General features: G+C 40.3%; 54 protein-coding genes and 3 pseudogenes (1 of these 57 running past the window's edge). 39 read left to right on the forward strand and 18 right to left on the reverse strand.

Annotated elements, in window-relative coordinates:
- Positions 1-35 precede the first annotated feature (35 nt).
- From QNN06_RS03000 to QNN06_RS03010, 3 genes and pseudogenes are all read right to left on the reverse strand, one after another.
- Positions 36-433 (reverse strand): annotated as a pseudogene (locus tag QNN06_RS03000) (MarR family winged helix-turn-helix transcriptional regulator).
- A 79-nt stretch (positions 434-512) separates the two neighbouring features.
- On the reverse strand, positions 513-1,361 hold the full coding sequence (locus tag QNN06_RS03005; RefSeq protein WP_213118858.1) for an alpha/beta fold hydrolase: 849 nt from the start codon (positions 1,359-1,361) through the stop codon (positions 513-515).
- A 416-nt stretch (positions 1,362-1,777) separates the two neighbouring features.
- Complete coding sequence (locus QNN06_RS03010; RefSeq protein ID WP_284036936.1) at positions 1,778-2,311, reverse strand: CueP family metal-binding protein; 534 nt, start codon at positions 2,309-2,311, stop codon at positions 1,778-1,780.
- Between the two features lie 241 nt (positions 2,312-2,552).
- On the opposite strand from QNN06_RS03010, the gene QNN06_RS03015 reads away from it, so the two are divergent.
- Positions 2,553-3,278, forward strand: a complete 726-nt coding sequence (locus QNN06_RS03015) for a 3-ketoacyl-ACP reductase (RefSeq protein ID WP_213118856.1) — start codon at positions 2,553-2,555, stop codon at positions 3,276-3,278.
- A gap of 112 nt (positions 3,279-3,390) precedes the next feature.
- Here the strand turns inward: QNN06_RS03015 and QNN06_RS03020 are convergent, their stop codons facing one another.
- On the reverse strand, positions 3,391-3,603 hold the full coding sequence (locus QNN06_RS03020; protein WP_213118855.1) for a hypothetical protein: 213 nt from the start codon (positions 3,601-3,603) through the stop codon (positions 3,391-3,393).
- A gap of 482 nt (positions 3,604-4,085) precedes the next feature.
- Here QNN06_RS03020 and QNN06_RS03025 point away from each other — a divergent pair, with 482 nt between their 5' ends.
- Together QNN06_RS03025 and QNN06_RS03030 are read left to right on the forward strand one after the other, a co-directional pair.
- On the forward strand, positions 4,086-6,440 hold the full coding sequence (locus QNN06_RS03025) for an ABC transporter permease (protein ID WP_284036937.1): 2,355 nt from the start codon (positions 4,086-4,088) through the stop codon (positions 6,438-6,440).
- Between the two features lie 13 nt (positions 6,441-6,453).
- A complete protein-coding gene (locus QNN06_RS03030) occupies positions 6,454-7,221 on the forward strand; it encodes an ABC transporter ATP-binding protein (protein WP_284036938.1) in 768 nt (255 codons plus the stop codon).
- Positions 7,222-8,068: 847 nt separating this feature from the next.
- On the opposite strand, the gene QNN06_RS03035 is transcribed toward QNN06_RS03030, so the two are convergent.
- Positions 8,069-9,211, reverse strand: a complete 1,143-nt coding sequence (locus tag QNN06_RS03035) for a glycosyltransferase family 4 protein (RefSeq protein ID WP_213118852.1) — start codon at positions 9,209-9,211, stop codon at positions 8,069-8,071.
- Complete coding sequence (locus QNN06_RS03040) at positions 9,189-10,568, reverse strand: UDP-glucose dehydrogenase family protein (protein ID WP_284036939.1); 1,380 nt, start codon at positions 10,566-10,568, stop codon at positions 9,189-9,191. Before QNN06_RS03040 ends, QNN06_RS03035 begins: the two co-directional genes overlap by 23 nt.
- 1,106 nt (positions 10,569-11,674) lie before the next feature.
- Here QNN06_RS03040 and QNN06_RS03045 point away from each other — a divergent pair.
- Complete coding sequence (locus tag QNN06_RS03045) at positions 11,675-12,580, forward strand: hypothetical protein (RefSeq protein WP_213118850.1); 906 nt, start codon at positions 11,675-11,677, stop codon at positions 12,578-12,580.
- A 39-nt stretch (positions 12,581-12,619) separates the two neighbouring features.
- Complete coding sequence (locus tag QNN06_RS03050) at positions 12,620-13,945, forward strand: hypothetical protein (protein ID WP_284036940.1); 1,326 nt, start codon at positions 12,620-12,622, stop codon at positions 13,943-13,945.
- A 147-nt stretch (positions 13,946-14,092) separates the two neighbouring features.
- Here QNN06_RS03050 and QNN06_RS03055 read toward each other — a convergent pair whose 3' ends face one another.
- Together QNN06_RS03055 and QNN06_RS03060 are read right to left on the reverse strand one after the other, a co-directional pair.
- On the reverse strand, positions 14,093-14,686 hold the full coding sequence (locus QNN06_RS03055) for a TetR/AcrR family transcriptional regulator (RefSeq protein ID WP_284036941.1): 594 nt from the start codon (positions 14,684-14,686) through the stop codon (positions 14,093-14,095).
- A gap of 32 nt (positions 14,687-14,718) precedes the next feature.
- Positions 14,719-15,633, reverse strand: coding sequence for an SDR family NAD(P)-dependent oxidoreductase (locus tag QNN06_RS03060; protein WP_284036942.1), 915 nt, complete (start codon positions 15,631-15,633; stop codon positions 14,719-14,721).
- 419 nt (positions 15,634-16,052) lie between these two features.
- Here QNN06_RS03060 and QNN06_RS03065 point away from each other — a divergent pair, with 419 nt between their 5' ends.
- Both QNN06_RS03065 and QNN06_RS03070 read left to right on the forward strand, forming a co-directional pair.
- Complete coding sequence (locus QNN06_RS03065; protein ID WP_284036943.1) at positions 16,053-16,550, forward strand: DinB family protein; 498 nt, start codon at positions 16,053-16,055, stop codon at positions 16,548-16,550.
- Between the two features lie 253 nt (positions 16,551-16,803).
- Complete coding sequence (locus tag QNN06_RS03070) at positions 16,804-18,084, forward strand: serine hydrolase domain-containing protein (RefSeq protein ID WP_284036944.1); 1,281 nt, start codon at positions 16,804-16,806, stop codon at positions 18,082-18,084.
- A gap of 52 nt (positions 18,085-18,136) precedes the next feature.
- Here QNN06_RS03070 and QNN06_RS03075 read toward each other — a convergent pair whose 3' ends face one another.
- On the reverse strand, positions 18,137-19,072 hold the full coding sequence (locus QNN06_RS03075; protein ID WP_284036945.1) for an SDR family NAD(P)-dependent oxidoreductase: 936 nt from the start codon (positions 19,070-19,072) through the stop codon (positions 18,137-18,139).
- A gap of 80 nt (positions 19,073-19,152) precedes the next feature.
- Complete coding sequence (locus tag QNN06_RS03080) at positions 19,153-19,722, reverse strand: TetR/AcrR family transcriptional regulator (protein ID WP_213118842.1); 570 nt, start codon at positions 19,720-19,722, stop codon at positions 19,153-19,155.
- A 147-nt stretch (positions 19,723-19,869) separates the two neighbouring features.
- On the opposite strand from QNN06_RS03080, the gene QNN06_RS03085 reads away from it, so the two are divergent.
- The 5 genes from QNN06_RS03085 to QNN06_RS03105 all read left to right on the forward strand — a co-directional run bounded on the left by QNN06_RS03085 (position 19,870) and on the right by QNN06_RS03105 (position 24,934).
- Positions 19,870-20,508: a response regulator gene (locus tag QNN06_RS03085; protein ID WP_284036946.1), complete on the forward strand. Its 639-nt coding sequence runs from the start codon at positions 19,870-19,872 to the stop codon at positions 20,506-20,508.
- Between the two features lies 1 nt (position 20,509).
- Positions 20,510-21,610, forward strand: coding sequence for a sensor histidine kinase (locus tag QNN06_RS03090; protein ID WP_284036947.1), 1,101 nt, complete (start codon positions 20,510-20,512; stop codon positions 21,608-21,610).
- 115 nt (positions 21,611-21,725) lie between these two features.
- Positions 21,726-22,664 carry an ABC transporter ATP-binding protein gene (locus QNN06_RS03095; protein ID WP_284036948.1) on the forward strand — a complete coding sequence of 313 codons (939 nt, stop codon included), beginning with the start codon at positions 21,726-21,728 and terminating at the stop codon, positions 22,662-22,664.
- Between the two features lie 12 nt (positions 22,665-22,676).
- The gene (locus QNN06_RS03100) at positions 22,677-23,789 is read left to right on the forward strand and encodes an ABC transporter permease (RefSeq protein ID WP_284036949.1); all 1,113 of its coding nucleotides are present in this window, start codon (positions 22,677-22,679) and stop codon (positions 23,787-23,789) included.
- The gene (locus QNN06_RS03105; RefSeq protein WP_284036950.1) at positions 23,789-24,934 is read left to right on the forward strand and encodes an ABC transporter permease; all 1,146 of its coding nucleotides are present in this window, start codon (positions 23,789-23,791) and stop codon (positions 24,932-24,934) included. The genes QNN06_RS03100 and QNN06_RS03105 overlap by 1 nt, the downstream gene beginning before the upstream one ends.
- A 738-nt stretch (positions 24,935-25,672) precedes the next feature.
- On the opposite strand, the gene QNN06_RS03110 is transcribed toward QNN06_RS03105, so the two are convergent.
- Positions 25,673-26,260: a TetR/AcrR family transcriptional regulator gene (locus tag QNN06_RS03110; RefSeq protein WP_284036951.1), complete on the reverse strand. Its 588-nt coding sequence runs from the start codon at positions 26,258-26,260 to the stop codon at positions 25,673-25,675.
- 117 nt (positions 26,261-26,377) lie between these two features.
- Here QNN06_RS03110 and QNN06_RS03115 point away from each other — a divergent pair, with 117 nt between their 5' ends.
- On the forward strand, positions 26,378-26,944 hold the full coding sequence (locus tag QNN06_RS03115) for a hypothetical protein (protein ID WP_284036952.1): 567 nt from the start codon (positions 26,378-26,380) through the stop codon (positions 26,942-26,944).
- A gap of 82 nt (positions 26,945-27,026) precedes the next feature.
- Here the strand turns inward: QNN06_RS03115 and QNN06_RS03120 are convergent.
- Positions 27,027-27,532: pseudogene (locus tag QNN06_RS03120) on the reverse strand (DUF1648 domain-containing protein).
- Between the two features lie 155 nt (positions 27,533-27,687).
- On the opposite strand from QNN06_RS03120, the gene QNN06_RS03125 reads away from it, so the two are divergent.
- From QNN06_RS03125 to QNN06_RS03145, 5 genes are all read left to right on the forward strand, one after another.
- Positions 27,688-27,843 (forward strand): hypothetical protein, encoded by a 156-nt coding sequence (locus QNN06_RS03125; RefSeq protein WP_284036953.1) that lies wholly within the window; start codon positions 27,688-27,690, stop codon positions 27,841-27,843.
- A 139-nt stretch (positions 27,844-27,982) separates the two neighbouring features.
- The gene (locus tag QNN06_RS03130) at positions 27,983-28,297 is read left to right on the forward strand and encodes a PadR family transcriptional regulator (protein ID WP_284036954.1); all 315 of its coding nucleotides are present in this window, start codon (positions 27,983-27,985) and stop codon (positions 28,295-28,297) included.
- A 15-nt stretch (positions 28,298-28,312) separates the two neighbouring features.
- The gene (locus QNN06_RS03135) at positions 28,313-28,924 is read left to right on the forward strand and encodes a DUF2812 domain-containing protein (protein ID WP_284036955.1); all 612 of its coding nucleotides are present in this window, start codon (positions 28,313-28,315) and stop codon (positions 28,922-28,924) included.
- 359 nt (positions 28,925-29,283) lie between these two features.
- Positions 29,284-31,386 (forward strand): PhoX family protein, encoded by a 2,103-nt coding sequence (locus QNN06_RS03140; protein ID WP_284036956.1) that lies wholly within the window; start codon positions 29,284-29,286, stop codon positions 31,384-31,386.
- A 93-nt stretch (positions 31,387-31,479) separates the two neighbouring features.
- Complete coding sequence (locus QNN06_RS03145; protein WP_217033179.1) at positions 31,480-32,073, forward strand: class D sortase; 594 nt, start codon at positions 31,480-31,482, stop codon at positions 32,071-32,073.
- Positions 32,074-32,255: 182 nt separating this feature from the next.
- Here QNN06_RS03145 and QNN06_RS03150 read toward each other — a convergent pair whose 3' ends face one another.
- The gene (locus QNN06_RS03150) at positions 32,256-33,260 is read right to left on the reverse strand and encodes a DUF3231 family protein (protein WP_284036957.1); all 1,005 of its coding nucleotides are present in this window, start codon (positions 33,258-33,260) and stop codon (positions 32,256-32,258) included.
- Between the two features lie 230 nt (positions 33,261-33,490).
- On the opposite strand from QNN06_RS03150, the gene QNN06_RS03155 reads away from it, so the two are divergent.
- Positions 33,491-34,327 (forward strand): aldo/keto reductase, encoded by an 837-nt coding sequence (locus QNN06_RS03155; RefSeq protein WP_284036958.1) that lies wholly within the window; start codon positions 33,491-33,493, stop codon positions 34,325-34,327.
- A gap of 39 nt (positions 34,328-34,366) precedes the next feature.
- On the opposite strand, the gene QNN06_RS03160 is transcribed toward QNN06_RS03155, so the two are convergent.
- Positions 34,367-35,590 (reverse strand): NAD(P)/FAD-dependent oxidoreductase, encoded by a 1,224-nt coding sequence (locus tag QNN06_RS03160; RefSeq protein ID WP_284036959.1) that lies wholly within the window; start codon positions 35,588-35,590, stop codon positions 34,367-34,369.
- 987 nt (positions 35,591-36,577) lie between these two features.
- Entirely contained in the window at positions 36,578-37,957 is a 1,380-nt protein-coding gene (locus QNN06_RS03165; RefSeq protein WP_217033187.1) for a M28 family peptidase, read from the reverse strand.
- Between the two features lie 530 nt (positions 37,958-38,487).
- Here QNN06_RS03165 and QNN06_RS03170 point away from each other — a divergent pair.
- The gene (locus QNN06_RS03170) at positions 38,488-39,138 is read left to right on the forward strand and encodes a YdeI/OmpD-associated family protein (protein ID WP_213118824.1); all 651 of its coding nucleotides are present in this window, start codon (positions 38,488-38,490) and stop codon (positions 39,136-39,138) included.
- Positions 39,139-39,299: 161 nt separating this feature from the next.
- Here QNN06_RS03170 and QNN06_RS03175 read toward each other — a convergent pair whose 3' ends face one another.
- Complete coding sequence (locus QNN06_RS03175; protein ID WP_213118823.1) at positions 39,300-39,680, reverse strand: GNAT family N-acetyltransferase; 381 nt, start codon at positions 39,678-39,680, stop codon at positions 39,300-39,302.
- A gap of 846 nt (positions 39,681-40,526) precedes the next feature.
- Between QNN06_RS03175 and yycF the strand changes: the two genes are divergently transcribed.
- The 4 genes and pseudogenes from yycF to QNN06_RS03190 all read left to right on the forward strand — a co-directional run bounded on the left by yycF (position 40,527) and on the right by QNN06_RS03190 (position 42,859).
- Entirely contained in the window at positions 40,527-41,237 is a 711-nt protein-coding gene (yycF, locus tag QNN06_RS03180) for a response regulator YycF (protein WP_217033190.1), read from the forward strand.
- A gap of 194 nt (positions 41,238-41,431) precedes the next feature.
- The gene (locus QNN06_RS03185; protein WP_217033191.1) at positions 41,432-41,665 is read left to right on the forward strand and encodes a hypothetical protein; all 234 of its coding nucleotides are present in this window, start codon (positions 41,432-41,434) and stop codon (positions 41,663-41,665) included.
- A gap of 225 nt (positions 41,666-41,890) precedes the next feature.
- Positions 41,891-41,956, forward strand: a pseudogene (locus tag QNN06_RS31215) (hypothetical protein); the annotation flags it as partial.
- A gap of 114 nt (positions 41,957-42,070) precedes the next feature.
- Entirely contained in the window at positions 42,071-42,859 is a 789-nt protein-coding gene (locus tag QNN06_RS03190) for a nitroreductase family protein (protein WP_284036960.1), read from the forward strand.
- 547 nt (positions 42,860-43,406) lie between these two features.
- Here the strand turns inward: QNN06_RS03190 and QNN06_RS03195 are convergent.
- Both QNN06_RS03195 and QNN06_RS03200 read right to left on the reverse strand, forming a co-directional pair.
- Positions 43,407-44,528 carry an ABC transporter permease gene (locus tag QNN06_RS03195; protein ID WP_284036961.1) on the reverse strand — a complete coding sequence of 374 codons (1,122 nt, stop codon included), beginning with the start codon at positions 44,526-44,528 and terminating at the stop codon, positions 43,407-43,409.
- A gap of 1 nt (position 44,529) precedes the next feature.
- Positions 44,530-45,459, reverse strand: a complete 930-nt coding sequence (locus QNN06_RS03200; RefSeq protein ID WP_284036962.1) for an ABC transporter ATP-binding protein — start codon at positions 45,457-45,459, stop codon at positions 44,530-44,532.
- A gap of 233 nt (positions 45,460-45,692) precedes the next feature.
- On the opposite strand from QNN06_RS03200, the gene QNN06_RS03205 reads away from it, so the two are divergent.
- The 15 genes from QNN06_RS03205 to QNN06_RS03270 form a co-directional block, all read left to right on the forward strand.
- The gene (locus QNN06_RS03205) at positions 45,693-46,067 is read left to right on the forward strand and encodes an SdpI family protein (protein ID WP_217033195.1); all 375 of its coding nucleotides are present in this window, start codon (positions 45,693-45,695) and stop codon (positions 46,065-46,067) included.
- Between the two features lie 152 nt (positions 46,068-46,219).
- Positions 46,220-47,815, forward strand: a complete 1,596-nt coding sequence (locus QNN06_RS03210; RefSeq protein WP_372447611.1) for a spore germination protein — start codon at positions 46,220-46,222, stop codon at positions 47,813-47,815.
- A 50-nt stretch (positions 47,816-47,865) separates the two neighbouring features.
- Complete coding sequence (locus QNN06_RS03215) at positions 47,866-48,972, forward strand: GerAB/ArcD/ProY family transporter (protein WP_217033196.1); 1,107 nt, start codon at positions 47,866-47,868, stop codon at positions 48,970-48,972.
- Positions 48,953-50,167: a Ger(x)C family spore germination protein gene (locus tag QNN06_RS03220; protein ID WP_213118816.1), complete on the forward strand. Its 1,215-nt coding sequence runs from the start codon at positions 48,953-48,955 to the stop codon at positions 50,165-50,167. The genes QNN06_RS03215 and QNN06_RS03220 overlap by 20 nt, the downstream gene beginning before the upstream one ends.
- A 25-nt stretch (positions 50,168-50,192) precedes the next feature.
- A complete protein-coding gene (locus tag QNN06_RS03225) occupies positions 50,193-50,396 on the forward strand; it encodes a CLC_0170 family protein (protein WP_213118815.1) in 204 nt (67 codons plus the stop codon).
- Between the two features lie 179 nt (positions 50,397-50,575).
- Entirely contained in the window at positions 50,576-52,363 is a 1,788-nt protein-coding gene (locus QNN06_RS03230) for an adenine deaminase C-terminal domain-containing protein (protein WP_284036963.1), read from the forward strand.
- Between the two features lie 291 nt (positions 52,364-52,654).
- A complete protein-coding gene (locus QNN06_RS03235; protein ID WP_213118813.1) occupies positions 52,655-53,449 on the forward strand; it encodes an enoyl-CoA hydratase/isomerase family protein in 795 nt (264 codons plus the stop codon).
- Between the two features lie 125 nt (positions 53,450-53,574).
- Positions 53,575-54,024, forward strand: coding sequence for an acyl-CoA thioesterase (locus QNN06_RS03240; RefSeq protein ID WP_213118812.1), 450 nt, complete (start codon positions 53,575-53,577; stop codon positions 54,022-54,024).
- Positions 54,025-54,100: 76 nt separating this feature from the next.
- Entirely contained in the window at positions 54,101-54,979 is an 879-nt protein-coding gene (gene paaX / locus QNN06_RS03245) for a phenylacetic acid degradation operon negative regulatory protein PaaX (RefSeq protein WP_213118811.1), read from the forward strand.
- Positions 54,980-55,186: 207 nt separating this feature from the next.
- Positions 55,187-56,125 carry a Phenylacetic acid catabolic protein gene (locus QNN06_RS03250; protein ID WP_284036964.1) on the forward strand — a complete coding sequence of 313 codons (939 nt, stop codon included), beginning with the start codon at positions 55,187-55,189 and terminating at the stop codon, positions 56,123-56,125.
- Between the two features lies 1 nt (position 56,126).
- The gene (locus QNN06_RS03255; protein WP_213118809.1) at positions 56,127-56,447 is read left to right on the forward strand and encodes a metal-sulfur cluster assembly factor; all 321 of its coding nucleotides are present in this window, start codon (positions 56,127-56,129) and stop codon (positions 56,445-56,447) included.
- On the forward strand, positions 56,444-56,680 hold the full coding sequence (locus QNN06_RS03260; protein WP_217033204.1) for a hypothetical protein: 237 nt from the start codon (positions 56,444-56,446) through the stop codon (positions 56,678-56,680). The genes QNN06_RS03255 and QNN06_RS03260 overlap by 4 nt, the downstream gene beginning before the upstream one ends.
- Entirely contained in the window at positions 56,673-57,311 is a 639-nt protein-coding gene (locus QNN06_RS03265; RefSeq protein ID WP_284036965.1) for a Phenylacetic acid catabolic protein, read from the forward strand. Before QNN06_RS03260 ends, QNN06_RS03265 begins: the two co-directional genes overlap by 8 nt.
- Before the next feature lie 10 nt (positions 57,312-57,321).
- Positions 57,322-57,468 (forward strand): PaaD-like zinc ribbon domain-containing protein, encoded by a 147-nt coding sequence (locus QNN06_RS31320; protein ID WP_481819254.1) that lies wholly within the window; start codon positions 57,322-57,324, stop codon positions 57,466-57,468.
- 120 nt (positions 57,469-57,588) lie between these two features.
- Positions 57,589-57,671, forward strand: the 5' end (the start) of a protein-coding gene (locus QNN06_RS03270) for an aldehyde dehydrogenase family protein (protein WP_213118806.1). It continues 1,411 nt past the right edge of the window; the window shows 83 of its 1,494 coding nt (coding positions 1-83); the start codon lies at positions 57,589-57,591; the stop codon falls past the right edge of the window.

Below are 57,671 nucleotides of genomic sequence, written 5' to 3' on the forward strand. Positions count from 1 at the left end.
TTGGACCATAAGAACCGTCTGTAATTTCATTTCTACTAATAAAATAGTTTTGTCTGAAGAATATCTAGAGCGCGATCGATATCTTCTAAATCTTCTTTCGAAGCATTTTGTATTCGGTTTTGGAAACGGGATTCTACACATGCAAAGGCTTCGTTCAAATGATTTCTCCATCTTTAGAGAGACGAATGTATTGTTTTCGTCGATCCAGTGTATCACTTATCTTTTCAATTAGATTTTTTTCGCTTAACTTTTTCACCTCACGACTAGTATTTGGCATCGATATGTGTTGACAATCACTGATATCACTAAGGGTAACTGGCTGATTGACGGTTATATATTCGAGAATGTTGTATTGAACTTGAGTGATGGAATCAGATTTGGCGTTTTGGATTAATTCATGTGTCACGCGATGAACGGAAGTTGTAAAAGACACACATTTAAAAAAAAGAGCTTTTTAAATGAGCAGGTTTATTTTGGCCTGCTCATTTCCTGTTTTATAAAAAAATATTAATCTACTCCGCCAGAAAATCCAGTACCTCCGGAAGTGCAGCATGGGACGTTTCAATATGACTAAGGTTATGGAATCGTCTTAAGGCGGCCCCCGGAATTTTTTCCGCAAGGTACTCTGCATGTGAGATCGGCACGGATTCATCAGCGTCGCTGTGCCAAAACTGAACAGGAGTACGAATATCTTCGAAGCTCACATTCCAAGGCTGGCCGAAGCAGCGGTAATCGTCTATCATCCCGTATGGACTTTTCGTACTTTCAACGATCATTTGGATGAAAGCATCGGGGATCTCTGCCGGTATTTGCTCATTCGACTGGGCCAGCAATTCTTTAATGAACCCAACAGGGTCTGCTTGGGCATCCTTGGCAAAGGTAACAATGGCTTCAGAGTCTCCCATGGCACCCTTAAGGAAGGCTTTTTCCTCATCGCTAATATTTTCGAAAAAATTAGGAAGGTAAACAGGTCCAACCCCGGCTGATATAGCTGCTTTCGTGACACGATGAGGTAGGCGTTGACAGCAGGAAAGGACAAAGGGAGCTCCACCAGATCCGCCAAAAACAGCGAACTGCTCCAATCCAATGCGATCAGCAAAAAATTTTGTATCCTCCACAACGTTATCGATGGTTCGACCAGGTTGAGGAGTAGAAAGACCATAACCGGATCTCTCCATCACAAAAATCCGGAAGGGCTTTGCCGATGGATTCTGTCCCATCTGTTCCAACCGACTAAAGGCTCCCAAAATCCGTGCCCCAGGTGTTCCGTGCATTGCAATAATCGGAAACCCGTCTTGTTGCCCGTATTCTGCATACCCTAATCGTCTTCCGTCCGGCAGCTTCATCGTGTTTTCAATCATATTCCAGCCCCTTATCCTGAATTTATTGTCTAGACGCTTACTTTGTAAAAGGCGATTCCTATTATAAAAAATATTAGAATCCAGTAAAAATAGACCAGTTTAATGATGATAGAATCCTGTATTAAGTCTTCAAAGGTACCAGTGTTTTTTTCTTGGATAAATCTATAGGTAACATAATTTACGATAAAAAATTCATCCCTTAAAAAGTCGTCTTCGAAGAGGATGTTTCGAGCATACTTGCCAAGATGTATGCAATCTCCTGATCGGAACTGGCAGATGTAGTAAGCGCCATGAAGGTCCAGAAAATGGCTGGGTATCAAGAGGGATTGTTGGAACAGCTGGTGGGAGAAATAAAATTAGGGGTCAGTCCCCCGTCGCTTTAAAGCTTCAGCTGAGCGATGGACTGACCCCTTTTTCTAAAATAACTGTATGTCAGTAATACAAGTGGCGTCATTTTCAAATGTGGAAATCTTTGATTCTGCCTTTTTTCCATTATGTGAAATCTTAATCTGATAGGTTTTATCGCGTGGGAGCCAAAAATCGATAAATCCGTTCGATTGTGATGTAACGGTTTTGTCTACGACCACGTTTCCATCACTGTCTTCCATATATACATCAAACTTTTCATTTGCTAGTTCACCTTGACAACCTGTCAAGCTATGATTCGTTCAAGGATGAGTTTGATTTGTATAAGGTGCAATCGACACGAAAAAATCGTCCTTCGGCAAATCATAACTGGTTTCTTTTCCAGACTTGTCCGTAACAATAAGTTGTTGAGAGGTAATGGATGCATTTTCGGCTTTTAATTTCCGTGCGCTGTAATCGCTAACCATTTCCTTAACGTTACTCGGCTTCTCTTTTTCAGCGGCCACTTGATCCTGGCTATTTCCAGAACAAGCAGCCAACAAACTAGAAGCCAATAATAGCGCTGTGATAAGTTTCAACTTCATGGTATGGATTCACCTCCGGCTATTTACTATACCCTAGTATACTATATAAAATTCTTGTTCTCCGCTTTTTCCAGACTTATTCACAATTTATTCAGATTTGTATCAAAATACTAACGAGGGCACCTCACACTTGTCGGATGAACTCTTCCTTCTTAAATCCACGATTTATAAGTTTTGGGAGCATATTGTTAGAATCATTTTCTCAAAATAATATAATGAGATGTGGAAGGAGTTGTTGAAGTTGGCACAATCATTAACAGGAAAAGTAGCTTTCATCACTGGTGCTGGAAGAGGCATTGGCAAAGCCGCAGCCTTGGCTTTAGCGAATGAAGGTGTAAACATCGGTTTGCTTGCCAGAACAGAAGCTGAATTGAAGAAGGTCGTAAGTGAAGTAGAAGGTTTAGGAGTGAAAGCAGCTTACGCGACAGTGGATATTGCATCTCAAGAAGACGTAGACCAAGCTGTGGAAAAATTGACAGCAGAGCTGGGAACAGCTGATATTCTGATTAACAATGCAGGCATTGGAAAATTTGCCACACTTTTAGAGATGGACCCGCAGGAATGGAAGCAAATTATTGATGTCAACTTGATGGGGACTTATTATGTAACGCGTGCGGTCCTTCCGCAATTAATAGAAAAAAATCGTGGTGACATTATCAATATTTCGTCTACAAATGGATTAAACGGGGCTGCCACATCCAGTGCGTACAGTGCATCCAAATTTGGGGTTATTGGTTTAACGGAATCATTGGCACAGGAAGTCAGAAGAAACAATATCCGCGTTACCGCCTTAACCCCGAGCACAGTGGCTACTGAACTAGCTGTAAAAACAAACCTAATCGCAGAAAACAATGATGAAAAATATATGCAGCCGGAAGACATTGCTGAGTTTATCGTTGCTCAATTAAAATTGCATCCACGCATTTATGTAAAAACAGCAGGCATGCTGGCGACGAACCCATTCTAATCTTTTGGTGCAATCTAAAGGGGCTAGCTCATAATGGAATAATTCTGTATAAAGCTTTCTTTTAAAAATATAAGAAAAAACAGCGGGGGGCTGACTCCCGCTGCTCTGTGACTTATAGCCGACCTCTTAACTCTTCAATCTCAGCATAATCCAAATTTGTAGCTCTTGAAATTAACTCAATTGGTAATCCTTCTTTTAATAAGTTAAGAGCAATTTTCTTTTGGGCTTCGAGTTCTCCCTCCTGAATTCCCTTTTCCCTCCATGAATTAGGCAGTTTCAAGACTTGTTCCGCTTCATCTTTATCCAATTGCTTAATTTCTTCCATAAGACACTTCTCCTCACTTTCATTCAATTTTAAATACGTTTCAAAAAATCCATTTATCAATTCCGTTTTCGCGGGATTTAATTCCATTTTGACTAACAACCGTAAAAATTCCTTTTTACCTGGACTTTCTCTTTTTCACTCCCCTTTGGAAGCATGGGGACGGTTCTCGTGCCTCATTTTTAATTTGTATTATGTTTAAAAGATTTGATTATTTTCTAATAATCTTACTTAGTCATCTTTCTAATATAGGGCTGTGGACTTAGTAAGTAATTAGGCTCCAGCAGGTTAATTTTATTAATATCATTTTGTATGATTACTTTAGCGGGAAGGAAAATAATTCCACGTTAATTCTACTAAGAAGACAGCGTGTAGTGATATTATGAATCAAAAAACTGGATGGAAATGATTCCTCCGAACAACTGACAAAGATGGATAGAGACAAGGATAAAAAATGTTATCGGATGCAGGAAGGAGGAAAAATTTTGTTTTTAAAAATAGTCAAAAATGATTTCCTAAGAAACAAAATTGTATCAATAACAGTCTTTGTATTTATCACGATGTCCGTTATTTTGACAGCTAGTGCCATCAATAACATTGCCAATCTGATTCAGTCGATGTCAGCTCTTCAGGAGCGTGCAGTACCAGCTGACATTACGATGATGCATGCCGGAGAATATGACCAGGCAGAGATTGACCAATTTACGGAACAATACCGTGACTATATTGCGATGCAGGAGACGATGGTGCTTCAGAATATTGATGGAAGCAATATTCATTTTGGCCAAAATCAAACGTTGGCAGGAACGATACAGGATATTTCCTTTGTTGTACAGAATCAGAAATTTGATTTTATCTTGGATCTGGATAATGAAAAGCTGGATGTAAAGGAGGGTTTCGTAGCCGTTCCCATCTATTTCATGGAGCAACATGACCTAAAAATAGGTGATACGATTAAGTTGAAAAGCGGAAGGTATGAGAGAGAGTTTGTCATTTCAGATTATGCAAGAGATTTTGAGATGAACTCTTCCCTTACTTCTTCTAAACGTTTTGTGATCAATCAAAATGACTATGATGAAATGCTTGAAATGCGGGCTGGGGAACTGGAATATTTGATTGAATTCAAATTGGATGAAAATGGGGATGCTGCTGCTGTTCAGACTGCCTATAACGAAGCGGGTCTCCCGGCAAACGGCCCTATCATCGAAGGAAAAATATTTACGTTGTTTAATGCCATGTCAGATATGGCCGTTGCGATTGTCATTATTTTTATCAGCAGTTTGCTCATTGTGATTGCTACTCTCTGTATCAGACTTACATTTCTGGCAACGATTGATGAAGATATTAGAGAAATCGGTATTATGAAAGCAATGGGGATACCCAAAAAAGATATAAAAAAGGTCTATCTGAACAAATACAGAGTCATCTCAGCAGCAGCCGGTCTGATTGGTTATCTGATGTCCTTTGCAGCGGTAAATCTGTTAAACAGTAACATGAGGCTTTATTTATCTTCCGATTTTTCAGGAAGCTTAAAATATGTACTATCGCTAATAGCTCCATTACTTGTCTATTTCATGATTGTGATGTACTGCCAGAAAATATTGAAAAGAATCGATAAAATTTCTGCGGTGGAAGCTTTAAGGAGAGATTTTACGGAGCCTGGAAAGAGCCGAAAATACAGTTTTTCGCTGCTTAAGAACAAATTCATCAGCACCAATATTTACATCGGACTTAGGGATGTAGGGAAACGATACAAATTATACAGACTGCTGTTTGTTATTTTTATCGTATGTACGTTTATTGTCATACTCCCCTTAAACATTTTTAACACTATGAACTCCCCTGAGTTTTCCACATATATGGGAATAGGAAAATCCGACATGAGAATCGATCTTCGAAGGACCGATCGTATTACAGAAGATTTTAAAAAACTGCAGGAAGAGTTGAAAAATGATAATGATGTTGAAAAGTTTGCAACCTACATCACAAGTTCCTACCCAGTTCAAAATGCGGAAGGTTCTTGGAACTATCTTAATATTGAAACCGGAGATTTTTCCGTATTTCCATTAAAATATTTGGAAGGCAGAGCACCTGAGAGGGAAGGAGAAATCTCGCTTTCCTTTGCCAATGCTGGAAAAGATGGATTAAACAAGAAAGTAGGAGAGGAAGTAACAGTCAGGGTTGGCGGGGAAGAACAGACTTTATCAGTCACGGGTATTTATCAGGATATTACAAATGGGGGAAAAACAGCAAAGGCGCATACGAGTCTTGGGGTAAATAAAGAGGCCATTCTTTGGTACATTGTGAGCATGGATATGGCTCCGGGCGTTGATAAACGCATGAAAATGGACTACTACCAGAGTACGTACGATTCTGCGCAGGTAAATGATATTAAGGAGTATACCTATCAGACTCTTGGAAATCTCATTGAACAGATGAGCACGGTGGTGATAGGCGGAATCGCAATCGCCCTCATCATAGCTGTATTGATCACTTCATTATTCCTGCGAATGCTATTATCAAAGGATATGTCTCAGATCGCCATCATGCGAAGTGTGGGATTAACGTCCAAGCAAATTAGTCATCAATATATGGCAGGAACGATGATGGTCCTGGTAGTGGGAATTATACTTGGCGTTCTGGTTTCGAATTATTTAGGGGAGTTTCTTGTAAGTACGGCCATGTCTTATATGGGAGCGGCCAAAATTGAATTTGTCGATATTATATGGCAGACCTGGCTGCTTTGTCCGCTAGCGTTGATGATAGCCGTTGGATTGACGATATTTGAGTGCTGTAAGGTAGCCGAAAAAGATGATTTATCTGTCGTATTAAGAAGTTAAGGAGAAATATAATATGACTAATATAATAGAAGCAAGAAGTGTATACAAAAAAGTAGCATTAGGAAATGAGAATGAGCTTCATATCTTGAGGGATGTCAACCTGGATATAGAAGAAGGTGAATTCGTATCGGTCATGGGACCGTCCGGAAGCGGGAAATCCACACTGCTGTACAATGTAAGCGGAATGGATCGAATTTCTTCCGGCAGTGTGAAATTTAAAGGCAGTGAAATCAGCAGCATGAAAGAAGAAGAACTGGCCCAGCTCCGTTTGAAAAATATGGGATTTATCTTTCAGGATATTAATCTATTAAAAAATTTATCATTGATTGACAATGTGATGTTTCCTGCACTTGTCTCAAAAGATGCGGATAAAAATATGGTCTATGAAAAGGCAAAAAAGCTAATGGAAATGACAGGAATTGAAAAGGTTGCCGATCATACTATCACCCAAGGCTCTGGTGGACAGCTGCAGAGAGTTGGCATCTGCAGAGCATTGATAAATAATCCGGATATCATATTTGGAGACGAACCGACCGGAGCATTAGATTCCAAATCTACAGAAGAGATTATGACCATTCTTGCAGAGATTAATAAAAAAGGGACAACCGTAATGCTCGTAACTCATGATGTAAAGGTGGCAGCAAAAACCGAAAGAATACTGTTTATGGTAGATGGAACAATTGTTGCACAGAAGAAAATGAGTAAATACAATGCACAGCATGACAATATTAAGAAAAGAGAAGAAAGCATAATGAAATGGTTAGTGGAAAATGGGTTTTGAGGCATGGGGAGGCATGGGGACGGTTCTCATGCCTCATTTTTGTCGAAAGACATAAATTGGTGAATGAGAACCGTCCGAGACCGCTGAAAACACACCTTACCTTGCCTTCTTAAAGACAAACTGCCTTGGGTGAAGGCAAAAATGTCTTTAATAAGCTATCTATTTTGCCCATGAACGCAAAAGATGTATCGCACCGGTAAAAATAAGCCAGCTATTTTGCCCGCGAGCCCAAGAAAAGAAGGGCACCGGTAAAAATAAGCCAGCTATTTTGCCCGTGAGCTCAAGAAAAGAAGCGGACCGGTAAAAATAAGCCAGCTATTTTGCCCGCGAGCCCAAGAAAAGAAGGGCACCGGTAAAAATAAGCCAGCTATTTTGCCCGTGAGCTCAAGAAAAGAAGAACACCGGTAAAAATAAGCCAGCTATTTTGCCCGTGAGCTCAAGAAAAGAAGCTGACTGGTAAAAATAAGCCAGTTATTTTGCCCGTGAGCCCAAGAAAAGAAGTGGACCGGTAAAAAATAAGCCAGTTATTGTGCCCGTGAGCCCAAGAAAAGAAGCGGACCGGTAAAAATAAGCCAGTTATTTTGCCCGTAAGCCCAAGAAAAGGAGCGCACCGGTAAAAATAAGCCAGCTATTTTGCCCGTGAACCCAAGAAAACAAGCGGACCGGTAAAAATAAGCCAGCTATTTTGCCCGTGAACCCAAGAAAAGAAGCGCATCGGTAAAAATAAGCCAGCTATTTTGCCCGTGAGCCCATGAAAAGTCGCGCTCCAGCTTCTTAGAATCATTTTTCAGTGGTCTTGAACCGTCCCCGTGTACCTTTTTATTACACATTATCCTTCTGTCTTATCTTAAGCATATTTCCGTTCGTTCTGTTCATCTATAACCTTTGTGTATTGCCAAATTAGATCTTCAAAAATTCTGTTCCAACTTTGTGTTAGGGCATAATTTCTACAGGCTATCCCCATTTGCTTTCTAAGTGGAATATTATCTATTAGGTGAATAATGGCTTTTGTAAATTCCTCCACATTACCCGGGGGGCATAAAATTCCGATTTCACCAGATTTAATGATATTCTTTACGCCACCCGAATTCGCTCCGATGACGGGAATGCCACTAGCAAGTGCTTCAAGAACAACATTTCCGAATGTTTCAGTCGAAGAGGGGAAAACAAATAGGTCAGATGCAGAATAGGCTTGGGCCAAATTTTCCCCATTTAGGTATCCTGTAAAGATTACGTTATTTGGTGCTTGAGCTTCGAGTTTTTCACGTAATGGGCCATCCCCAACAATTAACCACTGTATTTTTTCATTTAATTCCGCGGGAATAGATTTTGCGACCGCAAGAAGTGTTTCCAGATCCTTTTCTGGCGCTAGCCTGCCAACGTAAGTAAGCAGGAACTTTCCTTCAGACTTGTAGAGACTTTTGACCTCAGCGGTATCATAATGAGGGTGGAAAAGCTTACAGTCTACGCCTCTAGGAAAAATCTCTAAATTGGTAAACCCTTGCTGTTTTAGTTGCTGGTACGTATCAATGGAGGGAACAAACAATTTTTCACATGGTCGATGGAACCAATGCATATATTTCCAAGTGATTTTTGAAAGATAGGGCATACCGTAGTACTGTAAGTAACGATCGAAATTGGTGTGATAGGAGCCAACAAGAGGAATGTTTAATTTCTTTGCAAGATAAACACCGCAAAGTCCAATGGAAAAGGGAGTGGCAACATGGATTAAATCAGGGGAAAAATCCTGGATTGTTGACTTGATTTCGAAAAGATTTGGTACAGCTAAGCGACATTCTGGATATAAGAAAAAGGGCAGGCTCTTAAATCGATGAATAGGGCAGGATTGATCTTCTTCTACCGTGGAAGTTGGGGCAAAGACTTTAAAGGTAATTTTTTGCTCAGCTAAATAATTTGTCAATCGTTTAAGGGTTTGGGCAACTCCATTGATGTCGGGATAAAATGTATCAGTGAAAATGGCAATCTTCATATGATCCCTCCTCCTTAAAATGCAGTATTTTTTTATCATCTATCAGACTATCTTTAAAAATACAGCGCCTTCCTATTGATAGATAAGTAAGCGAATGCTTTTGAATTTCCTTAAGTGAATAGCAATTTCGCCCGTCGATTATGATCGGGTCTTTCATAAAGGATGGATATACTTCAAGTGGGGCATTTTTGATTTGTGCCCAATCAGTTGCAATAATCGCCAATTCGGCTTCGTGAAGAGCAAATCTAAGATCATATGCGTATTCAATCGTATCGCCTAAAACGCGCTGTGCATTTGGGATAGCTGCCGGATCATAAGCTCTGACAATGGCCCCTTCTGTAAGTAGTTCGTTTACAATCCTAAGGGAAGCTGAACCACGAATATCATCAGTCTCAGGCTTGAATGCTAATCCAAGCAAAGCTACTTTTTTACCTTGTAACGAGCCTATGGCTTCTTTTGCCATCAAAACAGGCAATGATTGTTGAAAGTTATTTACGTTAATGACAGCCGCTAGTAAATCGAAATGATGTTCAACACCACTGGCAATTCCTAAAAGTGCTTTTGTATCTTTCGGGAAACAAGAACCCCCATAACCAATGCCTGCTTTAAGAAAGTCTGGACCAATCCGTTTATCATGACCAATTCCAAAAGCCACTTCTTCAATATCAGCCCCTACTTTTTGGCAAATGTTAGCGATCTCGTTGATAAAGCTAATTTTCGTTGCCAAAAAGGCGTTGGATGCATACTTTATCATTTCTGCGCTTCTAATATCTGTTATTATGACGGGGATGTCTAAGGACTGGTAAACTTTTTTCAAAATCGAAGCTGCCTCAAGATTATCGGTACCAATCACAATACGGTCGCCATGGAAAAAATCATGAACTGCTGAGCCTTCCCGGAGAAATTCAGGATTTGCGACCACTTCGGCCCGAAGCGTCGGGGCCTTTTGATTTTCGATAATTTGTTTAATTAAGTTGTTTGTTCCAACTGGCACAGTGCTTTTTGTGCAAATAATGACGTCATTTTCAATAAAGTGAGCTATTTGTTGGGCAACCTCATGGATATATTTTAGTTCTACTGAACCTCCGGATTTCTCAGGCGTCCCAACGGCAATAAAAATGATTTCTGTATTTGAATAGGCAAGATGAGGGTCAACTGTAAAGACCAGTTTTCCGTTTTGAAGATTTTTTGCCAAGAGATGACGAAGCCCTGGCTCGTAGATTTGCAAACGATTGTTTTGAAGCAAGTCAATTTTCTCTTTTTGAATGTCTATGCATGTGACTTGATGCCCTAATTCAGCCAAACCCGCACTAGTAACCAATCCCACATATCCTGCTCCAGCAACGGTTATCTTCATCAAATCCCCCCTAAACTAGCTTCCTTATAATATATTAGGAAAATAAGTATTCTTTCTAAACCTAGTGTTAAAAGAATGTAAAGACTTCATTAAAGGGAGCGGTCCCTTTGCTAATTTCATTATGAGAGCAGGATTATCACAGGAGCAGTTAACAGATAAACTTGGTGTGTCTAGGCAGGACTGTAGAAGATGATAAATAAAAAGGAAAGGGGAAAGAGGAACTTTTAAAAAGGTTGTGTTAACGAACAGTTCGAATATGATTATGCAATATATATTGGGTGCTAACCTTTTATAAGGATCAGCTCCCAAGAATCACTGCATAATAGGGTGTTGCAGGAGTTTCAATCTATGAAAGATTGAAAGTAAAATTCATCTCCAATAAACCCCAAGATAACTAGAATTTAAGATTCTTTTCCATAAGTCTTCAATTTTCTGTTTTGTTGCAACAGCAAATCTAATCTACGAACAAGTATTTCCTTCTTTTTTTTCTTGTCTACCACTTTCCTTTTAAGATTTAATGACATATTTGCACCTCGGAAAATATAAAAAATTTAGATTTTTGATTATATAGACATATGTAAGTAAATGCAGGCCGATAGAAAAATCGTATTGGTTCTTAAGAAAGTTTCCTTTTTACTTCTTTTAGGGGGGATTAGCTCCTTGTCTTGCTTAGTGTAATCGGACTTTTTGCTTAACTCTTATATTATTCGACAAAATTCTTGTTTTTTTGTACTTCGTTTTTTAAAAATATCCTCTAAAGGGAATAGTCATTCCTAAATATTTCAAAAGTAACACCCCTTATTTCTTATCAAAATTATTTATACGGTAGGTAGAATGTCCTTTCAGAGGGATTGGGTCCGTATAAACTGGATTTTTCCTTCCAGTGATGGTGTAGTCCTATTAGCATTTTCCCTAGCACCCCAACAGTATAGGTACCAGAAACCTATTAACAAACGAAGCACAGAACTGTCCCCTGCTTCTTTCGAATCATTCTTGTGGGAGAAAAGAATCGTTTCTTGCAAATGGGCGAAAAAATGGTCAAAAAGTGTTTAAATATATCGAATGCTTTCTATGAAAATGTCGTTAAGAGGAAAGGGGGTGAGACAATGCACTTCCGCCATTTTCTAATACCAGCTCTTATGATGGGGGCAGCTCTATTCTTGCCAGGAAATGCTTTCGCTGAGAAGGGTGAACAAAATGGACCGTTACAGTCCAATAAAGAAATGGTACAAACTTCTGAAACATCGAAGAACTCAGCTGCACAAGCTAACGTTCCTTCAATTGCTGAAAGAGCTAAACCAATAGAAAAAACGGTGCAAGTACCTGAACAAGCTAAACAAAACAGCAAGGAAGCTAAATCACTTCCTTCCAAAGCTGCTCCTAAACCGGTCGCTTCCCCTCAACCTGCTAATGAAACGGCAAAAGCTTTGCCGGTGCAGGCCAAAGGAAATGGGTATGGTTTGTCAGACACAAAAAATGCTGGCAAAACCGTAAATACTCCAGGCCAGGAGAAAAAGGCAGCTGCTCAGGAAAAAGACAGCGGGTTTAAAACGGAACAACTACTTACATATGATATGACTGAAAATCCCCCTGATTATGAGGCAAAAGATAAAATCGAATCACCGTATTTGGTTTCTCGACTTCAGCCTCAAGAGGAAGAACCCAACATATCAAATAGTAATCCTGCGGTGAGTATTGAACCACCGTCGCCCGCTCCTGTAGAAAAGGACAAGGCTCCTTCAAGTAGGGAAGAGCTGCCTCCAGTCGATCAGGCAAGTAACCCAACACAGCGTTCAACTAATTCCGGCGGCTCATCAAATGATCGGGTTATCACGGGAATAGGAACCATTAGTTTGGTAGATAAGTGGTTTGAATGGAATAAGTACTTTGAAATGAGACTTGTCCAGCCGTTCCTTACTCGCGATGCATTACTGAATACCCAATGGGTGAATGCCCCGCCTTCACCACCGCCGCAAGCCGCTCCTTTTTTTAAAACCGTTAACCGCAGCTAAATGCCACGGCATACGAAAATTAAAGGAGCGAATAGGATAATGAAACATTATTTAAACACAAATAAAGTGATGAAATCTTTTGTATTAGCAGGAGCAGTATCGTTTGGAGTTTTCGCGGGAGCACATTTTACCGAGGCGGCAGGACCTGATAAGGCAAAACCACAACACACCGTTCAAGTAAAGGCTGAACAAAAAGTGAAGGTTAACGTGTCAAAACCTGCAGTTCCTGTAACACCAACTACTCCAGTTGTGAAGGAACAGCCGAAGGCACAACAAGCAGCCAAATCTCAAGCGAGTGTGCATGCCAGTGAAACGGCAAAAATGCATGCTAATCCGAACTCTGCAGTTCTCGGCAAGATTGGAAAAGTGGAAGAAACTACAGTACAAGAACCTACAGTACAAGAACCTGCTGCAGAAGAGCCAGTTATCGAGGAAGCTCCGGTACAAGAACCCGTTGCAGAAGAGCCGGTAATCGAGGAAGCTCCGGTACAAGAGCCAGTAGTAGAGCAAGGTACGGAATCCGAAGTGGAAGCAGAAGAGCCTGTAACAGCTGAAGATGAAGCGGCCGTTAAGGAAGATGTACAAGCAACAGATATTGCTTCTGAAGACGCTGCAGAGGATACCGAAAATGCCGACCAAGATTCTGATTCAAAGAAGGTCGATTATAATCACGAAGGTATCGTAACTTCGAAGAATGAAGAAGATGCAGATTCAGATGACGAAGACATAGACACAGACACAGACACAAATAAAGAACCTAAGGTCAATCCTTCAGCTGCCAATAAAATAAACTCACAAGCATACGAACATGCAAGTGATACCGCTAAAGCTCACGCGAATGCAAACGCAGCTGTCCATGCTTCTGGGGAAGTTTCCGAAGAAGCAGCAACTGAAGAAAAAGCTGAAGAAACAACTGAAGTTACAGTAGAGGACAATACCGAGGTTGTAGCAGATAAAACTACTGAAGATGCAGTTGAAGAGGATGCAGCCGTTGTAACTGATGAAGCTACTGAAGAAACAACTGATGCCACGGAAGAAGCTAATGCGGTTGTTGCAGAAGATGTTACTGTTGAGGCAGGAGCTGAAGAAGCAGTTAAAGTTGAAACAGAAGTCGTTACTGATGAAACTGCAGAAGTAACTGAAGAAGAAACAGTTGATACAGAAAAAGTAAACCCATCCCTATCAAACAAAGAAAAAGCACAGGCTAGCGTAAAAGCAAGCGCGCAAGCAAAAGCTGTCGCTGCTGCCAATTCAGCTGTACAAGCTGTAACTGTGGAAGATACGGAAACAGTTGTAACAGTTGAAGAAACCACAGACGATGTAGTTGCTGAAGATACAACTGTTGAAGCTGCAACAAAAGAATAATTTGTATGTTTAGGGGACTGTCCCACCGGCCAATCCCTGAAATACAAAAAAGGCCCGATTGCTCTAATCCAGTAGTCGGGCCTTTTTTACGTGCAAAACATTCGATTGGAGATAAATTCATCTTAATAGAAATAATCGTAAGAGGAGCTATTCTCTTATAAGTTTCATTAAAATATCTACATCCAGGACTTGATGACCCTCCTCATCCTTATTCGGGAGTAACATCAAACCGGAAAGGACCGAGAAGTAGAGCATCAAAAGCTTAGCAGGGTCGCCCGTACAAAATTCTCCCATTGCTTGCCCCTTTTTAAAAACGGGAATCAGCTGCTCAATGAAAGAGGGAATCGGGTATTGCCGAACAATTTCCTTTGCCTTGTTTGGGACTTCATCAGAGGTTTGTACTTGTTGTATGAGCATAAACGAATGTTTATTGCTTGTATCGAGCATTTTCTTGGTTAAATCTTTGATTTTTTCTACTGGAGAGCCCGACATATTCTCCAATGATGCAAAGGCCTCGGCGGTTTCTTCCATTGCATCCTTAACAAGGTCAATAAAAAGTTCATCCTTTGAATGGTAATATCGATAGGTAAGCCCCTGACTGATGCCTGCCTCCTTGGCGATCATGCTTATTTTCGTGCCAATAATTCCGCGTTTGGCAAATACTTTTAGAGCCGCTTTTTTTATTTGTTCCCTTCGTTCTTCACGGTTCTGGTCTAGTTGCTGCTCATTTAATGGAGGCATCTTCTTCACTCTTTTCTTTTTTCCAAATATATTTATCCATTCATCGATAACTTAACTTGTTCTTCACTAATGTTCCATAGTTTCCTAGCTAATTCTTTGTCAGTTGCCACTTCTGCAGGTTCCTTCTGTTGTCGGTCAACACAATATTTGCCGTTAAGATTTGAGATATCGTTTGTTTCTGCAAGCCAAACTAATGTATCTGCCCCCTTTTCTGGGGTACGGGAAAAAAGATTCATTACAGCCATAGTTGCCTTGGCCATCATTCCATTATTTTGATTAAAATTTGTTGCCACAAGTCCGGGATCGAAACAATGAACGGTGACATTTGTCCCTTCTAGATGACCCGCCAATTCAGATGTAAATAAGATATTGGCGAGCTTTGTCTGCGCGTAGCGTAGGGTCGGTCCCCCCATTATTTTTTTATAACCTCTATAAAGAACCTCCCCATTTACATCGGTAAAGTCAAAGCCGTCTTTTGCCATCTTATGGCCATGAGAAGCCGTATTAATCACCCGGGCGGAATCACTTTCCTTAAGTCGTTCTAAAAGTAGGGAGGTGAGCAGAAAAGGGGCTAAGTGGTTCACAGCCCAGGTCATTTCCACTCCTTCTTCTGTTTTCTGAAAGGTATCGAATAAAGCGCCTGCATTATTCACTAAAATATCAATTCTTGGACACCGTTCAAGAATTTCCGCTGCAACTAGGCGGATGGACTTTTGGGAGGATAGATCAGCAATAAATACATCTACATTAATTGGTTTGCTTGTTTGTGACTTTAATAGGTTTGAAATTTCTTCAGCTTTGCGGTGATTTCGAGCAATAATCCCTAGATTGGCACCGCGTGATGCCATTGCCTGTGCCGCTGCAAGGCCAATTCCGCTTGTGGCACCTGTAATCAATACATATTTGTCCTGTAAATCCCAGTCTTTTTTTGTAGTATTATTCGCCATTTTTTTGCTCTCCCTTTTTGAATGAACAATTCATTCATTTTTAAAATCAGTATATTTCACGACTTTGAAAAAAGTACCAATAATTTGGGGTGAGGTAAAATATTATAAATTGTAAGTTTAGCGCTTTTAAAAACTAATAAATAAAAAGGTTGGAAAAAACTACATTAATTATTAAATTTTGAGACTTATATATCAATCAAAAATATAATAATGAGTAAGGAGGAATTGATCTTCCATAATCGGGTGCATTCACTGAATAAGAGCTGCGCTCTTTTTTTTATGGGCCAGATGATTGAATTGTAAAATATTCTTTGATTAATAAGCCTTTGAGAGAAGCGAATAGTTAGCTGAACATGATACAATGAATATGAAAAACTTGTTTAAAGATGAAAGTTTTGCCAATTCAAGGAGGGAATGGAATGTTTACATCAGTAAATGATTTCTTAAACGAATGGAAACAAGAAGCAGCTGTTACCCAAAAAGTACTGGACGCACTGACAGATGAATCGTTGAATCAGGAAGTTTCACCAGGATTATACAGCATTGGAAGCCTGGCTTGGCACATTACTGGAGCAGTTTACTACTTTCCTTCACAGGTAGGATTAAAATTCGAGATTCCTGATCTTCAAAAAGAAGCACCAAAATCAGCCGCTGAAATTAGCGAGACCTATAAAACAGTAAGTCAGCGGTTAACACAAGCATTTCCTGAACAGGTTTCAGATGAAAATATGAACAAAATGGTGAATTTATTTGGAATGGACATGCCAGTTCAAGCTGTTTTCCGTCTGCTAATTCAACATCAGGCTCATCATCGCGGACAATTGACTGTCCTTATGAGACAAGCTGACTTGAAGGTTCCTGGCGTATATGGTCCTAGCAAAGAAGAATGGGAAGCAATGAATGCTCAAAAGAGCTAATATCGTAAATGATTTGCAAAAAAGCCGGCGCCTGCCGGTTTTTTGTACTTTCAGCAAATCCCTTAGTATAGTTGACTTTGTCGAAAAATACAATTTAAACGTAACAGATACTAGAATGATTGTACTATGTGAATGAGTACGGCAGTACTTTTTTTCATTTTAGGGGAGGGATAACATTTTTTCCTTCATTTAAAATAAAATGGATTAGATAATAATTTTCATTCACATTATTTTTAGAAATGAAGGAGGTAAAATGAAGAAGAAAACTACTAAGCTATTACTTATTGTCATTACAATTCCCTTGATAGGTTCAGTCCTTCTTGTATTAGTTTCCTCATTAATATTTTCTCCACCATATGTTTTTAGGACGATTGTAAATGGAAATTCGGATGTAATGGATTACAAAGTTTTCCCCGAGCGGATGATTCAAAAAAGCTCTCAGCCCTATAATTACAAATACAACCTGGATGAATCTCTAAAAGCCATGTCAATAGATTATATGTATAGAGGAAAGGGAAAATCAAAACCATTGGGCCTCTTTCTTCAGGAAACAAATACCACGTCTTTTATCATTGTCCACGATGATGAGGTGGTGATGGAAGAATACTACAACGGATATGACAAGGACATGGTTAATACATCCTTCTCAATGGCTAAGTCAATTGATTCGTTGTTAATTGGAATGGCGATTGAAGATGGTTATATTAAAAGCGTAAAACAGTCCATTGCTGATTATATAAGTGAGTTCAAAGGAACAAATATGGAGAGTATTACAATTGAAGATTTACTTATGATGCGTTCCAACATTAGCTACGAGGAAGGGAAAATTTGGTTTAGCGACGATGCTAAAACCTATTATATGCCTGATTTACGTAATTTAGCGTTGACCCATAATAATCTGACGACAAAATACCAAGGTAAATTCCATTATAACAACTATCATCCTTTATTACTGGGGATCATATTGGAGCGTAGTACAGGTAAACATGTATCGGAATATTTTGAAGAAAAGTTATGGAATAAAATCGGAGCTGAAAATGATGCTTCATGGAGTCTAGACAGTAAAAAAACAGGTTTTGAAAAGATGGAGAGCGGTATTAATTTCAAAGCTATTGATTTTGTAAAGATAGGCAGCATGTTACTTCATAGCGGAACGTGGAATGGGCAGCAAATACTAAATGAAATATGGGTAAAACAATCTACGCTAAGCGACTTCCCTTTAAATAATGATGAATATAAAGGTTCATTCTTAGAAAATAGTAATATAGGGTATAAATACATGTGGTATAGTACACCAAATAATAATGGCAGCTTAGACTTCTTTGCAATGGGAAAGTATGGACAGTACCTATATATGTCTCCGGAAAATAATCTTGTTATTTTACGTACGGGTATATCGGTGGGAAATGTAGATAGCTGGACAGATGTTTTTAAAGAAGTTTCTTTAAAACTAAGTCCCCATCTCATAAAAAAAGGTACTATTTTTAGCCAAAACCACACAAAAAACGCCCATCAATCTCAAGATGGGCGTTAAACTAATCCTTTCACTCCTTTTAAGAGCACTGTTTACGTTTTGATCTTAAATCCTACATCTTCTGTTGCATCCAATGTAATGTTTTTTTTATTCCTTCCTGATAGGGCGTCCGCGGTACAGGTCCTATTTTTGCTTCGTATTTCTTCCCGCTCAAGATTACGGGGTCCTCAGTCAAGTACATCATCTCCACCAGCTCTCTCATGAAAGGATGAAAGATTCCGATGAAGCGAATCATCGTTTTTGACACGGTTCTGATTGGCTTTTTATATCCTGCTTCCTTTCGTAAAATCTCTATAATTTCTTCGCCTGTTATCGGATGGGCGGATGGGATATTCCAATTTTGATTGTACGTATCCTCTCGTGAAGCTAATTCTACCATCGCCTTTGCAGCGTCCAATGTAAAAATATACTCACGAGCCACTTTGAGATCACCAACGAAATTCGCAGTTTTATGCTGAACCACGTTTTTGAGCGTTTCATGAAGAATCGTATTTTCCGCATTGGGGCCGTATACATCCGGCAAATGAACAATTAAAGAAGGGATACCGCTTCCTTTCAATCGATTTTCCATTGCAAGCCGGATGTTCCCTTTTTTTGTATGCGGCTCTTTCTTGGTATCTTCATTTACTTCTATTTTGGATTGCCGTCCATATGCATAAATATTATCCACTAGGGCAATTTTTGCATGGTGTATTTCTGCAGCCCGGACGATTATCTCGATGCATAAAGGATGCTTCTCCTCCCATTCTGGATAAGGAAAGCTCACTGCATGAAAGATGACATCGACACCATCAGCTGCCTCGATGACGTCCTTTTCCACTAAGGCATCCCCTGGAAAAATGGTTACCCTCGGCTCATGCTGATAAAGAGCATGTAACTTTTCTTTTCCCCTAGAAAATGCAACCACTTCTACACCTCTGTTACCCAACTCACGAACTAATGCATAACCCATTCCACCTGTTGCACCTAGGACTAATGCTTTCTTCATTACGAACATCCTCCTCATCAATTGACCACTGGTCAAATATTTCTAAAAAAATAGAGGGAAGCTCCAAACGGTAAAATGATTTAGAGCAATCCTTTTATGATGAATTGTACATGCGATTTAGCTGCCAATTCCGCTTCGTCAAAACGATCAACATATCCACGATAATGTGAAACAAAGCCATGCAGCGCGATAAATGCCGACCAAACGTCAATAATCTTCAGTTGTTTTGTAGACAAGGATTGGACCGTTTGGGCAAATTTTTGATAACAGAGGTTGGCAGCTTCCTGGGAGAGACTATCTACCTCCGTATTTCTTACCATAAACATAATTTCATACTGACTTTGATGGTTTAATCCGAATTCAATAAAGCGAAGAAGTAAGTTAGAAAGCTTTGTTGAGTCATCTTCGGGCCCTTGAATAGAGTCTTCTATAAGGTTGTTCAATATAGAAAAATCATCTTCGACAACCGCATAAAAAAGTTCTGCTTTATTTTTAAAATGGTAATAAATTGCACCATGACTGCAGCCCAGTTCCTTAGCTATATTGCGCATAGAAACCTGTTGAAAGCCTTTTTCGACAAACTGGGTCCGTGCTTTCTGTATAATTAATTCTCTTGTCAGCTCCTGGGAAGCCGTTTTGCGAGGGGACATGTTCAAACTCCTTTAATTAACCACTGGTTAATAACCAGTATAACACTTTTTATATCGTTATAGAAGTAATCTTTAATCGCCACGCCATTTATTGCCAATTTCTTGCTATAATTACTACAAGGGAAAGTTGGAAGGGGTGGAAAGATTATGAAAATCTCTGTGATCATTGTGGATGATAACTCCTTTATTCGCGAAGGCTTGAAAATTATCCTTCATACATACGCAGAGTTTGAGGTGCTTGAAACGGTGAGTGATGGAAAAGAGGCCGTAGACTTTTGCTTAAAGAATAAGGTCGATATAGCCCTTCTGGATGTCCGCATGCCCAATATGAATGGGGTGGAGGCGTCCAAGCTGATTACGGAGCAAACCAGCACAAAGCCGATTATCTTGACCACCTTTGATGATGATGAATACATTCTTGATGCTATCAAAAATGGCGCCAAAGGCTATTTATTGAAGAACAATGACCCCGAACAAATTCGTGATGCGATCAAGAGTGTGTATAACGGAAACAGTATTATTCAGGAGGTTATTTTAGAAAAAATAAAGTCCAACCTCGCGGAAAAAAAAGCTCCCGAGACGCCAATGGACCTCAGCCTGTTCACCGAAAGAGAACGAGAGATCATGTCCCTGATTGCTAAAGGGTATTCCAATAAAGCGATATCCAAGCAATTGTTTATTTCCGAAGGGACGGTGGCCAATTATATAACATCAATATTAAATAAGACCGGGCTTGAGCACCGGACCCAGATTGCGATTTACTATCTGAAGGGGAAAGTGGAATAGGATGGAGCTGTGGATGATTGGGACGAAGCTCGTCCTCCTGCTTTATATAGCCTTCTGCTTTGTACGGGCAGAGGGTAGTTCGATCGACTTGGCGGTTCTTACCTTTCTGCTTTATTTTTGTATCAATATTACCCTGTATATTTTTAAACATACTACCATCAAAAGGCTGCTTCTCATCGGATCCATCTGTATGACCGTGGCAGCCTATTCAATGGTGCATCCGATCTTTAGCATTCTTTTACCACTATCCATTGTGGAGTTGGCCGCAGGCTTTATTGAACAAAAATTCATACGTCTGCTTCTCGCCATCCTCCCGATCTTTTATTTACAAGAACCGTTCCAGCCGATTTACGGGTTAGTAGCCATCTTTTGCTTTATGCTTTATTCCGTCACTACAAGCTTCCATTACATGCAGGTGAAGGATGAGGCGCAGATGGATTCGATGCGAAAAGCGATGGGGAAATTAACCAAGCGTGTAAATGAAAATACCGAGTACATTCGTCAGTCGGAATATACCTTTAAATTAGAGGAACGAAATCGAATTTCACAGGAGATTCACGATAAAATCGGTCATTCGATGACAGGGGTCCTTTTTCAAATGGAAGCGGCGAAACGGCTGCTGGAAACCGATCCAGGGAAAGCAGCCGAGCTGCTGCAAAATGCCATCCAGATTTCAAAGGAGGGCATCGAAAACATCCGCTTGACCTTGAAAAATATGAAGCCTCCAACAGAGCAGGTCGGCATTCATCGCCTGAAGCTGATGATTGATGATGTCAATGCCAAACAGCCAATTAAAACCGTGCTGACGTATGAAGGGAATTTAGATGTCATTTCTCCGATCCAGTGGAAAATTATCCATGAAAATATCACGGAGGCGCTCACAAATGCAATGAAATATTCCCAGGCAACGCTTGTTTCGGTCGATTTGAAGGTGTTAAATAAACTGGTCAGAGTCGAAGTGAGGGATAATGGCGTGGGAACAGACACGATTAAAAAAGGGCTTGGCATCATTGGGATGGAGGAGCGCACCGCCGCAGTGGACGGAACGATGATTGTCGACAGCACTCATGGCTTTTCCGTCACCACCCTCCTGCCGATATGAAAATCTAACGCTCACAATATGAAAATTCTCATGTGAAAAGAATGAACGATTGCACTTATGCAGGTTCATTCTTTTTTTTATACTTGAACTATAGAAACGATCTAGGGGTGAAGAGATGAACGTGTTGGAGATAAAGAATGTAACGAAGAAGTTCGCAGATTTCATTGCGGTTGATAATATGAGTCTAGCTGTTGCCGAGGGAGAAATCTTTGGCTTTCTCGGGGCCAACGGCGCGGGGAAAAGCACCACGATTAATATGATTGCCGGGCTGCTGCGCTGTAATGACGGCATCATTAGTATTCTTGGAAAAAATTCAGCCAAACACAGCCGTTTTGCAAAAATGAACCTTGGCATGGTTCCCCAGGATTTGGCCATCTATGAGGACATGACGGCCTATGAAAACGTTAGATTCTTTGCCGGCCTATACGGTCTGCGCGGCGCCGAACTGCATGACCTTGTTGTGGAAGCACTGGAGTTTGTCGGCCTACAAGATAAACACAAGAGCTATCCCAATAGTTTTTCAGGGGGGATGAAGCGGCGCTTAAACATCGCCTGTGCCATTGCCCACCGGCCGAAGCTGATCATTATGGATGAACCGACAGTAGGCATCGATCCACAGTCCCGCAACTATATTCTGAATTCGGTTAAGAAGCTAAACGAAATGGGCTGCACCATCATTTACACAAGTCACTATATGGAGGAAGTCGAAGAGATTTGTTCGCGGATTGCCATCATTGATCACGGAAAAATCATTGCCGAGGGAACGAAGGAGCAGCTGAAATCACTCATTACTAATACGAAGGATTTATGGATTGAGGTTAAATCCTCTGAAAACTTGAACATTCAGGCTATCAAAGAAATTCCTGGCGTCGAAGCTGTTTCGATAGAGGAATATTTTATTAAAATCAACTCGGATACGGGCGTTAATAATTTAAACAAAATCATTGAGCATTTGATTAACAATGGGATTGAAATCCGCGGCCTCCAAGAAAAGGCCCCAAATTTAGAGACTGTGTTTTTAACCTTAACCGGAAGAAACCTAAGGGACCAATAGGGGGGATTCACATTGAACATACTCAATATTGCCTGGAAAGGCATTAAAACAGAGTTCCGGGACATTAAAACCTTGATTTTCTTGTTAGCTTTCCCGATTCTTTTAATGCTCGTCCTTGGAACAGCCCTGTCGAACACGTTTACGACCAGTCTTCCTGTGGATGATCTCCATGTGTTATATAAAGATACAACACAAGAAGGGAGCTTTCAGCAATTTATCAAGGCAGCGGAAAAGTCGGGGATGCATTTTAAGAAAGTCACCGATCAAGTAGATGGAAAAAAAGAAGTGAAGCGAAGTACCTTTGATGGGTATGTAGAAGTGACCGAAAATGGGGTCCAGCTCTATGTCAATGATGATAATAGTATAAAAGGGAGTATCCTGCAAGGCATGGTCTCCGGGTATGTCGACAAGTATAATATTGCTTCTGAAGTCATGAAGACAGCACCTGATAAGCTAAATGCAGCCTTTACGGCGGGGGAGCAGAGAGATTTTATTAAAGAAACCTCGCTAAATCCGAATAAGCAGCCGGGATCGATGGATTATTATGCGATTGTGATCACGACGATGATTGTGCTGTACGGGGCGCTGCCGGCCAGCTCGCTGATTGTCAGTGAACGCGTGAGAAGGACGGCAGATCGCCTGATTGCTGCACCGGTAAGGAAAAGTGAAATTTTTATCGGTAAAGTGTTGGGGAGTCTCGTTAGCAACGGCTTGTGTGTCATTCTCGTCATCCTGTTTAGCAAACTATTATTCAAGGCAAACTGGGGTGACCATCTGGGGCTGGTATTTCTTGTGCTGCTGACAGAAGTGGTGTTTGCAATTAGTTTGGGAATTGGCATCAGCTTCCTAACGAAATCTAGTGCGGCACCTCAAGTCATCATTATGATCATTGTGCAGCTATCGTCCTTTTTTGGCGGGGCTTATTTTAAAATAGACAATCCGGAAGGAATTTTTAAACTGATAACCGAGCTTTCACCGCTTACCTGGATGAATGAAGCGATAACGAAAATCATCTATGCAAATGACTTTGCTGCCGTCATTCCGGCAATCAGCATCAATCTGATCGGCTCGTTTTTATTGTTACTAGTGGCAATCATCTCACTGCAAAGAAGGGAGGGGGTATAATGAGGGATATCCTCTGGATCGTGCAAAACACGTTACGTGTGACATTTCGAAAAAAGAAAAACATCTTGCTGTATTTGTTTATGCCGTTAATCGGAATTTTTATTGCGCTGATGGCCTATGGCGGTGATCAAAAAATGATCTTGCATGTCGGCGTTGTCAATCAAGACAAAGCTGAGATTACTGCGGATACGATTCAGTTTTTAGGAGGATTAGAGAATGTGAAGATTACCGAGCTAGAGGCAGGGCAGGTTCAAGAAGAAATAGTTTCCGGTAAGCTCGACAGTGTGATTACCTTTGAAAAGGGGTATTCAGACAGTGTATTGGCGGGGCGGCCTGACCATATTCAGCTCACTTCCATCAAAGGCGCGCAAGTGACAGGCTTCGTGAAGTCCTATTTATATCAATACATCGATAATATCTCGACGATCAGCCGTGCAGCCGATGGAAATCAACAGACTTTTCAGCAGATGTACCAGGATTACCAGCAATCGTCCTTTCAACTCTCAACACATTCTTTAGCGGATACATCGAGGAATAAAAATATGACGACTCAAACGATTGGTTTCCTGATTATGATCATGCTGATTTCTGCAAGTAATTTGTCAGAGATCATTCTGCTGGAAAAAGAAAAACGCACCTATTTTCGACTGTTATCGACTCCGATTAACGCAAGAAAATATTTATTGGCAAATGTGTTGGTCAACATGCTGGTGATGACGGTTCAGGTTGCCGTTACGCTAACCATCATGAAAAGCGTCTTTCATATTGGTCTGAACATGTCTTATTGGGAAGCGGCGGTCGTTATGCTTCTGTTCTCAATGATTGCGGTTGGGCTATCGCTTGTGTTGATTTCCTTTTCAAAAAGCCGCAGTGCAGCAAATGCCCTGCAGAATTTAATTATTACCCCAACCGTGATGCTTTCCGGGTGCTTCTGGCCTGTGGAAGTCATGCCAACAACCTTGCAGAAAATAGCGAACTTCCTGCCGCAGCGCTGGACACTTGATACGTTAACGAAGCTGCAGGAAGGGCATGCGTTCAGTGAGTTATCCTTGAACTTGCTGATTCTCTTTGCCTTTGCGGCGGCGTTTTTCTTAATTACGGTCTATAAATTCAGCCGCAATAAGACAACAGAGAATTTTGTATAGGACGGAACAATAAAATGAGAGGAATCTCAAAAATTGATTGGGATTTCTCTCGTAAAATCTTGTCTGAAAAAAGCTACATGAAAGTAGAACGGGTTCTGTTACCTGTCACAAAAATCCAAAATGTGTATTAAAATGACCATCAATTTGTATGTGAATTTGATGGTCATTTTTTATTGATATAACGCGAATAATTATAAAAATAAGCGTGAACCTGTAGTCCAATTTGTATATCAAAATGTAAGGTTACAGAGATTTCTGTTACCTCGCAAATTGGACTACAAAATGCTGTGTTTTTTATTTACAAAACCACGTTTTTCTTTGGCCTTGGCTCTGTAATTATTCAATGATGATTTTCGTATAGGTATGAGAATTCATAGGCGGAGAATTTCCGGCTAATGTATATAAAGGAAGCTTAAGTAGCAGAGATAAGCGGAGAAATTCCGGTTAACAGCTCTGAATAAGCCAAAATTCAAAGATTTGGATCATATAAGCGGAAAAACTCCGCTTATTTTTAAGGAAATATGGGTATTTCCCAATTTAAACGGAATTTTTCCGGTTATTTTTCAAACACAGTGAAATCAACATTCAGTTTTATAACAGTGCCTTGGCCATAAAATGGTGGAACTTTGTAATATTCTTACATAACAAAATGTATAACAGATATAAGGACATTTTTAAACGCATTTTTATAAAAAGTTACAGGTATCGGAACCCGTTAATGAAAGTTGAACTTTATTCTTAGTCGATACAAATTAAATTTAAATGATGTGAAATGACACTGGAGACTAGTTCATAATTCACTCGGGAAGGTTCTAACATGGCATGGATGGCTAATCCATCTATAATGGCATATAGTTTTTCCTTTTCAATATCGATATGTAGATTTTTCCGCAGCAATTGATGCTTTTCTAAAAAAGTGAATATATTATCAATTGCCAGGAAAATTCCATCGGTGTCTGTACCAAATACATCCCCCTTTTTCCTGCTATAAAAAATAAAGGTAAACCATACTTCCATTTCAGCCATCGTTTCTTCATTAATGGGGATTATTTCTAAAATGACCTTTAATACCTTCTCTTTTGGCTGTAAATCACTTGCTGCAATTTTACTAATACGAGCAATTACCCTCTCTTTAACGAGATTCATGGCATAAACGAGCAATTCATTTTGTGTTGAAAAATAGTGCCGCAATGCCCCTAAAGACAGCCCGGCTTCTTTGGCAATTTTTCTTACCGTCGCTCCTTCCATTCCTTCACGTAGAATCACCCGCCACGTTGCCTCCGCAATTAACTTTTTTTGATGATCATGGTCAATAATTTTTGGCATACCTTATTTTATCAATAAAAATGGGCGTGTGCAATTTAATAATACAGTTGTATTATTTAAAATCAGATGTTAATATGGGTATTAAATAATACAGTTGTATTGGAACGGGGTGTCTTTTTGAATTTAATTGCTTGGATGATTATAGCCTGTGAAATAGGGTTTTGGATTGTCATATTGTTAGGGCTAGTTTCGCGATATATTCTAAATAAAAAGAAGCTGGGGCTTTTTTTCTTTGCGTTGAGCCCTGTTATTGACTTAGTTTTATTGATTACCGCTAGTATTGATATATTTCGGGGTGCGACAGCAACAATCGCACATGCCATTGCCGCTGTGTATATAGGAGTTTCTCTTGCCTTTGGAAAAGGGATGATTGAATGGGCTGATCAAAGGTTTCGTTATTATCTCTTAAAAGAAGGCGAAAAGCCCTTAAAGCGTTATGGGTTAGTGTACGCCTGGCATTATTTAAGAGGATGGGGTAAGCATTTAGTGGCTTATCTGATTGGAGCTGCTATGTTAGCAGGAGTCATTCTTCTTATTAACGACCCCGGTAGAACAGAAGCCCTTTTCAGTGTTCTAAGATTATGGTCATTGGTGCTGGGGATTGATTTACTCATTGCCATATCAAACTTTGTTTGGCCAAAAAGGAAAAAAGTAAAGGAAAAAACGGGGTCAGTCCACCAATAATGGAAAGCGTAAAGCGAAGTACCGCTTTCTAGTGTAGAATGGGGCTGTGATTTATATTGATGAAAATGCAAGAAAGGTTGTTTTATTTTATCCTTTTTTGCCTCATTATTCCTGTCGCAATTGGAATGATTATACAAATAACTGCAATCGGTAGAAACCATTTGCCAAAACCATTCCCCCAGTCTAAAGCAATCGAGATGGATTCAAATAAGATAAGGGCAAAGATGATTATGCAGATATTTTTTAATTGATTCATCAATTTTCGGCTGTTCATATAAAACTGTTTTGCATTAGATTCATTAAATCTTTGTGGGTAATTATAAATTGGGGGAATTTTTCTAAAGTTTGCAAGAAAAGAATAATGAAAGCCCCTATGCCAGGTAAAATCAAAAGTTCCCATTTTGACCCCCACCGATCCACTTCTCCGGAGGCATTAAAATGTCCTGGCACTTTTTCAGGAAGCCTGTTCCAAACAGCAATCAAAAAGATAATTGATCCAAAGTAAAATGAGTAGCCAATGATATCCCAAATCCATTCGTTCTTTGTCTTTTTGATATTTAATTTTGGCCGTTCCCATGAATTGGACATGTTTTGCCACCCCCGACTATAATATTTTTTAAGGTTTCATGTATTTATTTTAACATCTTGAGCTTATATATCCCAATAAAACCCATTCCTAAAATGAACCTTTTTGTCTGTTCGGCTGTATAAGTTATAAAGAGATAAGAAGGAGTGGATGAAATATGGCATTAGGGTGGTTAATAGGCACGATTGCCGCGGCAATTCTTGGAACGACGTTTGCCATACTCATTGCGACAATGAACAAAAAGGTCGTTAGAGATTATAAAGGGAATATTGACTTTAAGAAGTCCGACATTTATTATTACTGGACACGGTAGAAGCGAATCTAGCCTTTAACTTTATTCTAAAAAAAGGCTAAAATCGCTTTTTATTTTTTTGACATTATACAGTTTAACTGTATATAATGTAACTATATAGTCAGACTGTATATTATCCTATAGTAAGACAGGTGAAACCATGAAACGAGATCGACATATTCCGCTTACAGAAACAGTGTATTATATACTTTTATCATTATTAGAGCCGGCACACGGATATTTGATTCTCCAAAAGGTGGAAGAACTTAGCGGAGGGCAGGTGAGGATGGCGGCCGGGACATTGTATGGAGCGATAGAAAATTTGTTAAAGCTTAAATTTATACAGCCGGTTCCTAGTGAGGATAGCCGGAGAAAAGTTTATTTAATTACGGATAAAGGAAAAGAAATGCTGCATCTTGATTTAGAAAGAATGAAGCATATGATACAGGTTACGGAAGAAGCGTTTATTAAGTAACAATGAGGTGAGATCATGAGAAAATTTAAGTTTTTCCTAAACTTTGAAAAGGAAGCAAACTGGCTGAATCAAATGGCTGAGGAAGGATTTGAATTTGTAGGAAAGTCAATGGGGTATCATTTCCGTCCAGCCAAGCCAGAAAAGACAGATATTAAAATTGACTATCGCACATTTAAAAATAAAGCAGATTTTATCGATTATTGTACACTTTTTGAGGACTGCGGATGGAAGTATATTGCCGGGACAAAAAGTTCCGGGACTCTATATTTTAAAAAAGTCAGAGCAGATGCGGATGAAGACATTTTTTCTGATGCAGATTCCAAGGCTGGCAGATACAAAAGGCTGTCACAAATGTATATGGCATTATCTATGTGTTATTTGCCTATTTTTGCAGCATTGATCACAACGGGTGCCATTGATGCGGCTGGTCTGTTAAGTCCAAAGAGACTCTATTATACACCGGGGTTATGGAATATGGCAGGGGCGGATTTTTGGGGAGCATTTCTGTTTGAAACACCATTTGCCCTATTTAGGGCAGCAACATGGGCTCTTTTCCCAGTAATCATCATTTTATTCCTTTTCTTTAGTTATAAAACTGAACAGCATTATAAAAAATTAATGAAATAAATGGTAATAGCCTTATTAATAATAAGGGTCAGTTCCTAGGACTGACCCTGACTACGTTTTCCAGATAAAATAGGGGTTAAAAGGCCCGTTTTTTTAAATGGGATTTTAGCAGCTGGTACTATTTAAGAGAGACACAGGGACGGTTCTTCTGCTTCTGAAGCATGAGAACCGTCCCTGTGTTTCATCTTCGATTAAATTCGGAGCGTTCCTGGCACTAAATCAGAATGCCATGTTTTATTTACATAATTTACAAAAAAATCATAGAAAAGTAACCGTTCTTTCACCATGGATTAAAAAACGAGTGTTTTAATTGAGAAGAAAGTACTAGTTCAAAAGTCCAAAAGGGGAGGAAATTAAAAATGAAAAAGAGGGTAACAGTGGTATTAGCTTTAAGCTTAATGATACCGGCAGTAGCACCTGCAGCCTTAGCGGCAGGGGATATCACGATTCAATCTTATAAATTCAACTCGATGAAGGCGCCAGCTACAATTGAAGAAATGGTAAAAACATATACCAACGCTTCTCTGGATGTTACATATAGTAATGGCGACAAGAAAAATTTCCCGCTTACATATAAACAGTTGTATATGACAGACGAGAACATTGTCACAAATAAAGGGATTAAAATTCCAGCGGGAACTCCCATTGATGTAAATGGCAATCCAATTGTCGATAACAGTGTTCCCAGCCAACCATCTTATTATATTTCCGATGCACCCGACTCCAATAGCCTAATAAATGTCGGCGGAAACCTTTATATGATTTCCCATTTTGAATATGATACAGAAGATAATTCCGGCGGTTCCGCATACGGTAAACTCCCGGCATCAATGACATTAACAGCGTTAAACCAAGACAAAAAAACCGGTGAATTAACCGTAAATAATGCGAAGAAAATTGACTTTGCAAACGTCAATGGTTTATGGATCCCATGTAATGGCTCGACTTCTCCTTGGGGAACACATCTGGGTTCGGAGGAATATGAACCGGATGCACGGAATTTTTTAGAAAATCCGGCGACAGATCCTACCAATGTAAAAGCATTTGCCAAGTTTTATTTTGGCGATGAGGCAAAAGCCAATCCATACTATTATGGCTGGATTCCAGAAATAACTGTTACGGCAAACGGCGATGCCAGTGTAGTGAAACACTACAGTGCAGGCCGTTTCTCTCATGAAGTCATGGAGGTCATGCCTGATAACAGGACTGCTTATTTTGGTGATGACGGCGGTTATACAGCTACTTTTATGTACGTTGCAGATAAAGAAAAAGACCTTTCTGCTGGAACCTTATATGCTGCAAAATGGAACCAGACGAGTGATGTAAATGGCGGATCAGCCAATTTACAATGGATTAAACTCGGACATGCTACGGATGATGAAGTAAAGGCCATCATTGACAATGGAACAACATTTGATGATATTTTTGAAAAAACAACTGATGCTGCTTCTGCAAAAGATAACGGCTTTTCTGCCATTAAAACATATCCAAGCGGAAAAATTGAATATCTGAAAGTCAAGCCAGGAATGGAAAAAGCTGCGGCCTTCCTAGAATCACGCCGTTATGCCGCAATAAAGGGTGCAACTTCAGAATTCAATAAAATGGAAGGCATTGCTGTGAATGCAAAAGATAAGAAAGTCTACATGGCGATGTCAGGTGTCAGCGGTGCAATGTTAGCAAGCAGTTCTGATCCTGTAGATGATATTCATGTCCAGAAAATTAATGCTGGTGTAACCTATGAGCTTAACTTATCAGGCGGATTACAAGATAGTGAAGGAAATTCAATCAACAGTGCATATGCTGCCACGAATATGAAAGGTCTTGTTGTCGGAGAGGATCTGGCTGCACCTGATGCTTACGGAAATAAATCAAATCCGGACAAAGTAAATAAACCGGATAACCTAAGCTTTTCCGAAAAAATGAGAACTTTATTTATTGGCGAAGATGGTACTGAGCATACAAACAACTATGTTTGGGCTTATAACGTAGACACAAAAGAACTTTCCCGCGTGTTATCAGTACCAGCAGGGGCCGAAGCAACCGGATTACGTGTCATTGATGATTTTAATGGGTTCTCTTATGTGCTAAGCAACTACCAGCATCCAGGTGATGAGCTCGACAAATGGCAGGGAACGGCTGTCAATAAGGCGGATTTGTTAAAAGCCGTTGATGATGCAATAGGGATCAATAAAAAAGGCGGAGTCGGCTATCTTGCTATACCGAATGTAACCCCAGTTCAAGAACCGGCACCGACAACAACTCAGCCGCCATCAAATAATCCTGATGCACCGAAAACAACCAACTCTGGTGCACCGCAAACAACTAATCAAGTCGTAAAAGGCGGAACTTCTCCGGTTACAGGAACTCCGTTTGTGAATGCCCTGTTAGGAGCAGCTGCGCTGCTTGGAGCTGGATTTGCATTGGTTCGTTCGTCTTTACGTAAGTCAAAATCAACAAGATAAGGTCGTTTGAGCATTACCGCTGAGGTCTTTTCTGGAACTTTTTCGGGAAAGACCTTATTCTAAATACAATTTGAACAAAAGGAGGTTGAAAGGATGAAGTCAAAAAAATTTTGGTTAGGGAGTTTGTTGGCTGCTATTGGTTTATGCCTACTGATCTCCATCCCCCTTTATTTTATTCAATCTCATGCCAGCAAAACGAAACTGTTAAAGGATTATAATAAACAGGAACAAGCCCTTACTTCTGATTTAGCAACAGATTATCAGCTGCCACCCAAGCCAATTAACCGAAAAAATCAAAAAGATGATGATTTAATTGGAAAACTGGTCATTCCAAAGATTTCCTTGGAGGTACCAATAGTAGAAGGAACCGATCAAAAGGCTTTAAAAAAGGGCGCCGGACATCTGACGACAAGTGTAGCAGCAGGAGAAAATGGCACAAGTGTGATTGCCGCTCATAATACGACTTTTTTCCACCACATTGGCGAGCTTGCGTTAAAGGATACTGTTCAAGTGGATACCCTATCAGGAACGAAAACCTTTGAAGTATACGAAACAAAAGTGGTCAAAACAGGAGACCCTATTTATAATACGGTAACGCCATCTCTTGTGCTGGAAACCTGTTATCCGTTTGATGTAGGCACGGAAACTCCATATCGGTATCTTGTCTTTACGAAAGTTATCAATTAAGCACCTAATCTTTTAAAAAATTGATGTGTTGCATTAAACCGTACCATAAGGATAAGATGGACCCGAAAATGCGGATTTACAACGCCAAGCTATCTATTGATACAAAGTTTTTTGTATTAACGTTGTAAATCCGTATAATCCTGATTCTCCCCCAAGAAAAGAGCATCCCATATTGTAGAATATTATTGTTGTATTAATTTATCACGGTCGACTGCTTGTGGAGGTTCCTCCATCCAGCCTTGTTTAATCATAATATTGGCACCATCTTCCACATACAGTGCGACTTCTGGAATCAAAGAAATATATTTAAGACCTAAATCTCTCCTTGGACTTGCTGCTAATGCAGTTCCATAATAGCCGATTCCTGCTGCAACCATGGCTGTAACATGAAACATCATTAGTTTATCTGAAAAGATACTTGCTGTTGTATTTAAAACAGCCGAACCTGAACTTACAGGGGCTGGCAGATCCTCCTTGGTTAAAAAATTGCTAAATATATCTATATATTTTTGGGCAAGCTCTTTTCCTCTTAAGAAATACTGTTTTACATCTTCGTTTTGAGCGGTCTGGGCAAAGCCGGTTACTAATTCTTTACCGATAATATTTATTAAAGTGTTTAAGTATAAGTGTGTGATTTCTAGTGAATTAATTGATCTCTTTTTTCCAAAAAAACCAGTTAAATAATGTTGTTTTTCTACAAAATCGATCCTTTCAGGAATAGGTATAGAAGGCGGTTTTACATAAATCCCTTGTTTTAGCATTAAATCACGTGTTCTATCCTGCAATTCAACCCCTTTATTTAAGATACGCTTATGAAAAGCAACAACATCTGGACGTGTCGCAACTGTTAGTCCTCCACAGCTGGATGTCATTGCAAATACAGCCAGTTGACTTAAATGCTTTAAGAAAAAAGTATCTGTAAAAAGTCTTGGAGCTTTTGTATTAACATCTTGTTCTGTAAATCCAATGGGTATCGGAAAATTCTCTTTTTGAAACAGTTCCTGCATGATGGATATATTCTCTTTTGCTGTATCAAGTGTCCATTCAATAATAGGACGTATTTCTTCATCCTCTACTTTTTCTAAGAAATAGCTGTTCATACAAACAACTATCGTATCACCCATGTATTGAGTCCATAAACCAGACATTTCCGCGGCAGTTAACGGAATATTTGTTTTATCATCCATTAGAACAACCTCCTATTTTACATTAATACGTTATGGAATAATATTTCCTAAAAAGCGGAAAACATAAATTGACAACCTTCCTAATACATCAAATGAAAAAGGGAATAATCCTGAATGCCCCTTTATTCAATAGATATATTGGGGACTACCATAGTCATTAGGACTGTGGTATTTTCTTTTTATGGAGAGGAATATTCTTAGTGAAATCTTTTTTGATAGGAGGATACATAATGCCAACAAGCTTAAAAGATACGGTTACTTTATCTAATGGCGTGGAAATGCCGTGGTTTGGCTTAGGAGTTTTTAAAGTAAGTGAAGGGGACGAGGTCATTCAGTCTGTAAAGGCGGCTATTCGGAACGGATACATCAGCATCGACACGGCTGCGATCTATTTAAATGAAGAAGGTGTGGGGCAGGCGATTCGTGAATCAGGTGTTCCCCGTGAGGATTTGTTTATTACAACAAAGCTTTGGAATACCGAGCAGGGATATGAATCCACATTAGAAGCGTTTGAAACAAGTCTTAACAAGCTTGTACTCGACTATTTGGATCTTTATTTAATTCACTGGCCAGGTGTTGATAAATATAAAGAAACGTGGAAGGCTTTCGAAAAGCTATACAAAGACGGTCGTGTCCGTGCTATTGGCGTCAGTAACTTCCATGTTCATCATTTAGAAGATTTGATTCGAGACGCTGAAGTGAAACCAATGGTCAACCAGGTTGAATTCCATCCCCATTTAACTCAAAAAGAGCTTCTTGCTTATTGTAAAAAAGAAGGAATTCAACTAGAAGCATGGTCGCCATTAAAAAAAGGAGAACGGTTAAATGAACCAGTTCTCGAAGATATTGCGGCTAAATATAATAAATCCGTTGCACAAGTAATTCTGCGTTGGGATCTGCAACATGGCATCGTAACAATTCCAAAATCCATCAAAGAGCATCGCATCATTGAAAACGCCGACGTATTTGACTTTGAACTGACCGCAGAAGACATGGAAAAAATTGATGGACTCAACCAAAACAGCCGCTCTGGATCGGATCCAGATACCATGAGAGTAGGGTTCTAATAAAACAAGAAAAATGGGGAAAACCAACCCCATTTTTCATCACTTATTTAGCAAAGGGCGATCCTGCAAGTATAGAGCCAAATCTGGACAATTACCCTCAACAATCTCCTTTACAATAATCTTCGACAGCAATTGGCTGTAAACCGTCCCATTATCACCAAAGGCAAATAGAAAATAACTATTAGGATATTCTTCATATTGGCCAATAATCGGAATGCCATCCGCTATGCCGCCATAAAATGCAGCTAAATAATATTCTGGCTGGACCTTAATAGTAGGAAACATTTTATTAAACTCTTCAATCAGTTTATCCTTTTTGTGAATCAGTTTACTATCGCGATCTTCAGGGTATGGAGTATTATCATCAAGTCCTCCGATGATAATCCGGTTATCTCTAGTGGTCCTCATAAATAAATAGGGACGAGCAGTTTCCCAAATGAGTGTCCTGTTATACCATTCGGAGAAATTGTCGACTGGATTGGTTGTGACCGTATATGTACTGACAAAAGAGGCTTTTTTCTCTTTTTTGATTTCCATTCCTTCATAACCTGCTGCAAAAATAATATAGCGTGCTTGAATCGAACGCCCATTCTTTGTCGAAACAATCATCTTTCCTCGTTCTTCATCATAGTGGTGACCGTTCATTTCCGTATTTTCATATATACGGATTCCTTTTCTTGCGGCGTACTCCAATAGTGCATGGGTGAATCGGAAAGGATTGATTTCTGCATCATTGTATGAGTAAATAGCGGCATCCCTGCTAAACGGATAGTTTGCTTCAATCTCTTCCTTTGTTAGAAAGGTAAGGTCACAGTTTTGCTGCTTTAAAAATTCGTATTCCTTTCTTAGTTTTTCAACGTCCTCTGGACAGCTAGCAGAGTATAGGGTATCTCTTCTGTTGAATTCACAATCAATTGTGACTTTCTTGGAGGCTGCTTCCATTTCATTAATGGCATCCTTTAGTAGTTGTAAATGCCTTTTTATGTAATCAGTTCCAAAAGTGTTGATCAGATCTGTAAACATTTTTTCGCCGGAGTATTGAAGGAGGGCGGTATTCGTACTAGTACTGCCGCTGCCAATGGTTGTTTTTTCAATGACAGCCACCTCTAAATTAGCATCAGCAAGATAATAGGCACATTGTGCCCCCGAGCTTCCACCCCCAATGATTAATACATCACAAGATAGGTCTTCTTCCAACGCTGGGTACGAGGGAGCATCAGGAAAAGTAGTGGGCCAATAATAAATTCCAGATTGTAAATTCATATATATCCCCCCAGTTATTAAAAATAGATAATGTTAATATAACCAGCCTCATTTTATACATACGTGAGGCATGGGTGAAGCATGGGGACGGTTCTCGTGCATCATTTTAAATTTGGCTATTTGTTTTTTTGTCGTCATCGTCTGCCATTATTTTGTATGCTTATTGCGTAAAATCCGTTTAGTAACAATGATTTTTCAATATTTAATCAAACGTTTATTTAATTGACAAATATTTTAGAAGCTTATAAGGCTTTGTGCTTTTATGACAAGCATTTCAGAGTATTTAACCAAACGTTTATTTAGATTGCTAGAAGGGGAAATTTACTGAAGATTGGCGAAAGTAGTTTGTGTTAGAAAGCTAGATGGTTTTGAGAGAGGTAGGATCCATGTTTATTCAACAATTTTTTTACCCCAAAATTCAGCCAATTCCCGGATGCACGTAGTTTATAACAGACCTAATCAAACGTTTGTGTAAACGACAATATTTTTAGCTTTTTACTTTTAATCAAATGTTTGTTTAAAAAAATAAATGGTCTATTCTGCCCGTGAGTTCAAGAAAAGAAGCTCACCGGTAAAAATAAGCCAGCTATTTTGCCCGAGAGCTCATGAAAAGAAGTGCAGCGGTAAAAATAAGCGATCTATTCTGCCCGAGAGCTTCTGAAAAAAAGCGTAGCGGCAAAAATAATCGATTTAATCTGCCCGAGGGCTCCTGAAAAGAAGCGCAGCGGTAAAAATAAGCGTTCTATTCTGCCCGAGAGCTCCTGAAAAGAAGCGTAGCGGTAAAAATAAGCGGTCTATTCTACCCGAGAGCTCATGAAAAGAAGAGCAGCGGTAAAAATAAGCGGTCTATTCTGCCCGTGAGAACCAGAAAAGTAACGCTGCAGCTTATTAGAATCATTTTTCAGAAGTCTCGGACGGTTCTCGTGCTTCCTTTTAACAGTAAAAACGCTTGAATCTCTATTTGATTCAAGCGTTTTTACTGTTCTATTAATCTACTGGGCGGTTTTCGAAATCGTAGTCCACTAATGCTGGAGCCACACGTGCCCGTTCGAGAGCCGGCGTATCAGGACGAACGATTTGATAGGCTGCTGCTCCGACGATTGATGCAGCTTGTTGTAGCTTTTCTTTACTGATATGTTCAATCGTATCTGTTGGCTTGTGATACTGAGGCTCAACAGGTGAATGAATAAATAGTGCGGAAGGGATGCCCACATCATGGAATGGCTGATGGTCACTTCTTCCTAACTGTCCGTACGGTACCGCCACATCATACATTCTTGATGAGGCAGACGCTCCTAAGTCCGTAACAAGATTCTTCTGACCGTTAATTGTATACATGATCAGTCCACCTAATGGATGATCTTCTCCTGCTTCTGCCCCGCCAATCATATCCATTTGGAAGTGGGCAACAATACGGTCTATATCACTTTGTGGAAGCTGCGATACGTAGAAGGATGAGCCCACCATTCCTCTTTCCTCAGAGCCGAAGGTAAGGAAGCGGACTTCGGTATCAATTGGAGTCTTGACAAGAATTCTTGCTAGCTCGAGTACGGCTGATACACCAGAAGCATCGTCATTTGCTCCCGGTCCATTAGGAACCGAGTCATGGTGTGCTCCAATCGTGACAATCTGTCCTGTGTCCTTGTTCTTGTTAGGCTTTAATTTAGCCTCAACCACATAGGATGTTTTCTCGATCTTTTGGATATCGACATCTAAGGTGGCTGTAACAGGGCCGTTCTTTAATTTTTCAACCAATCCTTTCCCCTGTGCTTGGGTGATTGCCACAGCAGGAACTTCTCCATTGGCTTGGCCAAAGTTATTGCCATTGGCACTGTTGTTATACATAAGTACCCCAACTGCTCCTTTAGCAACTACATTTGCCACTTTTTCAACGAACGTGATATCCCCACGCTCAATCAAGGCAATTTTCCCTTTCACATCATCTGTAATAGTGCCAGCTAATGCTTTTCCAACATCAACGAGCTCTGCCGTTACATTTCCGCTTCCACTGCCGCTAAAGGCACGGCCTTTGAAATCAACTCCATCAACTACAGCAAGTACGTGGTTTAACTTATAATCATAGATCGGAAACGGTATTCTTCTAGTTTCGAGTCCTAAACTCTTAAACTGGCTTTCTATGTACTCGACTCCACGAACCTCTCCCTCTGTGCCAGCTTCCCTAGGCACGGCTGATAGATACTTAATGGTATTATACATATTGTCTGCGCTGATTTTCTTGATAACATTGTTGTCAAACGCTGTGGCGGCTTGTGCATTTGGTGCACTATTCGTTTGAGCATAGACAACCCCTGATGATAAAAGCATGCCTGTTGCAAGGACTGTGATCATGGATTTACGACGAAACATGAAACTCCCCCTTTGAAAAATTGATACTCTTTCATTATTCCTACTTTGGCAAATATAGTAAACAAGAATCGTTTTACAAAATCATAGAAATTCCTTTAAAATCCGCTAATGACTATACACGAAATCTATTCATCATTTTGTAAACGTTTTCATAACTATCTATATTAGTATGATAATAAATAGTATGTTATTTTAAATTTACAAAAATTTTCATATAAAAAAGCTAGATTACTATATTAATTATTCCTCCTGCAAATACATTCGAGTAAAAAGGACATTCCTTGCGAAATCCCTATTAAATTTCATTTTTCTCGAAAAAAAGACAAAATATTTCCCTGAAAATATTACAATTAATTCCTGTATTTTATAGGATTTTGCATTTTTGAAGGTTATGATAGAGGATAGAAACGTGTGGGGTTTGGGAAGAAGCTGAAGTAGGTAAACTATTAAGAGAGATTGATGTGAAAATAACCACAAGAAAAGAGTAGCAGAGTTCCAATTTGACCCTGGTTAAAGGAAGGAGAAAAGTAATGTCAATTATCGATAAATTAAATCTGGGCAAGTATAGTAATCTTGCCGTACTTAATCAACCGGAAGATTATGATTTATTTAATGGATATAAGAATGAATTAACTGGAGAACAAGATGCGATCTTTATTTTTATTGAAACGCTCGATCAAATGGTGGCCCATACTCAAAGGATAATCAATGAACAGCAATTACTAGAAAAAGGATACTTATTTTTTGCCTATCCGAAAAAAGGGAACAAGAGGTATGAAACGTTCATACATAGAGATGAAATCTTTCCAGCCATGAAAGTGGGCGAAGATGGGTATGTAGCCAACAGCGACTTGAAATTCTCACGAATGGTGGGGATGGATGATGTCTTTACTGTAGTTGGATTAAAGCGCGAAAAAATGAAGCCTCAAAAGTCATCAGCTGCGAGTCAATGTGTAGCAGATTATGAAGAAAATATAAAGGATGTTGAAATGCTTTTAACTGATCATCCCAATGAACTGAAACTGTATAAAGAGTTAACACCAGGTTATCAAAAGGATTGGGCGCGCTACATATTTTCTGCTAAGCAGCAGCAAACACGTGAAAAACGCCAAAAACAAATGGTCGAAATCCTATCACAGGGATATAAATCAGTTGATTTATATCGTCAAAAAAAGAAATAGACTTTTAGTGTTCTATTTGACATTAGGTAAAAAGATAAAAGATTTTCGAAAGGGAGCAGGATTATCACAGGAGTAGTTAGCAGATAAACTTTGTGTATAAAGAGAAAAAATGTAATGAGTATCTGTTAATAAGCGTTACTTGTATGTATTTTTATGAAGAGTCATACCGGTGCTTCCGACCAAAGGAAGGATTCATTTAGGTCGCATTTTTCACAAAATGCAGCTGTGTTTTCATCGGGGATAAAACTAGTATCTGGATAAAGCTGTTTTAGGGCTTTAACCATCCTACTACCGATTCCATGACCACGATGGGAAGGGTTAACTGAAATATGTTGGATTTGGATAAGGTGATTATTTACAAATACAACACCGATAAGACCAATGATGCCTTTTTCTTCCTTCCATAAAAAGAGTTGGTGGTCTTGGTCAGTTTCATATTGATTAATCGTAATCTGAAGTTTCTGCATATCTTTTTCATTTGGCATAAACGATAATAAGCCCATGGCTATTTTATTATACGATTTTTTGTAACGTGTCAACATTTTTAATCCCTCATTCATATGAAATGGACTTGTAGCAAGTCAATTAGGTACTCCATTATGAAAATGGTATGATGTTGATTTACTATTCTGTTATTAATTACATTAAACTTATCAGAATTAAATCTTATTGTTTTACAAAATGTTGTATATCTCATTAAAAATATATTTCAGAAAATTTACACAATTTAATCCGTTAGCAAAATTATAATGTAGGTTTAAATATAATGTCGTGAAAAGTTAGGATTTTCATCTTATTAAATTTCACTCCATTATCGCACGATTTATTTTTGTGCTATTTCCAAAGTACAAGCGCTCAAATTGCGATCAGTAAAGTTATAAAAGGATGTCCGGTTATAATAATTGTTAATAATGAATCCACGAAAAAAACCCCTTTCTTCTTGCCGTTTTTCAAATAGATATTTAGGAAACACACAACAAAAAGGAGTGTCATCGAAAAAATCGTATCTAAAGCAAAAGAAACAGGAAATTTTTTTATGGATTTTAATTAGCCATTAACCTAGGAAAAGTATCGAGAATATCGATTGTATTTACTATATCAAAGTTTGTTTACAGTTCGGTTGGGAAAATAGTACAATTGTGTAAAAAAATTAAGGTTTAGTTAATGAAAAAGAACAGAAGCAGTGGTTATTCAATAATTAAACTTTTAAACAAATTTTACCAAATTGTTCTATTTCTTTAACTGAAATGTAAAACAACTATGATAAAGTAGTTTCTACACCAAGTACCCTCCATGCAGAGCCGGCTTCCTTTTATTAAGGTGCTGGCTCTATTTATATCCTAAATATTAATAAATCAATTTATCATGAAGGGAGTATTAATAATCAAATGAATATACTTGTCGTTGATGATGAAAAGCCAATTGCGGATATTTTGCAGTTTAATTTAAAAAAAGAAGGTTATAGTGTCTATTCCGCCTATGATGGAATTGAAGCCCTTCAATTGGTGAAGGAGATTCAGCCGGATTTAATCCTTCTCGATATTATGCTGCCGCTCCGGGATGGAATGGAAGTTTGCCGGGAGGTCAGAAAAAAATATGAAATGCCAATCATTATGCTAACTGCAAAAGACTCTGAAATTGATAAAGTGCTGGGGCTTGAACTTGGGGCTGACGACTATGTAACAAAGCCATTTAGTACACGGGAATTAATCGCTCGTGTCAAAGCGAAACTGCACCGTCGTAATACAAGTATTACCCAAACGGTATTTGAAAATGATTCAAATGATATTGTCATTGGTTCCCTTGTTATTCATCCAGATGCATATGTTGTTTCAAAGTGCGGAAATACGATTGAATTGACGTACCGTGAGTTTGAATTGCTTTACTATTTGGCGCAGCATATCGGTCAAGTCATGACAAGGGGACATCTGCTGCGAACCGTATGGGGGTACGATTATTACGGGGATGCTAGGACTGTGGATGTAACGGTCCGAAGATTAAGAGAAAAAATTGAGGATACACCGAGCCATCCAGCTTTGATTGCTACACGTCGCGGAGTTGGATATTATTTGCGGAATCCTGAACAGTGTAATGTCTGATGACCTATCAATCTTCTAATGAAATCTCTTAAAAATGCCCATTTAATGTTGACTGTGTTTCAGTAGTATTAAAATCTCGTATTATATTAAACAATCCTAACACTTCTGTTAAAAAATGCTGAAGTTAGTTGATGCTTAGATATTACAGTTATATGATCAAAAGACAACGAAGGGTTAACTGGGAGGTGAGGTTCGTGGCAACTGTTTTATTTGGCACAATCGAATATTATGAGGGAGAAATAGTTAATTATCTATCTAATAGATACAGTTATGATCATGAAGATGCTGCCAAAAGAGTTTTTGCCTTGCTGGAAAAGGAAATCTTAAATACTTTTTTGTTTGAAGAAACACTACGAATTCAATGTTTACATAATCTTATCAAGGCATTTGGGAAGGTCTCTAAAAAAAGTATTGTAATGATATCATAGAAAAGATTAATACGATTACCAGACAAAGAATCCGCTTCTACCTGAGCGGCTTCTTTGTATCTGGTCCAGAATGGTGCAATCCAATTGTTCCTCTTAATCATCCATAGCTTCATTGATGGGATAAACACATCTATTTCATGTCCTTTAAGGCAACCTCCAATATCTTTTGCAGCAGCATAATCTCAAATTAGGTATTTATAAAAAAATAATAAGCATTTTTATGAATTAACTCTGAGTGACCTTGAAAAAGAGTATAAATATAGTAAAAAATATATTTTGGAAACAAATTAAAAAAATGTTTTAAATACTACATACTATCTAATTTACTGTTGTTGGATGGAAGAGTGAAAAAAGGAAATCCCAACCGTCCTCATCTCTCTGCCCATGCTATACTATTTGTAGGGAGTGATTACGTTGGAACTAAACGATGTTATCTTCGGGCACAGGTCGATACGAGAATATGAAGATAGGGAAGTAAGTCAAGAACTGTTGGATCAAATCCTAGATGCGGGCATCCGTGCGTCTTCTAGCGGAAATATGCAAACGTATTCAATTATCGTCACGAAAGACAAAGAGCTAAAGAAAAAATTGTACTCCGCACATATGGACCAATCGATGGTAGTGGATGCACCTATTCTACTAACATTTTGTGCTGATTTTAATAGAATGCGAAAATGGCTTGCTCTTAATGATGCACCTGTGCATTTCGATAACTTTATGAGCTTTATGATTGGCGCCATTGATGCCACGTTGGTCGCACAAAACTGTGCGTTAGCAGCAGAGAATGCCGGGCTGGGCATTTGCTATATGGGTTCAACTCTTGCAAATTGCGATCAAATTGGCGAGCTGCTCAACTTGCCGCCAAATGTCGTACCGGTTGTTGGTTATTCATTAGGGTATCCTGCAGAAAACCCTGCCCCACGTGACCGATTGCCCAGGCATGGACTTGTTCACTATGACCAGTATCAAGATTATTCAGAAGAAGACATTCTCGAAATCTACAAAGATAGAAATGAAAACGGTTGGAACCGGTACATGGCGAACCCTAGGCTTAAGGAAATGACCGAACGTTTAGGATTGAAAAACCTCGCCCAAATCTACACCATTGCCAAGTATACGAAGGAATCTCACCTTGAGTTTTCACAGACAGTGCTGAACTACTTGGAGAGGCAGAATTTTATGGAAAATGAGTAGGGAGTAGGAGTTTTGTTTATGCTGTTTTCGTAAATATTTTTGTTTTTGCTCCTATGCGACCGAACCGCTGAATTTTTCGAGAGTTGGGGAGTATAGGAAGGCTATATGCGACCGAACCGCTGAATTTTTCAAGAGTTGGGGAGCATAGAAAGGCTATATGCGACCGAACCGCTGTTTTTTCAAGAGTCGGGGAGCATAGAAAGGCTATATGCGACCGAACCGCTGAATTTTTCAAGAGTTGGGGAGCATAGAAAGGCTATATGCGACCGAACCGCTGAATTTTTCGAGAGTTGGGGAGTATAGAAAGGCTATATGCGACCGAACCGCTGTTTTTTTCAAGAGTTGGGGAGTATAGAAAGGCTATATGCGACCGGTCCGCTGAATTTTTCAAGAGTTGGGGAGTATAGAAAGGCTATATGCGACCGAACCGCTGAATTTTTCAAGAGTTGGGGAGCATAGAAAGGCTATATGCGACCGAACATGTTATTTTTCCAAGTGTTCGGTCGCTTACAGCGTGGCAAAAAGCTATTCCTCTTACATGATCGTATTACCTGACTGATACAATCGATTTCCTTTTATATAACAAGGAACCAATGATAAAGGCAATTCCACCCCAAAGGAGCATAATTCCAAATCCATACCAAAGTGGGGTTGAGAGAATAGAAGTATTATAGACCATACTGTCTCTTAGACCGTCGGCAAAATAGGTGAGCGGGAGAATGTTTGATACAGGCTGCAGCCAATCGGGCATGGTTTCAACCGGAAAGAAAATGCCGCTGACAAACATCATCAGGAAGCTGACAATGTTTGCTACACCCATATAGGCCTCATTTGTATTGCTAAAGGATGAAATTAAATAGCCAATTCCATTGAAGGAGAGGGCTCCCATTAAGAAAACCAGCAACAAGCTAGGAAAATTAATAAACAAATTGGCGCCGAATACGAATACGCCAATTAAGGATAAGAGAATGATTTGAATGGTGCTGAATAACAGGCGCATCACCATATCACTGAGGCCAAAGATGCCCATTTTTGCCGGGGTCATCCGCAGCCTTTTGATTAACCCTTTCCTGCGCATATCCACTAAGTCAACCATGCCGAATAAGCCGCCTTGGGCAATCGATAACGCAATCATCCCGGTTAAGAGAAAATCCGTATACTCCAATTCCGAACTGCCTGAAGAAATGGTTTCAAATTGCTGCTCAAAGGTTGGGGCTGCACCAACTGCCTGCAGGTTTGCCTGCTGAATGAACTGGTTTAGGACACCCGCAACGACTTGGGTGGAAACACTTTGTTCATTTTCTTTGTTCACAATCAGTTTAATCGAGGTGGCCTTTGCTGATTCTGGTAAGACAATGGCAGCATCGACTTCCTTCTCTTTTACTAAAACTTTTGCTTTCTTTTCACTAATAGGGTCCTTTTGGCTTACTTCAATAATAGGAATTTGCCGCAATTGCTTCGCCATCACAGCAGACGTCTCATTTGCCGATTCATTCACAATGGCAACTTTCGTGCTAAAATCATCATTTGACCTGCCGCCAAATATCGTCATAAAGATGACCATTAAAATAACTGGAAAAAAGATTCCCCAAAACCACGCTTGTTTTTCACGGAGTGTTAATTTTAATTGAGCAAGGAACATTTGTTTAAATTGCTTGAGATTATTCATGCTAATCCCTCCACTCTTTACCGGTATAAGCGATAAAGACATCTTCAAGACTCATTTCGCGAATCGAAACTTGTTCCACTTGATATTCCTTGTCTTTTGTAAATTTAAAAAGGTCAAACAGTAAATCCTCGGGTTTAATGGTCCATAGCTTAAGTGCGGTGCCCTCACGTTCTGTACGTGTCACAGAATCAAGAGCACTTGCAAAAAGCTCTGCATCCTGGGCGGCTTTTTCTCCATCAAGGAATGATAAGCGAACCTCTCGTTCATTTGTTAATTTTTCGATTAATGCGGAGGGGGAATCCAAGGTTACAACCAATCCTTGGTCCACGATGCAAACCCGGTCGCTTAGTTTTTCGGCTTCTTCCATATAATGAGTGGTGAGAATAGTGGTTTTTCCTAATTTCTTAAGCTCAAGAATAATCTCCCAAACATTGCGTCGTGCCTGAGGGTCGAGTCCGGTCGTGGGTTCATCCAGAAATACGATGTCAGGATCACTAATCATGGCTAGCCCGATAGCCAGTCGTTGCCGCTGACCGCCAGATAATTTCTTGACTTGATTCTTTCGATGCTCGGTCAGATTAACCAGTTTGAGAATTTCTTCAGTTGACCGTGCCTTATCGTAAAATGTAGCAAATAGATTCAAATTTTCTTCTGGAGACAATAAATCAAACATGGCACTAGATTGCGGCTGTACGCCAATTTTCTTTTTAATCGTTATGGTGTGCTTGTTCCAGTTCAATTCACCAAACTGTATGTCTCCATGATCCGGTGTAACCAAGCCTTCAATCATCTCAAGTGTGGTCGTTTTTCCTGCCCCATTTGGCCCGATAATGGTAAAAATCTCTCCCTCTTCCACAGAAAAGCTAATATCTTTGACGGCTTGTATGGAACCAAACGATTTCTTCAAATTCCGGACCTCTAAAATATTCATCGTCACATCACCTTTCCTTGGAAACCAGCCATTTTGTCACAAAAGCCCCAATTCCAAAAGTTGCATACCACGTTATACCTATGTTGTGAAATAGGAAAGGATTCATAAATTTTAAAGAAACCGAGGCATGGGGACGGTTCTCCTGCCTCTTTTTTTATTTAGCTTTTAAGTCCATTGATCCGAAGAGGGAAGCTTATAAAAAGCATACCGGCGCATTTTCCATCATCAACTCTGTGATTATCCTATTTCTCGTCGTCACTAATTTAATGGGGCTGTTTAGTGGGCTGGGATACGATATTCCTTTTCAAAAAGTTGTACCGGTGCTGCTTGGTATTATGTTTATCGTTTTTGGAAATTTCATGACGCAAATCCGGCATAACTATTTCTTCGGCATTCGGACACCTTGGACCCTGGCATCAGAATATGTCTGGAAAAAAACACACCGATTTGGAGGATATGTTTTTGTCGTTATTGGCCTTGTACCATTAATCACCACCTTTATAGGTTCCATGGGAATGTACCTTTTCCTTGGGGCATTAGTGGTCGGAATTGCCCTGGTCATGATTTATTCCTATATGGTGTATAAAAGGGAAAAAGGGAAAGTGTAATTCGCCGGAAACTGAATATGATAGAGACACGGGGATGGTTCAACTGCTTTTGAAGCAGTAGAACCGTCCCCGTGTTTCACTTTGAATCTGGGTAAAAAGCCCCAGTTTATTTAGAGTGATTTTGCAAATGTTATAGTTATGGAGGCGGTATCGTGGCTTTTACTATAAAGAGGAAACGGGCGAAAAAAAGGGACATTGGAAAAGACGCGGCGCCTTTTAATAAAGGAGTGAAGGCCGATTCCGATGCGATTCTCTCTCCTTCACTTGATGACACAGTGTCTGGAATTAAACAGGCTTTAGGTGATAATGATGATTTGATCATGAAGTACTTTAAAGTATTTGGCCAGTATGAAGCGGCAATTATGTATTTTTCTAATTTAGTAAATCAGGATAGTATTAATCATGATATTTTGAAACCCCTTATGTATGTGCCGGATCATTTAAAGGATCGGAACCGGTCATTAGACCAAATAACCGATATGATTATCAAAGAAACGATCTATCATAGCCAGGCTAAACTTGAGTGGAATATGGAAAAATTAATCGAGTACATTTTATGCGGTGAAACCTTGCTGATCATCGACGGTATCAAGGAAGCGATTCGGATTGGGACACGCAATGTGGAAAAGCGAGCCATCAGTCAGCCAGAAACCGAACAGATTATATTAGGGCCCCGTGAAGGATTCATTGAAAATATCCAAACCAACCTCGCCTTACTGCGCTATCGTCTTCCAACCCCCGATTTCCAAGTCAGAACTATGAAAATTGGACGCTTGACTAAATCCACCGTAGCCTATTGTTATCTAAAAGGCATCGCCAGTGAAACCGTCATTCAGGAAGTGGAAAAAAGACTGTCTGAAATCGATATCGATGCCATCATGGATGTTGGCTATCTTGAACAATTTATCGAGGATAATCCTTTTTCCCCGTTTCCGCAAATTCAAAGTACAGAAAGACCGGATAAAACAGTCGCCAATTTGGCCGAAGGCAGAGTGGCCATTTTTGTGGATGGTTCCCCTTTTGCCTTGCTGGTCCCTGTTGTCTTTAACCAATTTTATCAAACAGCAGAGGATTATTCGTCCAGGTTTTTGATGGGCAGCTTTGTCAGATTGGCCCGGATGCTGGCCCTTGTGTTTTCGCTGGTCTTTCCTGCGCTTTATGTCTCGTTCATCTCGTTCAATCCGGAATTGCTGCCAACCGAATTTGCCATAGCCGTGGCAGGAGGAAGAGCGGGGGTTCCATACCCAGCCGTTGTGGAAGTATTGATTATTGAAGTAGCCATGGAGGTCTTAAGGGAAGCCACCGTACGTCTGCCCAAGCAGGTCGGCGGCGCCTTATCCATTGTCGGGGTTTTAGTTGTCGGGCAGGCAGCTGTTGAAGCAGGTTTGGCAAGCCCAATCACCGTTGTGGCGATCGCCCTGACCACCATTGGCTCTTTCGCGACTCCTGCCTATTCCGCTGCATTTGCCCTTCGTATGCTGCGGTTTCCCATCATGATTCTGGCAGGTATTTTTGGATTATATGGAGTCGTCATCGGCATTATCTTTATTTTCAACCATATGCTGTCGTTGAAATCGTTCGGGGTGCCGTATATGGCGCCAGTCTCCCCAGAAAACTACCAGGGGTTGAAAGATGTGATTTTCCGGGCCCCATTGTGGTCGATGCCTAAAAGACCGGCATTTCTCAATCCCGCAAACCGCAGTCGATTAAGTAAAGATATTAATCGAAGTGAATTCGGGAACGAATAGCGTAAAGCAATTGATGCGATCAGGATACACAGAATGGAGGCTTCTAGGGAATGGACACTAGACACATCACAACAACTCAAGCTGCTGCGATCTTAATTAGCACCATTATCGGCGTGGGAGTTCTGCCATTGCCTTTGTTTGCGGTACAGGCGGGCGGCACCGGAGCACCGCTTGTCACGTTTCTAGGAATGGTTTTAGGGGCGATTGGGTTATTCATTCTTACCTTTTTGGGGATCCGCCATCCGCAAAAGACCATTATTACCTATAGTGAAGACATCATCGGAAAGTGGTTTGGCCGATTTTGCAGCTTATTTGTCATCCTGTTTTTCTTTATCTTAACCGGTCTTGCTGCCCGCGAATTCGGTGAGGTAGTGGTGGCCGGTGTTTTGCAGGAAACCCCATTGGAGGTCACCGTGATTGTCATGCTGCTGCTCGCTTGTATCAGCTGCCGAAATAATATCAATGTCTTTTCCTATATTCACAGTTTTTATCTTCCAATGATATTGGCTCCTGTTTTAATCGTGGTGGCCTTATCGTTAAAGAATGCCAATCTTTTATATTTACGCCCGATAATAGGCACCAATCTGCCGCATATGTTTCTTGGGACACTGACCATTTCTGCCCTATTTCAGGGCTCATTTATTGTGACGATGATCATCCCCTCGATGAAAAATCCGAAGAAAGCCATAAAGGCCAGCCTTTGGGGGATTTCCATTTCCGGAGGATTGTATTTATTACTTGTTATCGCGACGGTTTCTGTTTTTGGGACGGAAGAGATGAAGCAAATCTTCTGGCCGACTCTGGAATTGGCGAGAACGACAGCAGTGCCGGGAAATGTCCTGCAGAGGCTGGATGTTATCTTCCTAGCTGTTTGGGTAACCGCCGTATTCACTACATTATTCTCCAGCTATTATTTTACGATTCATTCGATCAAACAGCTGCTCAACCTTCCGGACCAAAGAATGTTATCTTGTTTTATTTTCCCATTCGTATTTATTTCGGCCATGCTGCCCCAAAATCTTTTACAAATGTATGAGTTTATTAAATTTGTGGGCAGAGTAGGCTTGCTGATTACCATTGTGTACCCCGGCTTGCTGCTGACAATTGATTTCTTTAAGAATAGGGGGCTGAAAGGAAGTGCTTCACAACAAACGTAGCCTAAGACTTCTGCTGGTTTTTATCCTCATCCTCCCTTTGCTTTCAGGCTGCTGGGACGCAATGGAAATGGAACGTCGCGCGAATGTTTTGGCCATTGGAATTGATGAAGCCGGCGAAAAGGATCGGAATAAGGATGGAGAAGTGGCTCATTTAAAAAATAGCTTTCTTAAGCCACAGGGGAATTTGATTAAGGTGACGGCCCAGATTGCGATACCAGGGCGGATTCCGCTTGGTCCTGAACAAGGAGGAGGCCAAAAGCCGGTATTGATCATGAGTGTCGTGGGCCATTCATTGGAAGACGCTTTGCAAAATCTTCAGCAGCAGGTGGCTAATGAGCTGTTTCTCGGTCATTTACGCATAATTGTGTTAAATGAAAAAGTGGCGAGGCACGGAACGAAACGGCTAAATGATTTGCTCAGGCGTAATCCAGAAATACGAAGGACCGCTGCGCTTGTCGTGTCAAAAGAGGCAGCCTCTGAATATATGAAGCTAGAACCAAGTCTGGACCGGGTTCCCTCACTGTATTTGGCGGATATGGTAGATAATTTATCTGCTTTGGGGAGGTTCCCGCCTAGTTTTATCGGATTATTTTGGACCATTTACTCGAGTAAAGGGCAGGAAGCCTACCTTCCATACTTATCGATTAAGCAGAAGAATATCATTGAGCTAAAAGGCCTTGCTTACTTTAAGGGCGATAAGATGATTGGCAAGACATCACCGCTTGAAATTGGCGTTTTTATGGCGATAAAAGGGGTCGGCAAAGGCGGGTACGGCGCCTTTGTCCAAGTACCTGGCAGCGACAAAACGGTCATGGTGCGAATAAGAAGCCGCAAAACCAAGCGGAAGATTGAGCTGAAGAACGGTCTTCCTCACGTCAGGCTTAAGATCCGCTATGAATGTGAAATCGATGAAAAGGAAAGTCCCAAAATTAAGATAAACCACTCTAAAGTGTTGAAAAGTATTGAAAAAGAAACAGCCAAAAACATGAAGAATTCGATTGAAAAATTGATTTCCACGACGCAAGCAGCCGGTTCCGATGTTTTCGGTTTTGGGGAATACTTTCGGGCAAAGCTTCCGCGGTATTGGAACGGAAAAATAAAAACCAAAGAAAACTGGGAGAGAGCCTATCAACAGCTAACATACGAGGTTAAAGTGGATACCCTGATTCACCGCGTCGGCATGAAAGCAAAATAATACATAAAGGTAGGTTGAGGTTCGCTTGAATAATATCGGTTATATGGTGTACGTCATCATTCTATTCGGCCTATCCGGCTTCATGCTTCTACTAACAGACGCCAAAAAATATAAAAAGGCAGCTCAGAAAAAGGAACAAAAAGTCTCATTGATCCTAGGCTGGATTAATATATCCATTGGAATTGGATTAATACTGTTCAATTGGATCTATCAGAACCTTGTCTGGTGATTTTGTTCCCTTGATAGAGGTTGGACGACCTGGTGGGCGCCAAAAAACAATTAATATTTTGTTTGACATATAAATTTCCAACCTAGTAATATTATGTTAAATATACAAAGGTAAATAAAACATAATGTTTTCAACTAGAAAAGGCGTGTATGAATTCCAAAGGACGGGAGAGAAGAGGATTGAGATTAACAGCACAACGCAGTGAATTAATTGAAGTGGCCAAGGGAACTCGGCCTGCCGATCTGTATATCAAGGGCGGAACTGTCATTAATGTCTATTCAGGGGAATTTTTGCAGCAGAATATTGCTGTCTATAAGGATGCAATCGCCTATATCGGTACTAGTGAAGCCTCCATTGGGGAGCGCACGAAGGTCATCAATGCGGAAGGAAAATATATTTCCCCAGGATTTATTGAGGCGCACGCCCATCCATGGGTCATTTATAACCCTGTTAGCATTACAGAAAAAGTTCTGCCTCTCGGGACGACGACATCAGTGAATGATAATTTATTTTTTTATCTGCATATGGGGGCGGAAGGGTTCAAGGAAATGGTGAAGAATTTACGGAGTTTGCCCGGAAACTTTCTTTGGCTGGCGAGGCTTGTTTCTCAAGCTGATTTCCCTGGGGAAAGAGGCTGGTTTAACCATAAGAATGTATGGGAGCTGCTAGAACTTGACGAGGTAGTTGGTTCAGCGGAAGTGACCCGTTGGCCGTTACTATATAATGGAGATCCATTTTTGCTTGAAACAATGGAGTTTATTAAGAAATTGGGGAAAGTTTCCGATGGACACACGGCCGGCTGCTCCTATGAAAAATTAAATGCCATTGTTGCCTCAGGTGTGTCGGCCTGCCATGAAGCGATTACGGCAAAGGAAGCATTAGAAAGGCTTCGCTTGGGAATGTGGACGACCCTTCGCAATAGTTCATTAAGACCGGATTTGGCTGAACTGATTAAACTGATTACAGAAGGGAATGTCAGTACCGATAAAATCTTGATGACAACAGATGGACCACACCCCGGATTTATTAACAAAGATGGCTATGTAGATGGGCTTGTCAGACAAGCCGTCGAACTTGGTGTACCCGTCATGAAGGCCCTTCAGATGGTTACCCTTAATGCAGCAGCCTATTTAAGACTGGACGATTATGTCGGAGGCCTGGCGCCAGGAAAGAAAGCGGACATCCTGATCCTCCCTGATTTGCACGACTTCCGCCCAGATCTCGTCATTGCCTCGGGAGAAATTGCCGCTGAAAATGGCAAAATGCTGGTTCAACTTCCTGAAATCGAGTGGCAAAAATATATAGTAAAAGAACCATTTGCTTTTAGCAAAACAATCCTAAACGAGGCCGATCTCTACCGATATCCCCATCCATCTGAAGACAGCACTGTTCCTGTTGCTTATTTTAAAAGCAATGTGATCACCCAGCGCAAGGATACAGTTCTTCCGTCCGTCGATGGATATGCTGATCTGTCCAATCACGAAGGCTTGATTAATGCTGTCTTGATTGATCGAAGCGGCAAGTGGATTTCAAAAGCCATTCTAGAAAGGTTTGCTGTTCATCTTGATGGCATGGCATCAACCTATAATACGACCACTGAATTGCTGGTGGCCGGCAGAGATCCAAAGGCAATGTCAATAGCCGGAGCGAGGGTTTATGACATGGGTGGGGGAATTGTGATTGTCGATGGCGATCAGATCGTATTAGAGATCCCGCTCCCATTTACAGGGATGATGACGACCAGTCCTTCCTTTGATGTTTCCGTAGAATACCATGACCGGTTATTGTTGATGCTGCAGGAGCGAGGGTTTCCATTCCACGACATTCTTTATACTCTGCTGTTTTTAACATGTGACTTCTTGCCAGGCCTAAGGCTGGTTCCATACGGCTTATATGAAGTGAAAACAGATGAAATTTTGCTCGCCGCCGCTCCGTTAAATACAGAATGCTATCATATAAAAAATTAACTGCTTAAACAAAAAATGGACCACACATGATTGCTCATGTATGGTCCATTTGCTTTAGGAACAGTATGATTTGTCTGCTGGGGGGATACCTGATGGTTTCTCATATTTTCATAGTAAAAAAATGATAATTTAAGGAAATAGAAGAATAGGGTAGAAACAAGGAGAAAAAGAATGGTATTGTAATGAAATCGACTGAATTCACAGTGTTGTGAATTATTAAAATATTGTGTATATTATGTATTAGAAACGTTGTTTAAAAAACCATAATAAAAAATCTGAGGAGGAATAAAAATGTCAGCAGTAACCGAAACAAAAAATTTAACCGTTAAAAAAGAAAATGGAATTGCCGAAATTCACATTCATGTAAACAAGACGAATGCCTACGATTTGGAATACTATAAAGAATTAAATGCTGCCATTGATGATATTCGTTTTGATAGCGATATTAAAGTTGTCGTGTTAATGAGCGATATGCCAAAGTTCTTCTCAGCCGGGGCAAATATTAATTTCCTTAAGGCCGCGGATCCGCGATTCAAAACACAATTCTGCTTATTCTGCAATGAAACACTGGATAAAATTGCCCGTTCTCCGCAGATTTATATTGCCTGCCTTGAGGGCCATACGGTCGGCGGCGGCTTGGAAATGGCGTTGGCCTGCGACCTCCGCTTTATGGGCGACCAAGCCGGAAAGATTGGACTCCCTGAAGTAACACTTGGGGTACTTGCCGGAACCGGAGGAACTCAGCGTTTAGCTCGTCAAGTGGGCCATTCTAAGGCACTTGATTTGAATATTACCGGCGAAACCTTAACACCACAAGAGGCGTTGGCGATTAAGTTGGTTGACCGGGTGTTCCCGCAGGAAGAAACTAGAGCGAGAACATTGGAGTATGCAAGAAAAATTGCCAGCAGTGCCTCCTACGCCATCTCAAATATTAAGCTCTCCATCATGAATGGCAAGGAAATGCCATTAAATGCGGCAATCCGCTATGAAGGGGAACTGCAAAATCTATTATTCCGTTCCGCAGATGCGCAAGAAGGGTTAAGCTCCTTTATTGAAAAGCGCCAGCCGGAATGGGCCGGAAAGTAATTGAATAAAGCTAGCGACCACACAAATTAGCTGAGCAAAGTAGAGGAATACATTTTTATAGTACCAACCAAGGGCGATATCGGTCATCGATATCGCCTTTTGTTAAATCTGATAGGAGGAATAGAATGAGGTCCAATGAAATGCGATTCGTTGTTAATTGGGGTGATACGGATAAAGCGGGAATTGTTTATTATCCCAACTTTTTTAAATGGTTCGACATTGCTGGCCATCAATTTTTCAAAAGCTGCCAGCTTGCTCCTGTGAAATTGGAGGAAGAACGGGGAATTATCGTTCCCTTACTGGATGCTCAATGTACATTTGAAAAAGCGTTGTTTTATGACGATCTTATCACTATTCAAACCAAAGTAGCGGAGGTGAATAGGAAAACACTAAAACTGCGCCACGAGGTATTTAGGGACGGAAACCGTGTAGCACATGGCTATGAGGTGCGTGGCTGGGTGCAGAAAATGCCGGAAGGGATCAAGGCAGTGCCGATCCCAGAAGATGTAAAAGACATTTTACAAGAAAATATTCATACTAAATTAAAGGAGAATTTCACCAGTTATAATGCATAAAAAATGGTATTCCTCTATAATGGATGAAGAATGATCGCATGAATCTAACTATTAACAAAAGAAGATGGTGACAACGATGAAACCAAGGTCATTAATGTTTACTCTCTATGGGGAATACATTCAACATTATGGTGGAGAAATTTGGGTTGGAAGTTTAATTCAGCTAATGAATAGGTTTGGCATATCGGAATCTTCTGTTCGCGGTGCGATTTTGCGAATGGTACAAAAGAATTTATTGGAAGTAAGAAAACTGGGAAATAAAAGCTATTATTCTGTTACAGCCCAAGGAAAGAGAAGAGTCGATGATGGGGTAAAACGGGTTTTTTCAGCTTCTAATACATCTTGGGACGGCAAATGGCGGGTTTTCAGTTATTCGTTCCCTGAGGAAAAACGCGAGCTGCGAAATGAAATCCGCAAAGAGCTGACCTGGACGGGATTTGGCATGATTTCAAACAGTATTTGGATCAGCCCCAATCCGCTCGAGGATCAAGTAATGGCAATGATTCACAATTACCAAATTGAAGAAAATACCGTTTTATTTAATACCTCCGACGTGCTCTCCCATACGAGTGAAGGGATTATTGAAAAAGCCTGGGATTTGGATCAGGTTGCGGAAAATTATCATAGGTTCATTGAGGAATTTTCTCCAAGATTCGAAGAGCTCAGGGAAAGAGCTTTAAATAATACATTGCAAGACGAAGAATGTTTTATTGAGCGGACGAATATTGTTCATGAATATCGAAAATTTCTTTTCCAGGACCCCGGATTTCCGCGTGACCTATTGCCGGATGACTGGATTGGGGCCAAGGCAAGAGAGCTTTTCTGGAATATTCACCAATTAATTTCCATACCATCGATCCGCTTTTTTGAATCAATCTTTGAAGGCGCCCCTGATAAAGAAATATCCCCCAACCGGGGCAGAGCGATTAACCCTTTTAAAGAGATTTATATATAATTTACATGTCGGGAAATGGAAAGACGTCTTTCACACGAAAGGCGTCTTTTTTTTATCATCCTATAAATATGAAAGATATTAATAGATTATGTTTTTATCATTATCAACATAAAAACGTAATAAACTTGTTGACAGATAATTTTAAATATTCTATATTACTAATTATAGACGATGAAAAATAAAACGTAATGAAAAGGGGCGAAAAAATTGAATCAAGCTGAGGTGTTGATCGACAAGATTAAGGATGGTTTTATGGTGGAATGTGTGGATGATATGAACGAAGAATATCTTCGCGCCTTGAAGCAGACATTGACTATTGTTGGCGATACAGAGCTTTTAAGCGTTCCTCCGCTGTTAACAGTCTATAATCAGGCGCCCAATCTAAACTATAAGATTACGGCATTAGCTGTTATACAGGATGAAATCGGTCATGCCCATATTGCCTATCGATTGTTGGAAGAACTTGGTGAAGATGTAGAAGCTCTTCTGTACGAACGCCCGGCCCATCGGTGGAAAAATCCGTACGCATTTGATTTTAAACTGGACAATTGGATTCAACTGGGCGTCTTCAACGGACTGTTTGACCGGGCAGGATACACCTTGCTTGGTGATGCATACGAAAACACCTCCTATGGACCTTGGAAGCGCGCTCTCGTAAAGGTTGACAAAGAAGAACTGTTTCATCTCCGAAATGGCGAAATCATCATGCGCGCCGGAATGAAAAATCCGGACACAGCCAAGCAGGTTCAGGAAGCTGTAGATTGGATGTTCCTAATGGGGCTGGAGTTTTTCGGTGTTGCCGACAATTTGAAAAGCCGTTCTGCACAGCTGGATTACAAACTGAAGGGAAAATCAAATGACCAGTTAAGGCAAAAGTGGCTGTCCACAGCCGTTCCATTTTGTGAATCAATTGGTGTAAAAGTACCTGCCCACTATGATGAGGAGCAAAGAAAGTATGTAATAGATGTTCCGTTCCCGTGCAAATTTGATGTCGAAAATAAAAAATGGCTCACCGACCAGCCGGACACATGGGAAGGTGTCATTGAACGCTTTAAAAAGCGCGGCCCGCAAAATGTGGAATTTGTTGAAAGAATTCAAAAGGGTGCCCTTGAATTAGAGGAATTACGGGCAATGGAGGCCGGATGACATGAAAACCATGGAAACGGAAAAATACTGGGAGGCATTAACAGAGGTCATGGATCCCGAATTTCCAATCAGCGTCGTCGACATGGGGTTAATTTACGACATCACCAAGATTGGTGACGACACAATTGCCGTCAAAATGACCTATACCTCAACCGGATGCGGCTGCATGCAATGGATTGAAAACGATATCAGGGAACGCCTGCTGAAGGAAGAAGGAATCAGGGATGTGGAAATTCATGTAGTGTGGGACCCGCCATGGACGGTCAGCAATTTAAGCGAAAAAGGAAAACTAAAATTAAAGACATGGGGGGTCAGTTCATGACAAAAAAAAGTCAGCGGCATGAGTATTTCTTGTTTACCCGGATCAACCGGGGGGATGATTTAATCCAGGTGGGCTCCTTACTGGCAGAAAATGCCGATTTGGCAAAAATCTATGCCCAGCATATTTACGATGAAGAAACCTGGGTGGAAATGCAAGTGGTCAGAAAAGATCATTTAATTGAAGTGCGTCTTCCGGAACCGTTATTTGCAAAAGGAGGTCTTTCTTGTGGCTGATAAAAAGAATGACTCTCTCATAGTGCTGGCGGAAACCATTGCCGATAACAAATTTATCACCGGCGACCAGTTAGTGGAAATTGGCATCAGCGGCCCAACACTCGAAGCTTCCCTATCTTCCATTGCGATGGCTCAGGCAGAGCTTGGCCATGCACGATTAATGTATAAATGGTCCAATGAATTACAAGGACTGAATGCAAGCAAGATGGAAGTAAAAGAACAAACCGGTAAGGCATTTCCTGCCTTGGTGAATGCCTCCAATTGGCTGTCGCTCATTGCCGGGTTATATGCAAATAATCAAGCGGTCGATTTAGTGATAAAGGCGATTTTGAAAGCGGAGCCGCCAAATCTTCCCACACCATTTAATAAAATGATCAGAGAACAGCAAGAACATCTACTCTATGCAAAAAGCTGGTGCAAGCAATTGCTTCGGGACCGTGGCGCCGTTCCGAGAGTCTTTAAACAACACTTGGAAAAAGCTGCTGCAGAGGTTGAACAATGGCTGGTCAAAGTGGAGAAGGACCCTCAATTACAATCTGAAGCAATTATCTTAAATAATAGTAATCTTGTAAAAACCTTTAAATCGGAAATCGAGCAGTTAACGAATTTCGAAGAGGTCCAACATGTGTAAGGGGAAAGAAATGGTCCAATGTTCGTTCTGCTCCTCCGAACAGGTAGAGAAAATCTCCTCCTTTGGGACTGCGCAACTAGTCAGACAATATTACTGCAACAGCTGCTATAGTGTCTTTGAGTATATCCGCTGGCAGGAACCCCAGGGGAATGAATGAGGGAGAAGGGGGGCCCTTCAGATAAACAAAACCGCGATTGCCGAACCCGCCATGCCAGCAGGTGCATGAGGTAGGCCAAGGAATTGCCATGGTAAAAAAATTATGAGAGGAGTTAAATCGATGCTGCAAACCAGAACCATAAAGGATACGTACCAGCTTCTGATCGATGGAAACTATCAAAATAGTAGTAATGAAAGATTCTT

This window comes from Neobacillus sp. 114 (assembly GCF_030127045.1).
GTDB classification, from domain to species: domain Bacteria; phylum Bacillota; class Bacilli; order Bacillales; family Cytobacillaceae; genus Neobacillus; species Neobacillus rhizophilus.

What these genes read in the sequence shown, in the direction of transcription:
- QNN06_RS03005 (WP_213118858.1), bottom strand. Translation starts at nt 1,361, where the DNA reads ATGATTGAAAACACGATGAAGCTGCCGGACGGAAGACGATTAGGGTAT.
- QNN06_RS03020 (WP_213118855.1), bottom strand. Translation starts at nt 3,603, where the DNA reads ATGGAAGAAATTAAGCAATTGGATAAAGATGAAGCGGAACAAGTCTTG.
- QNN06_RS03030 (WP_284036938.1), top strand. Translation starts at nt 6,454, where the DNA reads ATGACTAATATAATAGAAGCAAGAAGTGTATACAAAAAAGTAGCATTA.
- QNN06_RS03035 (WP_213118852.1), bottom strand. Translation starts at nt 9,211, where the DNA reads ATGAAGATTGCCATTTTCACTGATACATTTTATCCCGACATCAATGGA.
- QNN06_RS03040 (WP_284036939.1), bottom strand. Translation starts at nt 10,568, where the DNA reads ATGAAGATAACCGTTGCTGGAGCAGGATATGTGGGATTGGTTACTAGT.
- QNN06_RS03045 (WP_213118850.1), top strand. Translation starts at nt 11,675, where the DNA reads ATGCACTTCCGCCATTTTCTAATACCAGCTCTTATGATGGGGGCAGCT.
- QNN06_RS03050 (WP_284036940.1), top strand. Translation starts at nt 12,620, where the DNA reads ATGAAACATTATTTAAACACAAATAAAGTGATGAAATCTTTTGTATTA.
- QNN06_RS03055 (WP_284036941.1), bottom strand. Translation starts at nt 14,686, where the DNA reads ATGCCTCCATTAAATGAGCAGCAACTAGACCAGAACCGTGAAGAACGA.
- QNN06_RS03060 (WP_284036942.1), bottom strand. Translation starts at nt 15,633, where the DNA reads ATGGCGAATAATACTACAAAAAAAGACTGGGATTTACAGGACAAATAT.
- QNN06_RS03065 (WP_284036943.1), top strand. Translation starts at nt 16,053, where the DNA reads ATGTTTACATCAGTAAATGATTTCTTAAACGAATGGAAACAAGAAGCA.
- QNN06_RS03070 (WP_284036944.1), top strand. Translation starts at nt 16,804, where the DNA reads ATGAAGAAGAAAACTACTAAGCTATTACTTATTGTCATTACAATTCCC.
- QNN06_RS03075 (WP_284036945.1), bottom strand. Translation starts at nt 19,072, where the DNA reads ATGAAGAAAGCATTAGTCCTAGGTGCAACAGGTGGAATGGGTTATGCA.
- QNN06_RS03080 (WP_213118842.1), bottom strand. Translation starts at nt 19,722, where the DNA reads ATGTCCCCTCGCAAAACGGCTTCCCAGGAGCTGACAAGAGAATTAATT.
- QNN06_RS03085 (WP_284036946.1), top strand. Translation starts at nt 19,870, where the DNA reads ATGAAAATCTCTGTGATCATTGTGGATGATAACTCCTTTATTCGCGAA.
- QNN06_RS03090 (WP_284036947.1), top strand. Translation starts at nt 20,510, where the DNA reads ATGGAGCTGTGGATGATTGGGACGAAGCTCGTCCTCCTGCTTTATATA.
- QNN06_RS03095 (WP_284036948.1), top strand. Translation starts at nt 21,726, where the DNA reads ATGAACGTGTTGGAGATAAAGAATGTAACGAAGAAGTTCGCAGATTTC.
- QNN06_RS03105 (WP_284036950.1), top strand. Translation starts at nt 23,789, where the DNA reads ATGAGGGATATCCTCTGGATCGTGCAAAACACGTTACGTGTGACATTT.
- QNN06_RS03110 (WP_284036951.1), bottom strand. Translation starts at nt 26,260, where the DNA reads ATGCCAAAAATTATTGACCATGATCATCAAAAAAAGTTAATTGCGGAG.
- QNN06_RS03125 (WP_284036953.1), top strand. Translation starts at nt 27,688, where the DNA reads ATGGCATTAGGGTGGTTAATAGGCACGATTGCCGCGGCAATTCTTGGA.
- QNN06_RS03130 (WP_284036954.1), top strand. Translation starts at nt 27,983, where the DNA reads ATGAAACGAGATCGACATATTCCGCTTACAGAAACAGTGTATTATATA.
- QNN06_RS03135 (WP_284036955.1), top strand. Translation starts at nt 28,313, where the DNA reads ATGAGAAAATTTAAGTTTTTCCTAAACTTTGAAAAGGAAGCAAACTGG.
- QNN06_RS03140 (WP_284036956.1), top strand. Translation starts at nt 29,284, where the DNA reads ATGAAAAAGAGGGTAACAGTGGTATTAGCTTTAAGCTTAATGATACCG.
- QNN06_RS03145 (WP_217033179.1), top strand. Translation starts at nt 31,480, where the DNA reads ATGAAGTCAAAAAAATTTTGGTTAGGGAGTTTGTTGGCTGCTATTGGT.
- QNN06_RS03150 (WP_284036957.1), bottom strand. Translation starts at nt 33,260, where the DNA reads ATGGATGATAAAACAAATATTCCGTTAACTGCCGCGGAAATGTCTGGT.
- QNN06_RS03155 (WP_284036958.1), top strand. Translation starts at nt 33,491, where the DNA reads ATGCCAACAAGCTTAAAAGATACGGTTACTTTATCTAATGGCGTGGAA.
- QNN06_RS03160 (WP_284036959.1), bottom strand. Translation starts at nt 35,590, where the DNA reads ATGAATTTACAATCTGGAATTTATTATTGGCCCACTACTTTTCCTGAT.
- QNN06_RS03165 (WP_217033187.1), bottom strand. Translation starts at nt 37,957, where the DNA reads ATGTTTCGTCGTAAATCCATGATCACAGTCCTTGCAACAGGCATGCTT.
- QNN06_RS03170 (WP_213118824.1), top strand. Translation starts at nt 38,488, where the DNA reads ATGTCAATTATCGATAAATTAAATCTGGGCAAGTATAGTAATCTTGCC.
- QNN06_RS03175 (WP_213118823.1), bottom strand. Translation starts at nt 39,680, where the DNA reads ATGTTGACACGTTACAAAAAATCGTATAATAAAATAGCCATGGGCTTA.
- yycF (WP_217033190.1), top strand. Translation starts at nt 40,527, where the DNA reads ATGAATATACTTGTCGTTGATGATGAAAAGCCAATTGCGGATATTTTG.
- QNN06_RS03195 (WP_284036961.1), bottom strand. Translation starts at nt 44,528, where the DNA reads ATGAATAATCTCAAGCAATTTAAACAAATGTTCCTTGCTCAATTAAAA.
- QNN06_RS03200 (WP_284036962.1), bottom strand. Translation starts at nt 45,459, where the DNA reads ATGAATATTTTAGAGGTCCGGAATTTGAAGAAATCGTTTGGTTCCATA.
- QNN06_RS03215 (WP_217033196.1), top strand. Translation starts at nt 47,866, where the DNA reads ATGGACACTAGACACATCACAACAACTCAAGCTGCTGCGATCTTAATT.
- QNN06_RS03235 (WP_213118813.1), top strand. Translation starts at nt 52,655, where the DNA reads ATGTCAGCAGTAACCGAAACAAAAAATTTAACCGTTAAAAAAGAAAAT.
- QNN06_RS03240 (WP_213118812.1), top strand. Translation starts at nt 53,575, where the DNA reads ATGAGGTCCAATGAAATGCGATTCGTTGTTAATTGGGGTGATACGGAT.
- paaX (WP_213118811.1), top strand. Translation starts at nt 54,101, where the DNA reads ATGAAACCAAGGTCATTAATGTTTACTCTCTATGGGGAATACATTCAA.
- QNN06_RS03255 (WP_213118809.1), top strand. Translation starts at nt 56,127, where the DNA reads ATGAAAACCATGGAAACGGAAAAATACTGGGAGGCATTAACAGAGGTC.
- QNN06_RS03260 (WP_217033204.1), top strand. Translation starts at nt 56,444, where the DNA reads ATGACAAAAAAAAGTCAGCGGCATGAGTATTTCTTGTTTACCCGGATC.
- QNN06_RS31320 (WP_481819254.1), top strand. Translation starts at nt 57,322, where the DNA reads ATGGTCCAATGTTCGTTCTGCTCCTCCGAACAGGTAGAGAAAATCTCC.